The organism is Arthrobacter sp. zg-Y1219 (assembly GCF_030125545.1).
Taxonomy (GTDB): Bacteria; Actinomycetota; Actinomycetes; order Actinomycetales; family Micrococcaceae; genus Arthrobacter_B.
The window spans coordinates 1-56,499 of the sequence record NZ_JASKLY010000011.1 but is presented as its reverse complement, the minus strand read 5'-3'; the positions used below and the strand labels follow the sequence as shown (position 1 = coordinate 56,499).

Below are 56,499 nucleotides of genomic sequence, written 5' to 3'. Positions count from 1 at the left end.
TGGTCGCGGTGACGCATGACGCCGAGTTCCTGGCGGCCCTGGGCGGGAACCGCCTGCACGTGGAGCACGGCACCGCCCGGACCGGAGCGCTGTTGTGAGCCGGCCCGGGGAACCGGCGACGGCGCCCGAACGGACCGGGCGCACCGATCTGCGCAACCCCTCCCGGCGTCCGGCCGGAACGTTGCTGGAGCGGGCCAACCCGCTGTCCAAGCTCGCCGCCGCCCTGGCGCTCACGCTGGCCGTGCTGGTGAGCGTTGACTGGATCAGCTCCGGGATTGTCCTGGCCGGCGAGCTGATCCTGCTGCCGCTGCTGCGGATCCCGCCGCTCACCCTGCTCAAACGCATCTGGCCGCTGGTCCTGGCCGCCTTGCTCGGTGCCTACGGAACCGCCCTGCTGGCCGAGAAGACCGGTGCCGTGCTGCTGGACGCCGGACCGCTGCTGTTCACCTCCGATTCAGTGGCCGCCGGCATTGCCATCGGGCTTCGGGGACTGGCCATCGCCCTGCCCGGGATCTATCTGCTGGTGTCGACGGATCCCACGGACCTGGCGGACGCCCTGGCCCAGAAACTGCGGCTGCCGCACCGGTTCGTGCTCGGCGCGCTGGCCGCGATGCGCCTGGTCGGGCTGCTGGTTACCGAATGGCAGAGCCTGGGCATGGCCCGGCACGCCCGCGGCGTCGGTTCGGATTCCGGGGCGCTGGCCCGGGCCCGGTCCTTCGGCGGCCAGTCGGTGGCGCTGCTGGTCCAGGCGGTGCGCCGCGCCACCCGCCTCGCCGCGGCCATGGAGGCGCGCGGTTTCGGCAGCGGGAACAGGACCTGGGCGCGGACCTCGGCGTTCACCGGGATCGACGTGTGGGTGACCCTGTACGGCGTGCTGCTGGCCAGCGCCGCCCTGGCCGCCGCGGCGCTGGCCGGGACGTTCAATTTCATCCTGACCTAGGCCCGGTCGGCGGGTCAGGCCTCCGACAGGGCCTCGCGCAGCAGGCTGGTCAGCTCCTCGGTCAGGGCAGGCGATGAGCTGATCGGTGTTCCGTCGATGGAGGTCACCGGGGCCAGCAGTCGAATGCTGGACACCAGCCACACGGCGTCGGCCTCCATCAGGTGCACCGGTTCCAGCGGGCCGTACCCGCGGGCCCAGCCTGCCGCTTCGGCGGCGTCGAACAGGGCGCGCTGGGTGGTGCCGGGCAGGATGCCGCTCTCCAGCTCGGGGGTCAGCAGCGTTTTCACCCCGTCTTCCTCCACCGCCAGGATGACGCTCGACGTCGGCCCCTCCAGCACCTTGCCGTCCGAGGACGTGAAAATGACGTCATCGGCGCCGTTGGCCTTGGCGTAGCGCAGCGCCGCCATATTCACCGCGTAGGAGAGCGTCTTGGCGCCGAGCAGCAGCCACGGCGCCCGTTCGGCGAGGGTGCTGTCGTAGCCGCGGTCCAGCAGCAGGACGGCGAGCCCGTCGGCAGTGCGTTCCCGGGAGCCGGCCGGAAGAGGGGAGGCAGCCACCCAGGCCGTGGGGGAAGCAGCCCCTTCGGCGCCGCGGGTCAGCAGCAGCTTCACCACTGCCTCGCCCGGCCCCGCCTGCAGCATCAGCTGGGCGAGCGCGGTGGCAACAGCACGTTCCCACGCGTCCCGGGCCGGCGGCACAAGGTCCAGGGCCTGCGCCGACGAGCCCAGTCGGTCCAGGTGCGCGGCCATTTTGCGGGGCTTGCCGTCGACGGCAAGCATCGATTCAAAGATGCCGTCGCCGCGGGTGGCGCCGAGGTCAGTGGCCATCAGCTGCGGTTCGGAACCGTCAGCAAGGCGGCCTTCGGGGAATCCAGGGTCCAGAAATACCAGAACAGTCATGAACCCAGCCTAGTTTGCCTGTGCGGCAGACTAGGGTGGAGGTTTGGATCTGCTGATGGGAGCGTCGTGTGTGGGTGGCATTAACCGGGACAACGCTTCCCGTCTGGATTGTCACCGCACTGACCGTCCTCGACTACGCAATCCGGATTGTTGCGCTGGGCGTGGTCCCCGGCAACCGGCGGCCCACCACGGCCATGGCTTGGCTGCTGTGCATTTTCTTCCTTCCGGTACCCGGAATCATCCTGTTCCTGCTGTTCGGCAATTTCCGGCTCTCCGAACACCGGGTCAAGCGCCAGGCTGAAATCAACCGGGCCGTGCGTGAGAACACCCGCGAGCTCGAGGCCGAAGGCAGCCGGTATTCCGGTCCGGAATGGGTAGTCTCCGCGACCGAGCTGAACCGCAGGCTCGGATCGTTTCCGAGCCTGGACGGCAACAAAGTGGATCTGCAGCGGGACTACAACGAGTCAATCCGGGAGATGACCGATCTGGTCCGCACCGCGCGGGATTACGTGCACGTCGAGTTTTACATCATGAGCTACGACGACGTCACCCGGGACTTCTTTGCCGCGCTGAAGGAAGCGGCGGCCCGCGGCGTGCGGGTGCGCCTGCTGTTCGACCACATCGGCACGCTGCGGGTGAAGGGCTACCGGACGCTGCTGCGGGAACTGCGCAGCAGCGAGATCCAGTGGAAGCGGATGCTGCCCATCCTGCCGGCCCGCGGCCAGTGGCGCCGCCCGGACCTGCGCAACCACCGGAAAATCCTGGTGGTGGACGGGCTGGTGGCCTACACCGGATCGCAGAACATGGTGGAGGCGTCCTACCGCAAGCGCCGCAACCATAAATCGGGCCGCAGATGGGTGGAGCTGATGGCGCGCGTGGAGGGGCCGGTCATCGATGAGATCAACGTGGTGTTTGCCACGGACTGGAACGCGGAAACCGATGAGAACCTGGAGCGCGAACTAAGCCTCTACGAGTGGACCACGCATCCCGGCGATGTCACCTGCCAGGTGGTGCCCAGCGGGCCCGGCTTCACGACGGAAAACAACCTTCGCCTCTTCACCTCCCTGATGTATTCGGCGTCGGACCGCATTTCCATCACCAGCCCCTACTTCGTCCCGGACGATTCGCTGCTGTACGCGATTACGACGGCGGCCCAGCGCGGCGTGCAGGTGGAGCTGTTCGTCTCCGAGAAGGGAGACCAGTTCCTGGTGGACCATGCCCAGCGGTCCTACTACGAGGCGCTGCTGCGCGCCGGCATCCGGATCTACCTTTACCCGAAGCCGCTGGTTCTCCACGCCAAGCATTTCACCATCGACAACGAGGTGACGGTGCTCGGCTCCTCGAACATGGACATGCGGTCCTTCTCCCTGAACCTGGAAGTGTCGATCATGATGTTCGACGGCGACATCGTGGCCAAGACACGACGGATCGAGGACACCTACCGTTCCATGTCCCGGGAACTGCTGCTCTCGGACTGGGTGGGCCGGCCCGTCTGGCAGCGCTACGTGGACAACGTCTGCCGGCTCACCGCCACGCTGCAGTAGCTAGTCCGGGAACCGGGATCCCAAGGCGCTGAGGACACCGAACGCCTTGGCCCGGATTTCCTCCCACTCGGCCGCGGGATCCGAATCCGCAGTGACGGCGCCGCCCACCCCGAGGGTCAGGGCCGTGCCCTGGATTTCCAGCGTGCGGATCACCACTGACAGATCCGCGGCCCCGGTCAGGGAGAACCAGCCGACAACGCCGGAATAGGCACCGCGCGGGGCGCCCTCCAGCCGGTCCAGGATGGCCATAGTGCTGATCTTCGGGGCGCCGGTCATCGATCCCGGCGGGAACGCGGCGGCAACGGCTTCGGCCCGGGACGCGCCGGGGCGCAGCCGGGCGTCCACGGTGCTGACCAGCTGATGGACGGTGGCGTAGCTTTCCACGGCGCACAGCCGGGGAACGGTGACGGACCCCGGAACGGCGTAATGGGACAGGTCGTTGCGCAGCAGGTCAACGATCATGACGTTCTCCGCCCGGTCCTTCAGCGAGGACACCAAATCCGCCTCCAGCCTCCGGTCTTCCGCCGCGGTGGCTCCGCGCGGTCGGGTGCCCTTGATGGGTTCAGCGCGGATCCGTCCCGGCACGTCCAGGGCGAGGAACCGCTCCGGTGACGTTCCGGCCAGGCAGAAGCTGCCGAACCGCAGCAGGGAAGCGAACGGAGCGGGGCTGCGCCGCCGCAGCGCCCGATACAGGGCCAGCACCTCCCCGCCGGCCGGCGGGGCGGGCAGCTGCGCGGTCAGCGAGGTGGTCAGGCAGACCTCATAGGAGTTTCCGTTGCCGATCTCCTGCTGCGCGGCGCGGACCTTGGCCAGATACGCGTCCCGGCTGTCGCGCACGGCAAACCGCGCCGGAGCGGGCAGGTCCGGAGCGGGCGGTTTCTGGGCGGCGGTTTCCACGGCGCTTTTCACCTGAGCCGTCCACCCGCCGCCGCCGTCGTCGCTGTCACCGCCGTTCCCCGGATCCGAGGGGACCGGGGCCAGCGGATCCGCCAGGGTCAGGACATAGAGGCACTCCTGCTCGTGGTCCAGAACCACCGCACGGCCGGCGAAGATTAGGGCGGCGTCCGGTGCTGCCCCGGGCGGCAGGGGGATGTCGGTGCCGCCGGTTTCCCGCTTGAGCTCATACCCCAGGAAACCCAGCCAGCCCAGCGCAAATCCGCACGGATAATCGGCGCTGACCGTGGCGCGCGGCCGGCCCCAGACCGAATCCAGCCAGGGGAAAAACGGACCGCGGTGCAAGGCCGTCACGGGTCCCGACACGACGGTGGTGATGCCGCTCCGGTGCTCCGCGTAGCGGCCGAGCGGACCGCCGTCGTCGGCCATGATGCTGTACCGGCTGCGGGCCGCGACCTGTGCGGCTCCGGACACTGCGCCGGACACTTCGGTGGTCCCCGACGGCGCTGCCGCACTGGAGCTGTCCAGCCAGACCGCTCGCGGTGCGTCGGCATAAAGGCTGGCGAAGAGCCGCTCGGGCGCGATCCAGGTGTCCAGCCGGTCCACCCGCACGGTGCAGGCCGCAGCGTTGGCACCCGGCCAGCCGGATTGGAGCCGGGGCACCTGCAGTTCGCCGAGCGCGCGCAGGACAAAGGCTGCGGCGGCAACCGGCTCCCCGTGAAGGTGCTGCCGGTCCACTCGGATGTCGGCGGCGGCAGCGGCCGGATCACCGGCCGTCCAGGCGCGTTCCTGCGCGGCCCACCGCTCCCAGTGCGGGGCGTAGGTGTCGCCGTCGCGGGCCAGCGCACGCTCCCGGCGCAGATGGGTCGGCGCGGAGACCCAGACGGCGGCGTCGAGCAGGTCCCGCACGCCGGCGCTGGAGGCGCCGACTCCTTCAAAGATGACGATGTCGGCCGGTGCCGTGCTGCGGATCTCGCCGTACTCGCCGGCTGCCCAGTCCCAGGCCCGCCACCGGGCGGTACGGCCGGCGGCCAGCGGCACGGCAACGTGCTCGCGGAAGGCGGCGATCCCGGCTGCCAGCCCGTCCCATCCGGGGTACAGATCCTCCAGATGGAACAGAGAGACCGAGTGGTGGGCGCGCAGTGCTGCCGCAAGTTCGACGGCGAGGGTGGTCTTGCCGGCGCCGGACAAGCCATCGACCGCGATGAGGACGGGCAGGGCGGCGGCGCCGGCCGTGGTGCCGGCCGCGGCGGGACCCGTCACTGGTCGGCGGGCCCGGCGGCGTCCAGGGCGGCGCGGACGTATTCCACCACGCCCGGCACCGACGCCTGGATCAGGGCATAAGAGGAATCGAAGTCGCTCATGTCGCCGTACCAGGGGTCGTCGATGCCCTGTTTATCCGGCGGCAGGCCGGCCGAGGCGGGATCGAAGCTGCGGATCATCCGCACTTTTCCGCGGTCCCGGGCGCTGCCCGCCCAGTCCTGCAGCTCCAGCAGGTGTCCGTAATCCATCGCCAGGATCAGGTCCCGGTCCGCAAAGTCGTCAGCGGTGAAGGCACGCGCCCGGAAGGGAGCGAGTTCCTGCGGCGCAAATCCGTGGCCGGCCAGCTCCGCGAAGGTGCGGTCATCCATCGGGCGCCCGGCCTCCCATCCGGTGACGCCGGTGGAATCGACGGTGACCTCCGACCCCAGCCCGGCGTCGTCGAAAGCGCGGGCGAGGCAGAACTGGGCCATCGGTGAGCGGCAGATGTTGCCGGTGCAGACCGTCATGATTCGGTACATGCTTTCAGCCTACCGAGGGTTGCTCCGTCAGGCCCACGCGATGATCTCGCCGGAGGGGAGCAGGAACCAGCCGTCCGGAGCCTGCGTCCAGCGCCGCCAGCCGGCGGCCATCCGGGCGAGGCCGGCCGGGTCGGTCAGCTCCCGTTCCAGCGCCTGGTCCGCGAAGGCCGAGTGCAGCACCCGGTCCGCCCAGCCGTCTCCGAACCAGGCACGCCGCTCCGGGGTGGCGTAGAGCCAGTTGGACGCCGACGGTTCAAACTCGGTGAAACCGGCTTCCAGGGTCCACGCGACGAGCCGCCGGCCGGCGTCGGGCTCGGCGGCGTTGCCGCGGGCGATCTGCTGGTAGGTCTCCATCCACTCCGTGAGTTCGGGCAGTTCCGGATACCAGCTCATGCCGTGGAAGTCGGCGTCGCGCACCGCCACCAGGCCGCCGGGCCGGGTCACACGCCGCATCTCGCGCAGGGCAGCCACCGGATCGGTCAGGTGCTGGAGCACCTGGTGGGCGTGGACGACGTCGAACGTTCCGTCCGGATAATCCAGGTCATACACGTTGCCGGCCGTGAACTCGACGTTCGCCAGCCCCCGCGCCGCGGCCAGGGCCCGGGCCTGGGCGACGACGTCCTCCGAGGGGTCCAGCCCGATGACGGGCCCGGGATCCACAAGGTTGGCGAGATCGGCAGTAATGCTCCCCGGCCCGCAGCCCACATCCAGCAGCGCCATGCCGGACTCCAGATAGGGGAGCAGGTAAGCAGCGGAATCGGCGGCAGTTCGGGTGGCATGGGCGCCGACCACGCTGTGGTGATGGCCGTGCGAATACTGTTCAGGACGCATAGGCCGAGGATACGCGGGCGCAGGGGCTGTGCGCCCGAAGTTGCGGCGTGTGTCGGCCGTGCTCAGGAGGGGGAGGCTTTGTGCCGGCGCCGCTTGCAAACGGCAAGGTTGAGTCCGACCCGCTCAACTTTGTTGACAAACAATCCGCCCTGAGTAAAGTTGAGTGCAGAAGGCTCAAGACGCGCTGCGGGATTGATGATCCCTTCCAACGGCGCCGTTTTCCACGGAAAGAGGAAGCAAACATGTCACGTGCAGTAGGTATTGACCTTGGAACCACCAACTCGGTTGTCTCCGTCCTTGAAGGCGGCGAGCCGACCGTTATTGCCAACGCTGAAGGCGGCCGCACCACGCCGTCGGTTGTTGCTTTCGCCAAGTCCGGTGAGGTTCTCGTTGGCGAAATCGCCAAGCGCCAGGCCGTCAACAACATTGACCGCACCATCTCCTCGGTCAAGCGCCACATGGGCACCGACTGGAAGGTGGACATTGACGGCAAGAATTACACCGCCCAGGAAATCTCCGCCCGCATCCTGCAGAAGCTGAAGTCCGACGCCGAATCGTACCTGGGTGAAAAGGTCACGGACGCCGTGATCACCGTTCCCGCGTACTTCAACGACGCCGAGCGCCAGGCCACCAAGGAAGCCGGGGAAATTGCCGGCCTGAACGTGCTGCGCATTGTCAACGAGCCCACCGCGGCTGCTCTGGCCTACGGCCTGGACAAGGGCAAGGAAGACGAGCTCATCCTGGTCTTCGACCTCGGCGGCGGAACGTTCGACGTTTCCCTGCTCGAAGTCGGCAAGGACGAAGACGACTTCTCCACCATCCAGGTGCGCTCCACCGCCGGTGACAACCGGCTCGGCGGCGACGACTGGGACCAGCGCGTCGTCGATTACCTGCTGCAGCAGGCCAAGGCCAAGGGCGCCGACCTGTCCAAGGACAAGATTGCCCTGCAGCGCCTGAAGGAAGCGGCCGAGCAGGCCAAGAAGGAACTCTCCTCCGCGACCTCCACCAACATCTCCCTCCAGTACCTCTCGGTTACCGCCGACGGTCCGGTGCACCTGGACGAGCACCTGTCCCGTGCCAAGTTCCAGGACCTGACCAAGGACCTGCTGGACCGCACCAAGAAGCCGTTCAAGGACGTCATCGCCGAGGCCGGCATCAAGGTCTCCGACATTGACCACATCATCCTCGTCGGCGGTTCCACCCGCATGCCGGCCGTCACCGAACTGGTGAAGGAACTGGCCGGCGGCCAGGAGCCGAACAAGGGCGTGAACCCGGATGAGGTTGTCGCCGTCGGCGCCGCACTGCAGGCCGGTGTCCTGAAGGGCGAGCGCAAGGACGTCCTGCTGATCGACGTCACCCCGCTGTCCCTGGGCATTGAGACCAAGGGCGGTGTGATGACCAAGCTGATCGAGCGCAACACGGCCATCCCGACCAAGCGCAGCGAAACCTTCACCACTGCTGACGACAACCAGCCGTCCGTGGCGATCCAGGTCTTCCAGGGCGAGCGCGAGTTCACCCGCGACAACAAGCCGCTGGGCACGTTCGAGCTGACCGGCATCGCGCCGGCTCCCCGCGGCGTCCCGCAGGTTGAGGTCACCTTCGACATCGATGCCAACGGCATTGTGCACGTGTCCGCCAAGGACAAGGGCACCGGTGCCGAGCAGTCCATGACGATCACCGGCGGTTCCTCCCTCTCCAAGGAAGACATCGACCGCATGGTCCGCGAAGCCGAAGAGCACGCAGCGGAGGACAAGAAGCGCCGCGAGGCTGCCGACGTCCGCAACTCCGCCGAGCAGCTGGCCTACTCCGTGGACAAGCTCCTCACGGACAACGACGACAAGCTGCCCGAGGACGTCAAGACCGAGGTCAAGGGCGATGTTGATGCCCTGAAGAAGGCCCTCGAGGGCACCGAAAACGACGACGAGGTGAAGTCGGCGTTCGAGAAGCTGCAGACCTCGCAGACCAAGCTGGGCGAAGCCATCTACGCCCAGGCCCAGTCTGAAGGCGCAGCAGGTGCCGGTGCTCCCGGTGCTGCCGGCGACGCCGGAGCTTCCGACACTTCCTCCGCCGCCGACGAAGACATCGTTGACGCCGAGGTTGTTGACGACGAAGACAAGAAGTAATCATGACGGCAGGGAACGAAAACCCCAACGAAAAGTCCAACCCTGAGGATTCCGACCCGGCCGGCCAGCAGCCGGCCGAGTCCGGGGACTCATCGGCAGCCGAGCCGGACGCCTCCCCGGAGGCCCAGGCTTCCGAGGAAAACTCCGGTGCTGAGGGAGATGCCCTGGCCCAGGCCGAGCAGATCCTGAACAGCGCGGGTGTGCCCCCGCAGCAGCAGGAAGCAGGATCTCCGGAGGCTGCGGAGCTGCGCAATGACCTGCTGCGGCTGCAGGCGGAATACGTCAACTACCGCAGGCGGGTGGAGCGTGACCGCGACGTTGCCCGGGAAATGGCTGTCATCGGAGTCCTGAACTCCGTGATGCCGGTCCTGGATGACATCGACGCAGCGCGTCAGCACGGCGACTTGGCGGAGGGACCCTTTGCGTCCATCGCCACCAAGCTGGAAAACACGCTGAAGACCTACGGGCTGACCCGGATTGACGAGGTGGGGGTCGAATTCGATCCCAACATCCACGAAGCGTTGATCCAGCAGCAGAGCCCGGACGTCCAGTTCGACGCAGTGACGCAGATCCTGCGGGCCGGATACAAGGCGAACGACAGGGTGCTGCGCGCGGCCCAGGTCATCGTCTCCGTTCCGGAGCAGTAAGGCGCGGGTGTCCGGGGCCGTTCACGGCGGCCCCGGGCACCTTTTTTCAGCAGTGCACGTCCGGTCCGTAATCCGCGGGTTGCGGGCAGGAGCAGTAACTTAAGGAAGGGGACGCCAATTGGCTAGTCAGGATTGGGTCGATAAGGATTTTTACAAGATTCTGGGTGTCCCCAAGGACGCGTCGGAAGCCGATATCAAGAAGGCGTATCGGAAGCTGGCACGCAAGTACCATCCGGACCAGAACCAGAGCGATCCCTCTGCTGAGCGGATGTTCAAGGATCTGTCGGAGGCCTACTCGGTGCTTTCCGACGCCGAAGAGCGCCAGCAGTACGACGCAATCCGCGCCATGGGCGGCGGTGCGCGCTTCTCGGCCGGCGGTCCCGGCGGTGCCGGTGCCGGCGGCGGTGCCGGGTTTGAGGACCTCTTTGGCGGGCTGTTCGGCGAGGGCGCCCGGCCGGGCGGCCGCCGCACCACGTACAGCACCGGCGGCGGCAGCAACATTCCGCCGGAATTCGCTGACCTGTTCGGCGGCGGCGGCTTCGGCGGGGGCTTCGGCTCCGCTCCGCCGCAGAAGGGTGCCGACCGGACGGCCACCACCACCATTTCCTTCGCCGGTTCCATCAACGGAACCGTCATCGGGTTGCGCGAGCCCAGCGGCGAGGTCGTTGAAGTCCGCGTTCCGGCCGGCGTCAAGGACGGGCAGAAGATCCGGGTCCGCGGCAAGGGCCAGCCCGGGGCGGCCGGCAACGGAGACCTGATGGTCACCGTCCGGGTGACGCCGCACGATTTCTTTGTCCGGGACGGAAACAACATCCGCATCCACGTGCCGGTGAGCTTCCCCGAGGCGGCGCTGGGCGCCACGATCGAGGTTCCCACGCTGACCGCCGACAAGGTCAAGCTCAAGGTGCCCGCGGGAACCCCGTCCGGGCGCACCCTGCGGGTCAAGGGCCGGGGCGTGCACACCTCCAAGGGCGACGGCGACCTGCTGGTCACCATCGACGTCGCCGTTCCCTCTCATCTGAACAAGGAAGCCAAGGCGGCGGTCGAGGCGTTCGCCGACGCCACGAAGGGTGAGGATCCCCGAGCGGGCCTGGCGTCCAAGGCACGTCTCTAGCAGCGCAAACACGGTTCGGTTTCCCGTGCCCCGGGAGCCGAACCGGGTTATCGTTACTAAACGTCAACAGCTGTCAAGGAGGAAACGATGGGCATAGATGTTAATGCGCCTATTTTTGTGATCTCCGTAGCCGCGGAGTTGGCGGACATGCATCCGCAGACCCTGCGGCAGTACGACCGGCTGGGAATCGTCTGCCCCAGCCGGGCGCCGGGCAGGTCCCGGCGCTACTCGCAGCATGACATCGACATGCTCCGCGAGGTCCAGCGGCTCTCCCAGGAGGGCGTCTCGCTGGAAGGCATCAAACGCATCATGCAGCTGGAGAACCAGGTTTCCAGCCTGCGGTCCCGGATCTCGGAACTCTCCGCGGAACTGGACTCGATCCAGCAGCGCACGCCGGAGCGGAGCCGGGTCTTCGCCGCAGGCCTGGCCGGCGACGTCGTCACCCTCACCCGGGGCCAGCGGCCGCCCGCCTCGCGTCCCTTCGCGAACCAGCTCAGCCTGGCTTCGCTGGTCCAGCGGCGAAGCCAGCTGCGCGCCTTGCCGGCCGGGAAGCAGGAACCCGTGAACTACGCCGACGGCGGCTACGTCCCGTCCCTGTGAGGACGGCCGGGCCGGCTCCGACTGCCTGACCGGCTCCGATTACCTGAACCGGCGGCCCTGGTCGCGGCGGTTCGCCCAGATTGCCAGGGCGCCGAGGAGCAGGGTCCATGCCAGCAGGCAGGGCAGCGCGGCCGGACCGAGCGGCTCGCCGGAAAACACCGCCACCGAGACGTCGCGGGCCGCCCGGGTGGGCAGGAACAGCGAGAACGTGTTCAGTCCGGGGCTGAACAGTTCCGGCGGCAGCATCAGCCCGCCTGCGAAGGCCAGCGGAAAGAACACCACCTGCGTGACGGCAATCGCCACCTTTGGGGTGCACAGATACCCGATGAGCAGGCCCAGGAACAGGAACGGCAGCCCGCACACCAGCCACACCAGCACCGAGGCCGGCACCCGCCACCAGGCCAGCGTGCCGGTGGTGAAGGCGTCCAGCGCCGCCGTGGTGAACACACCCACCAGCATCACCGGGATCAGTGCGAAAAAGGCAAACATCATCGCGGTCAGTGCCCGGGCCACGGTGGGCGGCAGGGCACCGGCCGGCAGCGTCCGCACGTAGCTGCTCCACGGATTGGCGCGGTCCTCAGCGACACCGATCCCGTAGTTGAACAGGAACGAGCTCATCACGCCGAAGAGTGCGAGCTGGGCCACCGCTATCAGCGACGCAATGGGGTTGGAGATCACCGCCTGCTGCGGCAGCACGAAAAACACCAGGGCCAGCGTGGGGAACACGGTTGAGGAAATCACCGAAATCGGAATGCGCAGCTGCTCCAGCACCTGCGCCTTGGTGTGGGCGCGGACCAGGGATGTCATGGCTGCTCCTCTCCGGCGGAGGCCGAAACGGTGTCGGGATGGTGCGTCAGGGCCAGGAAGGCCTCTTCGAGGCTGGCCGCGTGGACCTCCAGCCGGGAAAAGGGCACGTTGTCGCGAACCAGCCGGCGCACCGTTTCATCGGCGTCGCGGCTCAGCACGGTCACTGTGTTGTTCGGCCCGGCAGTGGCACCTGCGCTCTCAGGCAGGGATGCAAACGACGACGGCGGCAGCCCGGTGCGGAAGGACACCTTGCTGACCGACACATGGCCGCGGATTTCATCCACCGTCCCGTCGGCAACGATGGCACCGGAGTTCAGGACGACGACCCGGCCCGACAGTGCCTGGATTTCCTCCAGATAGTGGCTGGTGACCAGGAGGCTGCCGCCCGCCCTGCGGTACTCGCCGAGCCGCTCCCAGAGGTTTTCGCGTGCCTCCACGTCCAGGCCGGTGGTGGGCTCGTCCAGGATCACCAGCCGCGGCCGTCCGACCAGGGCCAGCGCCACCATGAGCCGGCGCTGCTGTCCGCCCGAGAGCCCGCCGCACTGTTTGGCCGCGATCTCCGCCAGCCCGAAATCCGTCAGCAGCTCGGCCGTGGGCACCGGATCGGCGTAGTGGGCGGCCACGAAGTCGACAGTCTCGCGGACCCGCAGCGTGGGCGGAAGCGAGGTTGCCTGCGGCGTCGTGCCCAGCTCCCGCCGGGCCAGCGGATCCCGCGGACTCCGGCCAAAGAGTTCCACGCTTCCGGCATCTGCCGTGCGGAGCCCGCAGAGCAGGCTCAGCAGAGTGGATTTGCCGGCGCCGTTCGGGCCGAGCAGGCCGAGGGCTTCACCGGCCCGGATCTCCAGGCTCACCCCGCTAAGCGCCGGTTTGCCGGCATAGCGCTTGGTGACCGAGCGGGCTGCCGCCAGGACCGGTGCCGGTCCGTCGTCGGCGTTGGCCCGCTGCGGTGTAAGACCGGGGTGGAAACTCATGGTGCCTCCAGTGGTAAGGATCTGCCGTCTTGGGTAAGGCCCGCGAGGAGGTCCCGGAGCGCCTTGCGGTACTGCAGGTAAGCGAGCCTGCCTTCGGCGCTGATGCCCACATAGGTGACGGGGGTGCGCCCTTCGATGGTCTTGGTGATCTCGACGTAGCCGGCGTCTTCGAGCTTGCGCAGGTGCGTGGAGAGGTTGCCGGCGGTCATGTCCAGCATGCCGCGCAATTTGGTGAAGGCGATGCGGTTGAGCTCGCCCACCTCGTTGAGCGTGGTGAGGGCCCGGAGCCGGGATTCGGCGTGGATGACCGGATCCAGTTCAGGCATGGGACACCGCCGTTTTCCGCTTCCGGGTGCCGAGGTATTCGGCCAGGGACCCTGCCAGCAGCCCGCCGGATCCCAGATAAAGGAACACGGTCAGGAAATACGCCGGGCCGGACAGGAGAGCGGCGATGGTGACCACCAGCAGCCACACTCCGAGGAAAGACTGGCGGCGGTCGTTGAAGGTGGTGCCGCCGGTGATGTAGAGCAGGCCGGCGATCAGCACGGCGATGGAGTTGATCAGCATGCCGCGCATCCAGAAATCCTCCACCGTGCGCCCGATGATGCCGCTGAGGATCCCCATGATCAGGAATCCCAGGGCCCAGGAGGCGCCGTACATGCCGCCCTGGAAGGCGGTGTGGCCGCGGAGGCCCCGGGTGCCGCGGATGGTCATGGCCACCGTGGAAACCGTGGCGGCAGCCAGGGCCACGCCGAGCACCACGAGGGCGGCGCCCGGTTCGAGGGGAAGCCATCCGCGCCTGCTGCCTTCCAGTGCCCCGTACCCCACAACCCAGGTCAATCCCCACAGCAGGTAGACCAGGGCGGCATTGCCGCTCAGCTGCCGGTGGACGGAGCGTTCGGCATCCTCAACGATTTGCAGCGCCGCGCGCAGGTCCAGCGGTTCATCGGGAAGCGCGGCATCCTGCGGGTGTCTTCCCCCGGAATAGCCGTCGCTGTGGAGATCAGTGTGGTTCCGGATCATCGTGTGCCCCTGGGTTGGTCATCCGGCGTTCGGCCGGCTGCAAACCAGTTTGCGGCAAGGGTCACAGTAAGGATTGTAAAAGGCTGATCCGCGAGATGGCAGAAAGTGCTCTTCCCAGGCCCGGGAACAGCCGTTTCTGCCATCTCGCGGCCCGGGTAGTCACGCCTGCCGTGGCGGGGGGATGTGGGAGCGGGGGAAGGTGGAAGGGGGAAGGGGAGGGGCGGAACCCGGCAGGCGCAGTCAGCGCAGGCGCCGCGCCCGCAGGACGACGTCCTCGGTGTGGTGGGCGCCGGCTCCGGCGGCGACGTGCCGGGGCCGGACCTCGTTGACTTCGATCCGCCAGTTTCCGTCGAGGAGCGCGCGGATATCCGCCAGGCCCACATATTCGTCCAGATCAATGCCGCGGGCGCTGGCCTGCGCAGCGGTCGGCAACGGGTGATGTACGGCCAGGAGCACGCCGCCGGGTGCCACGGCATTCAGCAGTGCCCGTTCGGCGGCGTTGTCGCCGGTGCGCAGCAGTGCCGGGTACTGCGCCGACACCACGTCAAAGGATGCGGCGGGCAGTGCGGCCTCGACGAGGCCGGAGTGCAGCCAGGTCACCGTCACTCCTCGCCGTTCGGCCTGCCGGGCAGCCCGGTCCAGTGCCACCCGTGACACGTCAAGGGCCGTGACATCCCAGCCCTGTTCGGCCAGCCACAGGGCGTCGGCGCCCTCGCCGCAGCCGACGTCCAGGATGCGTCCGGGCACCAGCCCGCGGACCTCGTGAACCAGTGCCGCATTGGGCTGCCCGCTCCACAGTTCATCCGAGGCGGCGTAGCGCTGATCCCAGAAGTCTTGGATCGCATCCCGGCGGAGGGGAGCGGAGGGGGCGCGGCCGGGGGAGCCGGCGGAGTCGGAGTTTGTCTGTTCCATACCAAAAGCATGCAGGCACGGAGCTCCGCCGGCAAAGATCCGTTGCTGAAACGGCAAGTGCTGAAACGGCCAACAGGCGGGAGTCCTTCTGCCGGCTCGGCTCCGCACTCAGCGCGGGGTGTCCGCCTCCGGGCGAAGACGGATGAGGCGCTGCGGGCCGTCCTCCTCCAGCTCCACCAGGTCGCCGTGCGAGGCGAGGAAATCGGTGAAGGACCGGAAGCCGAGCGGCTTCTCATTAAAGGAGGGGTCCATCCGCCGCATCTGGTTCTTGATCGTGCCCGTGTTGAGCCACTCGTCGGCGTCGCCCTTGGCATGGCCGATCTGCAGGGCGCGCACGAGGAGCTCCGTCGCCAGTGTCTGCGGATCGATGTCCTCGGCCGGCTCCGGCTCGTCGAACTGCGGAAACCCGGTGTGCGAGAACATGGGGATCGTTGTGAGGTTGCGGGCCTTGAGGGGTGCCGGATCAGGCTCCGCCGCCTCCACCGGATCCGGTGACTTCTTCCCCGGCGCCGGCCGTTCCGCCGCGGCTGCGGCTGCGGCGGTCTTGTCGATGCCGGGCAGCGAGTCGTAGTCCTCGAACTCGTCGCAAGCGGCGGCGAGGGAGGTGCTGGTCGACCCGGCGACTCCGATGCCGACAACAAAGCGGCCGAGCCGCTTGGACTTCTGCGCGAGGGCAATGTAATCGGAGTCTCCGGCGACGATGATGACGTGAGTGAGGTCGGGCAGCCGGAAGAGATCTTCGACCACGTCAACGGCGAGGCGAATGTCCGCGCCGTTCTTGGTGCCGCGGGTGGTCGTGGTGAACAGCTGGGTGAGGTCCACCGCCCGGGACATGAGCTGGCGCTGGTAACTCGCGTTGACCGGCACCGACCAGTCGGCGTATGCGCGGTTGACGACGAGGGTGCCAAAGGACGCGGCGAAGTCGATGATGGCGTTGAAGTCGACCGTCGCCGCGGTCAATTTGGCGGCCACCTCGGGGTCGGCATCCCGGCTCGTCTTGTCGAAGTTGCGGATGCCGTCACGCTGGAAGGCGTTTCGGCCGTGCAGCTGCTGATAGCGCGAGATGACGATGTTGTCGAAGTCGATGTAGAGGCCGACGCGGGCATCGTTTGGTTCAGTCATGGAAACTCAGGCCTTGCGGTAGGAGAGATCGAAAATCAGGCGGCCTGCCTGGTGGGCTTTGTTCTCGAAGCTGGTCAGGGTGCGCCCGTCAAAACGCGGTGCCCAGCCGCCGCGGGTGTCGACGTCGTTCACCGGGGCCTTCTTTTCCAGACCCTCGCGGTTCACCCGGGTCAGAGGGCTGTCCTCGCCGGCGCGCTCGCCGTCGTGCAGGTTTTGGAACCGGGGGGAGGCATCGAGGACTTCGCGCATCTGCACGGCGTAATCGGACCAGTCGGTGGCCAGGCGCCAGATGCCGCCCGGCACCAGCACGCGGGCCACCAGCTCGGCGAATTCATCCTTGACCATGCGGCGCTTGTGATGGCGGGTCTTGTGCCAGGGATCGGGGAAGAAGACCCAGACCTCGTCCACTGACCCCGCGGGGAGCATGGTGGTCAGGACCTCGGGGGCGTTGGCCTGGACCACGCGGACGTTGGTGAGCTCTTTTTGGCCGATGCGCTGCAGGGTCTGGGCCAGCCCGGGAAGGTAGACCTCCACGGCCAGGTAGTTCTTGTCCGGGTTCTGCTCCGCGGCGTGCGTCACTGCTTCGCCCAAGCCCGAACCGATTTCCACGACCAGGGGAGCGGTGCGGCCAAACTCGGCAGCGGCGTCGAACACGTAGTCCGGGTCGACGGAAGTGTCAGCCTCGGCACGCGGAACGTCGATGACGAACCGGTCGGAGAGCTCGTCCCAGGCCTGCTGGCGGCGTCCCTGGAGGCGGGAGCCGCGCCGGACAAACGACACCGGAGAGCGGAAGTGCCTGGACTCTCCGGTTTCCTCAGTGTCGGAAACGCTGCCGGCATCCGGGGCAGCGAGATCCGGAGAAATGGGGTCCGGAGCGTTCAGGGAGCCGGCGTCGGGCAGGGCTGGTTCAGTAGTCATCACCGTTAATGCTATCGGCTGGCGCAGCGGCCGGTTTGCAGCTTCCGCCGGAGCCGGCAGCGCACCGGCGACGGTGGCCGATTAGGAAACTGCGGGCATTCCGGTAAACTGGATGAAGTTGTTGTGTCTGCCGCGCCTCAAAGCCGCGTGTGTAAGCAGCACAACCTGCGTCGATGAACGCTTTCTTTTGTCCCGCTGGCCGATATCCGGCCAAGCCCTGGACACTGTCTGACTTTTCTTCGGCGAACCCCCGGTGCCATACGGCTTTGGGGGCCTCTTACCGAAAGTTGCCTGTCTTTTAATGACTACTTTTGCTGCCCTTGGCGTACCCAAGGTCCTCGTTTCAGCCCTCTCCGCTTCCGGAATTGACGAAGCATTCCCGATTCAGGTTGAAACACTTCCCGATACCCTCAAGGGCCGCGACGTACTGGGCCGGGGCCGTACCGGCTCGGGCAAGACTCTCGCTTTCTCGCTGCCGCTGGTCACCCGGCTGGCCGAGGCCGAAGCAGCCTACCGCCGCAAGCCCAACCGCCCGCTGGGCCTGGTCCTGGCACCCACCCGCGAACTGGCCACGCAGATCAACAACGTGATTGAGCCTCTCGCGAAGGAACTGGGCCTGAGCACCACCGTTATCTACGGCGGCGTGTCCCAGCAGCGCCAGGAAAAGGCCCTCAAGGCCGGCGTTGACATTGTCATTGCCTGCCCCGGCCGGCTTGAAGACCTCATGAAGCAGAAGGTCATCAGCCTGGAATCCATTGAAATCACTGTGCTCGATGAAGCCGACCACATGGCTGATCTCGGATTCCTGCCGGTTGTCCAGCGTCTGCTGGACCGCACTCCGGAAAAGGGACAGCGGATGCTGTTCTCGGCCACCCTGGACAACGGCGTCGACAAGCTGGTCCGCCGCTACCTGTCCAACCCGCTGACGCACTCCGTGGACGATCCGCAGGCCGCGGTCACCACGATGGAGCACCACGTCCTGCTGGTCCAGGACCAGACGGCCAAGAAGCTGCTGGTCAAGGAACTGGCCTCCGGCCAGGGCCGCCGCATCATGTTCATGCGCACCAAGCACCACGCCCGCAAGATGGCCAAGTACCTGACGGACAGCGGCATCCCCACCGTTGACCTGCACGGCAACCTGTCGCAGAACGCCCGCGACCGGAACCTCGCGGAATTCTCCTCCGGCGACGTGCGCGTCCTGGTTGCCACCGACGTCGCCGCCCGCGGCGTCCACGTGGACGACGTCGAGCTGGTCGTTCACATCGACCCGCCCACGGAGCACAAGGCATATCTGCACCGCTCGGGCCGTACGGCCCGTGCCGGATCCAGCGGAACTGTCGTGACGCTGACCCTCCCGGAGCAGAAGAGCGAAGTCTCCAAGCTGATGAAGGCTGCCGGTGTTGACGTCTCCATCGAGAAGGTCTCCCACAATTCTCCGTCCATCGCCAAGCTGATCGGCGACCGCGCCGCTGCTGTGGAGCCGCATGTGCGCGCCGCCCAGCTCGCGTCGAAGTCGCCTCAGCAGGGCGGCGGCCGGTCGACCGGTGCCAACGCCCAGCGCAAGCGCGCCGCCCGCTCCACCGCCACGCCCCGTGCCGGCGGCCGGGGCGGATCCGGCGGACGCGGACGCGTCTCGGCGGAACGCACGGACCGCAGCGAGCGTGACCGCAACGATTTCACGCCCGAGGCACCCCGCGCCCAGCGCTCACAGGACGGACGCCGCGGCGCAGCTGCTGCTTCCACCGCGCAGGGCCGCAACCGCCGCCCGGCCACCGGACAGCGTGCCGGAGATGTTGCTCCCGCCGGCGGCGGACGCCCCGCAGCGGGCGGCCGCAGCTCTGCGCCTTCGGGCGCCGGGCGTCCCGCACGCGGCGCCGGCCCCCGCCGCGCCACCGCTCCGGCCTCGAACGAACGCCGTTCGCGCTAGCGCTCAGCAGTAAAGACAAAAGGCGCCTGCCTCCCCGAAATTCAGGGGAAGCAGGCGCCTTTTTGCGCTCCCGGCACATGCCGGTGATGTGTCCCTAGTCCAGGTCGTAGAACGAGACGATGGCGGCGAAGCCGCGTCCCAGCACGGCCGGCCGTCCGGCGTTTCCGGCCACGGTGTCCAGCGGTTCCAGCGCCGTCGGCGTGCCGTCTGCGGCGGTGACCGCGGCGTTGCCGTGCAGCAGCACCACGAACTGCCCCTCACCGATGGTCTGCGGATTCTTCTTGGAGAGCTCGGCCACCATCACTGAGGCGCCCGTCGTGGTCCGGTCGACGACCGTGTTCAGCACTGTCACCGGCCCGGTGGGCAGCGCCGCGTCGGTGGCGGAGTCGCCGGAATACCGGAAGGGACGGAACTTCTCCATGCCGTGTTCGGTGCCGTCGACGGTCAGCACCAGAAGCTCGCCCTCCACCGGAACGGTAATGCGGTCCCTGCCGGGGAAGGGCGTGAAGGGCCCCGGCTTTTCGACCGTGGCCAGGCTCAGCCGCCAGCCGTTGCCGGAGGCCACTTCCTTGACCCTGCCGTTGTTTTTCCCCCACAGGGCGGACGGCAAGTCACTGAAGCGGATGAGGGGTGCGCTGCTGTTCTCGGTACTGCTCACGGGATCCTTACTCGATTGACGGCAGCGGCTTGGCGCCGCGCAGGTAATGGCGGCGGGCCGCGGTGTTGATCGAGAAGCTGCGCCCGCTGGTCTGCGCCGGTTCGATCCGCACGAAATGGTTCTTCTCCCCGCTCTGCCAGGGGAACAGGGGCAGATCCTCGGAGGCCAGGATGTCTTCGATGCTCTCCAGCTGCACGGCGCTGCCCTTCAGGACGACGCTCCATGCGAACCCGAGGCGATCGTCGTATCCGTCGACTTCGAACGCGACGGCGCCGCCGTCGAGGGCAGCGGCAAGTTTCGTCCCCGCCGCGGTGCGGAAAACCACCGATCCGCGGTCCACGACGAAGTTGATGGGAAAGATCTCGGGCTGCAGGTCGGATACCACGGCCAGCCGGCCGATCTCCGCTTTGCGAATGTAGTCCCAGCACTGGTTGGCGGTCAGTTCGGCGGGTGCTCCGGCATCATCTTTGATTGGCAACATGCCCTCAGTCTAGTTGCCGCCATCCGCTCCGCCGGAAACCCCGGGTACCGCCGGGACATGGTGCCGCGGGGCGCGGTGCACCAGACTGGAACGATGAACCTCATCCTGAACGTCATCTGGCTCCTGTTCGGCGGCATCTGGCTGGCCCTGGGCTATGTGCTCGCCGGCATCGTCTGCTGCCTGCTGATCGTTACGATCCCTTTCGGCATCGCTTCCTTCCGGATCGCGGCCTACGCCTTTTGGCCGTTTGGCCGCACGGTGGTGGACCGCGGCGGCGCTCCGGGGCTGCTGTCCACAGCGGGCAACGTGATCTGGCTGGTGGTGGCCGGAATCTGGATCGCGGCCGGCCACATCCTGACGGCCATTCCAATGTTCGTCAGCATCATCGGGATTCCGCTGGGCATCGCCAACCTGAAGATGGTGCCGATCTCGCTGATGCCCCTGGGCAAGGTCATCGTGCCCACCGGCCGTCCCGGAGTCACCCCGTACACCGCCGGGCCCCGTTATGGAACGGCCGCCCCGTACGGTTCGGCATCGGGCTCCACGCAGTACCGCGGCTAGCCGCACTGCGGCAGGACGGTCAGCCGGCGGCCCCGTTCAGGAACGCCTGCATCAGCGGCCCGCCCGACGTGGAGCCGAGCTCGCCCTCTTCGACAAACACGGCAACGGCCAGGTCGCCCTGCACCGCCACCACCCAGGCATGCGTCCGGGGCGGAACTTCGCTGCCGAACTCGGCCGTTCCGGTTTTCGCCGTCACCGGTTCCCCGGGGACGTCCAGCAGCATCTTGGCGCCGCCGTCGGTGACGACGCCGCGCATCAGCTCGCGCAGCGAGGCCGCCTCGGCAGCGGTGAGCGCGCCGGGGCCGGCAGCGTCAGGGGTTGCCGCAGGTGGAGCGGCCGACGCCGATGCCGTCGCCGAGGCGGAAGCCTCCGCCGCCGGGTCCGCGGTCACAAGCACGGGAGCGACGCGTTCGCCCTTGCCAACGGACGCGGCAGCAACTGCCAGCGCCAGCGGGGAAACCAGCAGTTCCCCCTGGCCAATCATGGCGGCCGCGTGGTTGGTGCCCTCGGCGGTTTCCGGAACGGATCCGAAGAACGCCGCGGTGCCGAGGGTCTGCTCCACGCCGATGCCCAGGTCGGCGGCCGCGGCAGCCAGCGCCTCCTGGGGAACCGTGTCGCGGGTGCCGATGAAGGCAGTGTTGCAGGACTGCGCGAACGCGTCCCGCAGCGGAATGTCCCCGACAAAGGCGGCCGGGTAGCTGCTGGCGTTGTTGAATTTGCGGCCGTCGACGAGCAACTCCGCCGGGCAGGACAGCACGCTGTCCGGAGTGGTTCCCTGCCGCAGCAGCGCCAGGGAGGTCGCCATCTTGAAGGTGGATCCGGGCGGGTACTGCCCCAGGAGGGCGGTTTGCTGTCCTTCGCTGCCGGGGCCGTTGGCCACCGTGAGCACCTCGCCGGTGGACGGCCGAACCGCCACAATGGCCGACGCCGAGGGCTCGTCTTCGAGCACCGACTCGGCGAGGGACTGCAGCTTGGGATCCAGGGTTGTCTGCAGCGGCGTCCCCTGTTTCGGGCCGGAGGTGAAGACGGTGGGAGTAACCACTTCTCCGGCGGCGTCCACCACCGACACCGTTATCCCGTCCGTTCCGCGGAGCTGGGCGTCGTACTGCTGCTGCAGCCCGGAGAGCCCGGTGGTGTCGCCCGGGGCGAGTGCGCCGTCGGATTCCTCGATCAGTTCGGCGGTTGCTTCCCCGACGGAACCGAGCAGCGCGCGGGCGAAGGTGCGGGTCGGGGCAAGGTCCATGCTGTCCGGCAGCGCGACGGCGCCGGGAATCTCGGCGACCCGCGCCGGCAGGTCCGGTTCGTCCTGGGTGCGCAGGGCAATGGCCTCCACGAACGCTTCGGCGCCGGCGGCCTCAACGGTGGCGGTGTACGCGGCGGGGTCCAGCTCCAGAAGGGTGGCCAGGGCCGCGGCCGAAGCCGCCAACCCGGCCTCGTCCACTGCGGTTTTGTCGATGCCCACGCGGAAAACCTCGCGCTGGGTCACCAGCGGTTCGCCGCCGGCTCCGAGGATTGCGGCACGGGGAGCGGACTGGCTGGCGGCGACGAGTCGTTCACCCTCCCGGAGCCCCCGGAAGAGAACCGAGGGCTCCCACTGCGCCTGCCAGGAATCGTCGTCGCTGCGGGACAGCGGAACGCTGGTGTCATAGGTCCAGTCGGCGGTGGCGTCGCCATCGAAATCCCAGGCGTAGTCCAGGCTGGCCGTGGCGGCGCCGTCGTCGTGCTCCTGAATCCCGGCAACGGTGACGGCCGGGCGCACCTCACCCATGCCCGCCAGAATCTCTTCCAGCTCTGTGTTGACGGAGGCCGGGTCGTTGTTCAGGAAGGATGTCTTCGCCACGTCCCCGGCGGCCAGCCCCTCCGCCAGCGATGCGGCGGCATCCTGCGGCGACGGCTTGTCTCCGGAGCAGGAGACCAGAGTGAAGGCCAGCGCCGAGGCAGCGAATACGGAAGTCAGTGTGCGAGTTTTCCCCATCCGCACAGAGTACCTGCGCCGGAGAGGAGAAACGCCGAAGGGGCTTCCGGCACGCACCGGCCTGAGGCAACAGCGCGCGGGCAGCGATCCTGGCAGCGACCAGGACGGGGCGGCAACCGAGCCATTTCGAACTAACCAAAGGGGGTTTCGGAGCCTCGATTTCTGTGGCACCCGCTCACCCGGGCGTGTCATCGCGTGCCCTGTGCACCGCTGCTTTTCCCTGCTACGGTTTGAAAAAAGAGGCTGTCCGGGGCCCCGTCCACAACTCGCATCCACTGATTCGTTGCTGACTGCCAGGCGCCAGCTTCAGCCGCTGTGGCGCCGGAACCGGCAGCCGGTTGTTCTACAGAGGAGTGGAAACCATGTCCGAAGCGGACTCCGCATTTGTGCCAACCGAGCGAACCTTCGGCCGCCGGCAAATCCAGGCCGGCCACGCGCTCATGATGGTGATTTCCCGGACCATCCCGCATCCGATCGGAGAGGTGTGGGCGGCGATCACGGATCCCGAAGCCCTGGGGCGCTATGTGGGCCGGCCGGAGGGTGACCTGCGCCGGGGCGGCACCTATGCGCTGCCGGACGGCACCAGAGGAGGCATCCTCCGCTGCGATCCGCCCCGGCTGCTCACCGTCTCGGTGACCCGTCCCGGAGGGCACTCGGCCGAGTTGGAGCTGCACCTGACCGCGGAGGACTCACACACCCACATCGACCTGAGATACGCATCAGTCCGGAAGGGGTTCGTGCTGATCGACGCAGTTTCGGGCGAGTGGGCGGCCGGACCGGGCTGGGAGTTCTTCCTGGACAGCCTGAGTAATTTCCTGAGCGACAATCCGCCCGACGAACCGCTGGGAATTATTGGCTGGAGGTCATTCGAGGGCGAGCAGCTGGACCTGTACGAGGCGCGGAACGCGGAATGGGAAAAGGCGAAAGCCGACTGGGACCATGAGCATGAGGCCGCGCCGGGACCGTCCTAAAGTACAGCCCTTTAACGCCCGTTAGTTAACCGGACAAATACCGCCGTCAAACCTGTGGATAACTTTACTTCCCAAGTTGAGCGGATTACACTCAAGTTTGTTGCGTCCGGTCGGGTGATGGCTGTGTTTCGCCTTCTTCCGGGAGCCGGGAAGCTGTTCTTTTAGCGTTGAAGGAGGCCGTTGTGGACACGAAATTCACGAATAAGAGTCAAGAGGCCCTGCAGGCGGCGGCCATGAATGCCACCACCGCAGGCAACCCGCAGATCGAGCCCGTCCACCTCCTGAAGGCCCTGATGGATCAGCGCCAGGGGGTGGCTGTCGCCCTGCTCAAGGCGGCCGGCGCGAATCCGGACACCGTCAGTGCCGCGGCCAGCAGCGCGATCCACGCGCTGCCCTCCTCCTCGGGCTCCTCGGTGGCGCAGCCGCAGTTTTCCCGCCCGATGCTTCAGGTGATTACGGCTGCCCAGCAGGCCGCTGAACAGCTCGGGGATGCCTTCGTCTCCACCGAGCACCTGCTGCTGGGGCTGGCCCTGGACAGCGGTGCGGCAGGGAAAGCCCTGCGGGACAACGGGGCCGGCCACGACGCCCTGAGGACAGCCCTTCCATCCGTTCGAGGAGACCGAAAAGTGACTAACGCCGACCCCGAGAACACCTTCCAGGCACTGGAAAAGTTCAGCACCGACCTCACGGAGATGGCGCGCAGCGGCAAGCTGGACCCCGTGATCGGCCGTGACGCGGAAATCCGCCGCGTGATCCAGGTGCTGAGCCGGCGCACCAAGAACAACCCGGTGCTGATCGGTGAGCCCGGTGTCGGCAAGACCGCTGTCGTCGAGGGGCTTGCCCAGCGCATCGTCGCCGGAGACGTGCCGGAGACCCTCAGCGGCAAGACGCTCCTGTCCCTGGACCTGGGGTCGATGGTGGCCGGCGCCAAGTACCGCGGCGAGTTCGAAGAGCGGTTCAAGGCGGTCCTGGAGGAGATCAAGAACGCCGAGGGGCAGATCGTCACTTTTATCGACGAGCTGCACACGGTGGTCGGGGCCGGCGCCGCGGAAGGATCCATGGACGCCGGCAACATGCTCAAGCCCATGCTGGCACGCGGCGAGCTGCGCCTCATCGGCGCCACCACCCTGGATGAATACCGCGAGAACGTGGAGAAGGACGCTGCGCTGGAGCGGCGGTTCCAGCAGGTCTACGTTGGCGAGCCCAGCGTTCCGGACACCATCGGCATTCTGCGCGGGCTCAAGGAACGCTACGAGGCGCACCACAAGGTGGCGATCGCCGACTCCGCCCTGGTCGCCGCCGCCACCCTGTCCAACCGCTACATCACCGGCCGCCAGCTCCCGGACAAGGCCATCGACCTGGTCGACGAGGCAGCGTCGCGGCTGCGGATGGAAATCGACTCCGCGCCGGAGGAAATTGACGAGCTGCGCCGGGCCGTGGACCGCCTGACCATGGAAGAACTGGCGCTGGCCAACGAAACGGACGCGGCCTCCGTGGAGCGGCTGGAAGTGCTGCGCGAGGACATGGCCAACAAGAAGGAACAGCTGGCGGCGCTGAACGCCCGCTGGGAAGCGGAAAAGGCAGGCCTGAACCGGGTTGGCGACCTCAAGGCGCAGATTGACGAGCGGCGTTCGGAGGCGGAGAAGTTCCAGCGCGACGGCGACCTCACCACGGCCTCCCGCATCCTGTACGGCGAGATTCCGTCCCTGCAGAAGGAACTGGAAGCTGCCCAGCAGGCTGAGGAGAGCAAATCCGGCGAGGAGGCCCATGAGCTGATGGTGTCGGAGGAAGTCACCGCCGATGACATTGCCGAAGTCGTCTCGGCCTGGACCGGAGTCCCGGCCGGCCGCATGCTCCAGGGCGAGTCGCAGAAGCTGCTGACCATGGAGGAGAACATCGGCTCGCGCCTGATCGGGCAGACCAAGGCCGTGAACGCCGTCTCCGACGCGGTGCGCCGGTCCCGCGCCGGCGTCAGCGACCCCGACCGACCCACCGGCTCCTTCCTCTTCCTGGGCCCCACCGGTGTCGGCAAGACGGAGCTGGCAAAGGCCCTGGCCGAGTTCCTGTTCGACGACGAGCGCGCCATGGTCCGGATCGACATGAGCGAATATTCAGAGAAGCACTCGGTGTCCCGGCTGGTCGGTGCCCCTCCCGGCTACGTCGGTTACGAGGAGGGCGGACAGCTCACCGAAGCCGTCCGGCGCCGCCCGTACTCGGTGATCCTGCTGGACGAGGTGGAAAAGGCGCATCCGGAGATTTTCGACATCCTGCTCCAGGTGCTCGACGACGGCCGCCTCACCGACGGCCAAGGACGCACCGTGGACTTCCGCAACGTCATCCTGATCCTGACCTCAAACCTCGGATCGCAGTTCCTGGTGGATCCGGGACTGACCGAGGAACAGAAGCGGGACTCGGTCATGGGCATGGTGAACGCCAACTTTAAGCCGGAATTCCTGAACCGGCTCGACGACGTCATCCTCTTTGATCCGCTGAGCCTGGACGACCTCTCCAGGATTGTCGACATCCAGGTGCGGGCCCTGGCCGACCGGCTGCATGAGCGCAGGCTGGTCCTGGACGTCACCGATGCTGCGCGGGAATGGCTGGCACTGACCGGATATGACCCGGCCTACGGAGCCCGGCCGCTGCGCCGGCTGGTGCAGCGCGAAATCGGAGACAAACTGGCCCGGGGCATCCTGGCCGGCAAGATCAACGACGGCGACACCGTGCTGGTGGACCGCCCGGAGGGCAGCATGAGCGTCGACGGCGAAGAGCTGGTGGCCGAACCGGCGGGACTGTCGGTGGAAGCGGTCTAGCTGCCGGGGTGCTCCCGGCCGTCTGGGCCGGGAGCGCCCGCTGTCCTACGGCTCAAGCAGGGATTCGGTCAGCTCCTGGCCTCCGCCGGCAACCACAAAGCAGTCGACCCGGCGGTCGCCGTCGTTCCATGATTCGGGCGTCGGGATGGCCTTGTTTTCCTGAAGGTCCAGGTCGGTGCGCTCGGCCAGGGTTTCGGAGTACCGGACATCCGAGCAGAGCTCAGTGGCGCGGGTGGACAGCGCATCGGTCCCGGGGAACTCGCCGCTGTCCGGATACGTGGTTGTTGCCACCAGTTGGGCGTTGTGCGGCGTCTCGCAGCTCACCACGTTGGTGGGCTCATTGATGCCGGCGAAGTCCTGCAGGCACGCTCCGGACTCCAGCTCGATGGGGGCCACATCTTCTTCCAGGACTCCGGGTTCGTTCGCCGAATTGCCGAGCAGGGTGAAGAGCAGCACCACCAGGACCGCCAGCACGCCCAGCGCGCCGATGATCAGCAGTATTTGTTTGCTTCGGCCGTTGCCTTCGGAGGCTGCTGGCGGCTCGGAGTTCCGCCGGGAGCGGCGGGACTCCGCAGGTTCAGCGGCTCCGACGGCTGCCGGCGACGGCGCTTCCGGCGACGGTGCGTCGGCGGCCGGCCCTGATTCCTTGGCGGCTGCCTCCGCAGCAGTTGCGTCCTTGGCGTTTGCGTCGGAGGCTACGCCCGTCATTGGTGCCGCCGCAGTGATTCCCGCGGTGTGGTTTGCTGCCGCAGGATGGTTTGCTGCCGGATCGGTCAACACGGCGGCGTCCGCTGCTTCGGCTTCCACGGCCTTGACTTCAGCCGTGGCATCCTCGAGTGAGGCGGCTTCCGCCGCGTCGGAGCTGATGTCCGGATTGCTCAGGGAAGGCGTCGCCAGGGTGACGTCCTCGGGGTTGGTCAGCGTGGGTTCGACGGCATCGCTGCCGGTCTCCGCCGCAAAAGCGCCGTCCCAAATCCGGCCGTCATGGTCCTCGTCGCCGGACAGCCAAAGGGGCGCCTCGGCATGCGCTTCAAGGTCCGGCAAGCCGGTTCCTGCCGGGACTGTTGCGTCTGCATGTGCATCGGTGCCCTCAGCCTGCGCCGACGCCGGGGTGGCCTTGGACGCTCCGGCAGGGGGCGAAGAATCGGCCCCCGGCATGCTGTTTTTATCGCTCATGGTGAACGTCAGTCCTCCCTGTAGGCGGCCCTGAAAGGGCCCCAAAACTGTCTCTACCCCTGACTTTACCCAGTCTTGGCGGGGCGGCGCAGGAAGAGGGGGGTCAGGGCAGATGGTAAAACATGGTCACTGCCGCGCCACAAAGGGCGAGCCGGGGCACAAGGCGGCCCGAAAACATGTAACCTGTACTTACGACAAATTGACCAAATATTCCGGGGCCTCGCTCATTGCTCAGAGCGACCACCTCCGGATCGACGCAAAAAGGGGGTCACGCCATGGGGCGCGGCCGTCAAAAGGCAAAAGCAACCAAGCAGGCCCGGGAAATGAAGTACTTCACCCCGGCCACGGACTACTCGGCACTGCAGCGTGAGCTTGCGGGACCAACGAGCCGTCCATCGAGTCGATATCCCGAGGAACCGGCCGAGCCGGACTACTCGGCGTACGAAGATAAGTACGCGGATCAATTTGGCGATGATGACGACGATGAAGGTACTTCCCGCCGCACCGGCTAGAGCGGCACTTCAAAGCGTCGGCCAATTGCTATCCTTCAGCGGATCACCTCAGGGTGGATCCGCTGAAGGCCGTTAAGGCCGAAGACCGTTCGCAGAGGAACTGGAATTCAGCGGTGAGAACCGTTGGCAAAGGGTGCGCATCCGCGGATGCGCACCCTTTGCGTTCGGCTTAGCGGGCGTAGCTTCCGACCAGCCGGACCGCGCCGCCGTCGACGCCCTTGGCGCCCTGCACATAGTCAGGACCGGCCTGTGCTTCTCCTCCGTTGCCCACGGTGCCCATGACCCAGGCCGGAACTCCCCGCTCCGCCAGACGCGCGACGGCGGCGTCGGCGCCGGCGGCATCAACGATGGCCACCATGCCCACCCCGAGGTTGAGGGTCCGCTCCAGATCGGGCTGCGGCACGTTGCCCAGCTCGCCCACCAGCTGGAAGATGGGCGGCAGCTCCCAGGTGGAGCGGTCCACGGTGGCCTCGAGGCCCTTGGGCAGCACCCGTGCCAGGTTGGCGGCGAGGCCGCCTCCGGTGACGTGGCTGAAACCGTGGACTCCGGCGCTTTCCAGCCGGGCCAGGTCCAGGCAGTCGGCGGCGTAGACCCGGGTGGGTTCCAGCAGTTCCTCGCCCAGGGTGCGTCCGAATTCGCTGACCTGGCGTTCGAGCTGCCAGCCGGCGTGGTTGATGACGCGGCGGACCAGCGAATAGCCGTTGGAGTGCAGCCCCGAGGAGGCCATGCCGATCACCACGTCACCGCTGCGCACCCGTTCCGGGCCCAGCAGGTTGGCGGCCTCGACCACACCGGTGGCGGCGCCGGCGACGTCGTACTCGTGTTCTCCCAGCAGCCCGGGATGCTCGGCGGTTTCGCCGCCCACGAGCGCCGTTCCGGCGACCTCGCAGGCCGCCGCAATGCCGCGGACAATGGCGGCGATGCGTTCCGGCACTACCTTGCCGCAGGCAATGTAGTCAGTCATGAACAGGGGCTCGGCGCCCACCACCACGATGTCGTCCACCACCATGCCCACCAGGTCGAAGCCGATGGTGTCATGAATGTCCATGGCCTGGGCGATGGCCACCTTGGTGCCCACGCCGTCGGTGGACGTGGCCAGCAGCGGCTTCGTGTAGGTCAGCAGCCGGGAGACGTCGTAGAGTCCGGCGAATCCGCCCACCCCGCCCAAAACAGAGGAATTGTGCGTCGCCTTGACGGCAGCCTTCATCAGTTCAACGGCTTTGTCTCCGGCTTCAACGTCCACGCCCGCTGAGGCATAGGTGATGGCGGTCTTGGACGAGCTCATACGGCATCCTTCTTGTCGGATTCAGTGAGGAGGTTCTCGAACTCGGCATCGGGACCTGGATCGCAGCCGTTGGCTCGGTCGTCGTCCGCGGGGTTGGCCGGAGTGGCGGGTTCGAGCAGGTTCTTGCCCAGCCGGTCCGCGGCGGGCAGGTCGATCGGATAAACGCCGGTAAAGCAGGCCGTGCACAGCCGTTCGCGCGGCTGCTGGGTGGCGCCGATCATGCCGTTCTCGGAGATGTAGGCCAGGGTGTCCGCCCCCACGGACGCGCAGATTTCCTCGACGGCGGCACCGTTGGCAATCAGCTCGGCCCGGGACGCGAAGTCGATGCCGTAGAAGCACGGCCACTGGACCGGCGGGGAGGAGATCTTGACGTGCACTTCCTTCGCGCCCACCTCGCGCAGCATCCGCACGATGGCCCGCTGCGTATTGCCGCGCACGATCGAGTCATCCACGACGATTACGCGCTTGCCGCGGATGACGGACTCGAGGGCATTGAGCTTGAGCTTGATGCCCAACTGGCGCAGGGTCTGGCTGGGCTGGATGAACGTGCGCCCCACATAGGAGTTCTTGACGAAGCCGTGGGCGAAGGGAATGCCCGATTCCTCGGCATAACCGACGGCCGCGGGAGTGCCGGATTCGGGCACCGGAATCACGATGTCGGCGTCGACCGGATACTCGCGGGCCAGCTGGCGGCCCATTTCCACGCGGCTCTCGTAGACGGACCGGCCGTTGATGACGGCGTCGGGCCGGGCCAGGTAGACGTATTCGAAGACGCAGCCGGCCGGCGTGGGCTCACCGAAGCTGGTGCTGCGGATGCCGGTTTCATCGATGGCGATGAATTCGCCGGGTTTGATTTCGCGGATGAAGCTGGCGCCCACGGTGGCGAGGGCGGAGCCTTCGGAGGCCACCACCCAGCCGCGGTCCAGCCGACCCAGCACCAGCGGGCGCACGCCGTAGGTGTCGCGGGCCGCGTAGAGGGTGCCCTCATCCATGAAGACGAAGGAGAACGCGCCGCGCAGCTTGGGCAGCAGTTCCAGGGCCGTGTCTTCCAGCGAACGTCCATCCGAACCGTTGAGCAGCGCCGTGACCAGCGCGGTGTCGGAGGTGTTGCCCTGGGCGATTTCGCCGAAGCGCGGACGGCCCTCGCGTTCGATGATCATTTCGTAAAGTTCGGCGGAATTGGTCAGGTTGCCGTTGTGGGCCAGGGCCACGGTTCCGCTGGCGGTCGCACCCAGCGTGGGCTGTGCATTGGCCCACTGCGAGGCGCCCGTAGTGGAATACCGGCAGTGCCCCACCGCAATATGGCCGGTCAGGGTGTTCAGCGTGGTTTCGTCAAAAACCTGGGAGACCAGGCCCATGTCCTTGTAGACGCTGATCCGGTTGCCGTCGCTTGTGGCAATGCCTGCGGACTCCTGTCCGCGGTGCTGCAGGGCGTACAGGCCGTAATAGGCCAGCTTTGCAACTTCTTCGCCGGGGGCCCAGACACCGAAAACCCCGCAGGCGTCCTGCGGACCTTTCTCGCCGGGCATGAGATCGTGGGAAAGTTTTCCGTCACCGCGTGCCATGAGATCAGTCTCTCACGCCGGGGTCCCAGCCGGACTTTGAAGCGGAACCATTACGGCCCGCCCGGCGCCCTACTCTTCGTCGCGGGTGTCCGCTTCGACGACGGCGCTGCGGGCCTTGCGCACGCTGATCCAGTCCAGGAGCAGGGCAACGAGCGCCCCGAGGCCGACGCCGGGGATGGCGAACATGATGGTGAAGAAACCCAGGGTGGCCCCGCGCGTATAGGTGGCGTCGGCCGGTCCGGTGTAGGCGACCACCAGTGCTGCAATGAACCCGGCAATCACGCCCAGCGCCAGGAACGGGACGAAGCGGGGAGCGCGGCGGACGGTAATCTCACGGCGTTCAGGGCTGTGCTGCTCGGAATTCATATGGAAATTCTACCGGCAGTAGAGATTATTGCCCCGCACGGAACAACGGAAGCCACTCGGACAGGTCGGCCCGCAGCCCGGAAGCCGCCACTTTCCCGGCACCGACGGCGTCGCTCCAGGACTGTTGCCCGGTGATGAGCGCCAGCCACGTGGCGCCGTCGGTTTCGATCACATTCGGCGGGGTGCCGCGGGTGTGCCGGGGGCCGGCCACGCACTGGGTGACCCCGAACGGCGGCACCCGGACCTCCACGCTGTTGCCCGGCGCCCGCTCGGCGAGTTCTTCCAGCGCATAGCGCACTGCCGTGGCCACGGTCTTCCGGTCGGGCGGTGAACCTGCCGCCGTCGATGCCAGGGCAGCGCGCAGTGCCGCCGCGCCGTCGGCCGCAGGAATGCGCCGTCGTGCCATTCGGGAATTCCTTCCGCTGCCGGGTATCCGGCTCAGGAATCCAGCAGGGCCGTCACGGGCGCCCCGAGCCGGATGCTGCCGACGGGCTCGCCCCCGCCCAGAACCGGGCGGACGATCTTGTCGAGCACCGCGCTGATCTTGCCGGCGTCGACGGCGCCGCTGGCCGCGAGCAGGGTCAGGCCCACCAGGGACGCCGCGCGGGTGTCGCCGTCGAGCATTTTCAGCGCCACTGAAACTCCGGTGTCGGTGCCCAGGACCAGCACGCCCTCGGCGCCGTTCTTGCAGATGATGCCCAGGTCTTCCATCACCACTGTGTTTTCCCGGCCGTGGCCGTGAACCGCCCAGGGATAGTCGAGCATGGCGGTGGCCACTGTGGCGGCACGGGCGTCACCGTGCTTGCTGGAGGGGGCTTTGGCCAGGCGGCCGATGCCGCGTGCCAGGCCGGTGAGCGAGACGGCGGCGAGCGGTGCTCCGCAGCCGTCGGTGGCCCAGTGCCGGATGGTTTCCCCGGTGAATTCCTCGAACACCTCGGCGATGCGCAGCTGCAGCGGATGCTGCGGATCCAGGTAGGTGGCGTGGTCCCAGTTGTTCTCCGTGCAGGCCCAGAGGAACGCGGCGTGCTTGCCGGAGCAGTTGAAGGCCAACCGGTTTTTGCCCTTGCCCGCCCGGATCAGCTCATGCCGGGCGGCCTCGTCCTGGGGCCAGTCCTCCGGGCACTGCAGGTGATCTTCGGTCACGCCCGCTGCCGCGAGCATGGTCTTCACGACGTCGGTGTGCTCCTTGGAACCGGTGTGGCTCGCGGCGGCCAGCGCCACCTGCGGCCCCCGCAGCGGCACCCCGGATTTCATGGCCGCCACGGCCTGGAAGGGCTTGAGCGTGGACCGCGGAAAGATGGGCGTGGTGATGTCGCCCAGGGCGGTGACCACGTTTCCGTCCGCCGCCATGACGACGGCGGACCCGATGTGGCGGGACTCGATGAAGCCGTTGCGTTCCACAACGGCAAGTTCAACGGCATCGGACGCAGTAAAAGTGGCAGACATGGTATTTAGTCTAAGGCGGTTGCGCGGCCCGCCGCGCAGGCGCCCCGGTTGCGGGACGGCGGATGTGGCCCGCAGAACGGACGGAACGCCGCCGGCTTAGTCCACCATGAACTGCACGGACTGCCAGCCGGAGGCCCCGTCCGGAACCGTCTCCGCCCGCCGGTCGGTCTGCACCCCGTCCTGCGGGTCCGTGGCCCGGGCCCGCACCGTGTGGTTGCCGGCTGCCAGGGCTTCGGTGCGGTAGGAGAACTGCCGCCAGGTGTCCACCGACGCCTCGGCGGCCAGGACCGCCGGCTCCCAGCCGCCGTCGTCGATCCGGACCTCCACTCCGGTGATGCCGCGCTGCTGGGACCAGGCGGTGCCGCCCACATCCACCGGTCCGGCGGGCACCCGGGCGAACGACGCCGGCACCTCCACCCGCGCCATTGTCTTGACCGGCGCCCGCTCCGCCCAGCCGCGGTCGGTCCAGTACGCGGTCTGCGCGTCGAAGCGGGTCACTTCCATGTCGATGATCCATTTGGTGGCGGAAACGAATCCGTACAGTCCGGGCACCACCATGCGCACCGGATAGCCGTGCACCGGCGGCAGCGGTTCGCCGTTCATGCCCACGGCCAGCAGTGCATCGCGCTCATCCTGCAGCACCTCCAGCGGCGTGGAGGCACTGAAGCCGTCGACGCTGGTGGACAGCACCATGTCAGCGTCGGCGGTGGGGCGGGCCCGGGCCAGCAGCTCCCGGACCGGCAGGCCCAGCCACTTGGCGGTGCCGGCGAGGTCGCCGCCGAGCGGGTTGGAGACGCAGGTCAGGGTGAGGTGGCGCTCCACCAGGTCGGATTCCAGCAGCTCGGCGAAACTGATCCGCACCTCTTCCTCCACCATCCCGTGGATCCGCAGTTCCCAGGTTTCGGCATCCACCTCGGGCACGCTCAGCGCGGTGTCGATCCGATAGAAGTCGGCGTTCGGTGTCAGCCACGGCGTCACCCCTTGCACGGGGGACTGCAGCCCGGCGGGCAGCGCGGGCGCGGCATCCGCGGCGGCGGGCAGCTTCAGGGCGGCCCGGAACCCGGCGGTGCTGTTGCGGGCGGAGGCAATGGCACGGCCACCGGTGGCGGCCGCGGCCGCCAGCACTGCGGTGAGTCCTGCGGCGGCAAAGAACCCGCGCCGGGACGGTCCAGCCGAACGGGGTCCTGCCGAACGCTGGCTGTCCGCACGCCGTCCTGCGGACGGGGCGGGGGACGGGCCGCCGACGAGGGCCCCGGCACCGCCGTCGTTCCCGCCGTCCCCCGCTGAGACCGGGACGGCAGACGCTGCTGCGGGGATGCCTGCCGACCGGTCACTACTATGCGTCTGCCGCCCGCGCACCGCAACGGTCCCGGTGGCCCGGGGAGCAGGAATGCGCCGGATTAATCCGCGCAGCACGCCGATCCCCACCGCCGTGCCCAGCACAGTGGGCACTGCATCGGCGGGGGAAGCGCCGGCCCGGGTCAGCACGCATGCCACAATCACCGCTCCCATGACGACGACGGCGGCCACGCCCAGCCCCCAGCGGCGCCGGGCCAGCACCCCCACGCCGGCCGCGAGCAGCGCGATGGTTCCGGCCATGCCGGCAAAGAGGGCTGCCTTGTCGCCGGTGCCGAAGGTTTCCACCGCGAAGTTCTTCAGCCACAGGGGCGTGAAATCGATAAACGTGGACCCGAGCGCAATCAGCGGCCGGGCCCGTGCCGTGAAGAAGGCGCCGGCCAATTCGGCCGCGGCCAGCACCGTCGCCGCGGCGAGGATCCCGGCCAGCGCGGCGTACAACAGGGCAGGAAGGGACCGGGAACGGGCGGGGAGACGTTTCGGGGAGGCCATCATGGCTCTTATTCGCAGCCGAAGGGCGCAGGTATGGGTGGCCGCGTCACACGCCGGCGGTGCTTTCGGCTGCCGGAGCCCAACCAGTACGCTGAACTACTGTGAAGGTTTTAGTTGTTGGCCCCGGCGGCCGCGAACATGCCCTTGTCCGATCCCTGTTGGCTGATCCGTATGTCCGCGAGGTCCACGCCGCCCCCGGCAACGCGGGCATCGCCCTGATGGTTCCGGTCCATGCCGTCAACGCCAGCGACCCGGCGGAGGTGACCGCGCTGGCCCGCACCCTGGGCTCCGACCTGGTGGTCATCGGCCCCGAGGCTCCGCTGGCCGCCGGTGTGGCAGATGCCCTGCGCGACGCCGGCATTCCGGTGTTTGGCCCGTCGAAGGCCGCCGCCCAGCTGGAAGCCTCCAAGGCGTTCGCGAAGCAGGTGATGGCGTCAGCGAGCGTTCCCACCGCCATGGCCCGGGTGGCTGCCACGGCCGAGCAGGCCGCCGACGCGCTGGACACCTTCGGGGCGCCGTACGTCGTCAAGGACGACGGACTGGCCGCCGGCAAGGGAGTGGTGGTCACCTCCGACCGGGGTGCTGCGCTGGCCCACGCGCAGGCCTGCTTCGACGCCGGAGGCACCGTGGTGATCGAGGAATTCCTGGACGGCCCCGAGGTGTCCCTCTTTGTCCTCTCCGACGGCCGGACCGTGGTTCCGCTGGCGCCGGCGCAGGACTTCAAACGCATTTACGACGGCGACGAAGGCCCCAACACCGGCGGCATGGGGGCCTACTCGCCGCTGGACTGGGTTCCGGCCGACCTGGTGGACGACGTCATCCGCCGGGTGGCGCAACCCACCATCGACGAGATGGCCGCCCGCGGCACGCCGTTTGTCGGTGTCCTCTACTGCGGGCTGGCGCTGACCTCGCGCGGCATGCGCGTCATTGAGTTCAACGCCCGCTTCGGCGACCCGGAAACCCAGGCGGTGCTGGCCCGGCTGAAGACTCCGCTGGGCGGCCTGCTGCTGGCCTCGGCCAAGGGGGAGCTGGATCCCATGGAACAGCTCAAATGGGATCCCCGGACGGCGGTGGCCGTGGTGGTGGCCGCTGCCAACTATCCGGAGGCGCCCCGCACCGGCGACCGGATCCGCGGCCTGAAAAAGGCCGAAAAGCTCGACGGCGTGCAGGTGCTGCATGCCGGAACCCGGCTCGACGGCGACAAGGTGGTCTCCGCCGGCGGGCGGGTGCTCGCCGTCGTCGGCCTGGGGCAGAACCTGCAGGAGGCCCGGGACCGGGCGTACGCGGGCGTGGACACCATCCGGCTGGACGGGTCCCAGCACCGCACCGACATTGCGCTCAAGGCGCTGCGCGGAGACGTGGTCGTGCCCGCGGGATCCCGCGCCGTTCCCTGTCCCGACAGTGACACGGCGGATCGCGACGTTTCCGGCCGCGACACCGCCGCCGGGAACATGACCGCCCCCGACATTGAAGGAGACCTGGCATGAGCGCGCCCGCACTGGCCGGCTGGACGCACGCCTACTCCGGAAAGGTCCGCGACCTGTACGTGCCGGAAGACCTGTCCGCGCCTGGAGCGGGGGAGCGGGTGCTGGTGGTGGCGAGCGACCGGATCAGCGCCTTCGACCATGTATTGACCTCGGAGATTCCGGACAAGGGCCGGATCCTGACCCAGCTGAGCCTGTGGTGGTTTGAGCAGCTTCGCGTGCCCAACCACGTGATCTCCGCTGACGAGGGCGTGCCCGCCGAGGTGGCGGGCCGGGCCATGATCTGCAAAAAACTGGACATGTATCCGGTGGAGTGCATTGCCCGCGGCTACCTCACCGGCACCGGCCTGGCCGAATACCGGCGCTCGCAGACCGTGTGCGAGGTGCCGCTGCCGGCCGGGCTGGTGGACGGATCCCGGCTGGAGCCGGCCGTCTTCACGCCCTCGGCCAAGGCCGAACTGGGCGAGCATGACGAGAACATCAGCTACGACGCGGTGGTGGCGACCGTCGGCGCCGAGACGGCGGAGGCGCTGCGCTCGCTCACCCTGGAGATTTACACCGCAGCCGAGGCCATCGCCCGGGAGCGCGGGATCATCCTGGCGGACACCAAGGTGGAGTTCGGAACGGATCCGGTAACCGGCGCCGTCACGCTGGGCGATGAAGTGCTGACGCCGGATTCCTCCCGCTTCTGGGATGCTGCCCTGTATGCGCCGGGCTCCGCGCAGCCGTCCTTTGACAAGCAGTACGTCCGGGACTGGCTCACCTCGCCGGCCTCGGGCTGGGACAAGGCCTCGGACACGCCGCCGCCCGCACTGCCGGCCGACGTCGTCGAGCGCACCCGCGCCCGCTATGTGGAGGCCTACGAGCGGCTGACCGGGCAGGCGTTTAACTAGCGCTGTTCGATCAGGTCCGGTGGCGGTGCCCGCGCCGGCTAAAGGCACAGCAGAAAAGGCTCATCAAAAATGATGGACCATTTTTGGGCTTGGTCGGGGTGCTGGGGTGTTACTCCAAGCATGGTTGCCACAAAATCCAACAGCTGGCCGCGGTCGCCGCCGCCCTCAAACGGATGGACTCGTGCCACGCAAAGCCGCGACCACAGCAGGCAACTCGCAAGACTCAGAGATAGCGCCTTGCCGATCGTTTCACAACAGAAGAGCTTGCTCAGCTTGTGGCCCGCTACCAAGCTGGGGAAATGAGCACGGCACTGGCTCGTGAAACGGAATTGCGAGGGCGACGTTTCTACGCCTACTTCGCCTCCGGAGGGAAGGCATGATTATCCGGAAGATCGCCGAGCAGATGGATTGCAGCTACGACACGGCGAGGAAGTTCCTCCTATCGACCGACGCAGTCTAGTCATCGCCATACAAAGGGGGCCGATGGATTGGCCGCCTTCAGTGTTGTGCAAGTTCCTTCAACTTGTCCCCGATCCAGCCCTCGACCTTTGTTGAGATTTTGTCGGGGTGCTTCTCGCGCATGTATTCCATGAAGGGGAGCATGCCCGCCTCCTGGTCGTTGCCGTAGGAGTCTACTGTCGGGCGCTCGATGAGACCGTCCAGATCGGCTTTGGTGAGTTCTTCGGCGACAACCTCAAGTCTCATCAGCATGACGTTGCTATGGTCGTAGCTACGGGTGAAATCAGCTTCCGTAAGCCATTTTTCCTTTAGCACTCGACGCACAGAGGATGACTTCAGCTCCTTTGGCAGGTTAATGCTTTCTAGCCACCGCCCACCTTCAAACACTCGATAGAAGGCAGCCGCTGAGAGGTTGCGTCGCTTGGCACTGATAATGCCCTCAACCTCGGTAATCAATTCATCACTCACGTAGCGGGTGATCAGGTCGTAGGCGAGACTGGCGAGGGAGATGTAGTGGAGAGCAAGGTTCGACTCCAGGGGCGTCGCCGGAGTATGCGCTTTCTCGTTGCGCAGGAACTGAATCGACATGTTCAGATACTTCACTCCGTCATAGAAGTCTTTCTCGACGGGGTTGCGGCTGGCATGACCAAAAATCTTCGCCTGATTCGATGCTGCGAAGGCATCAGTGGCCTTCTCGCTGCCGGTCTTTTCGCGGAGTTTTTCTCGTACGAGCTTGTATGACTCCTCAACTGCATGAAAGTAGTCACCGTTGATCAGGTACTGATCAATGTGGTTATAGATGTCCTCATGAATCTCGATCCGGATTTTATTGGCTGCGACTGTCGCCTCAGTAGTGAAACTAGCCTGTGTGCCACCAGCTAGCGGCGTCTCTGCATCTTTCGCCTGGGAACCACCCAAGCTCCTCGCAATGTTGTGTACTCGGGTGATTTGCTCGTCGGTGATATCGGCTAGTTCAGCAGTTGCTTTCTTTGCTTCAAGGTACTCGCCGAGTGCATAAAGGGAGGAAGCAACCTCGCCGTCAGATCCGTTTTTCCAGAGAGCACGAACCCGATTTGCCTTCGAGTCGCCGAATCCTGGGTAGCGCTCGGCATCGTAAATATCGATGCTGAGCTCCCGGAAGAAATTTGCGAACGAGGCGTTTGAAAAGTCAAGAACGTACCCGGTCGACATGCCGAGCAGGGCTTCGAGATAGGTCTTGTTAGCTACGCTTAGTCCGCTCATTCGGTGTCTTCTTTTCTTGTCTGGGCGTCCCCACCGAGTGCTCGGGCATCGGACATTTCGGTTTCGTTTCGCTCACGAAGCAGGTTGTAAAGCCAGTCAAGATTAAGTGGCGCACCTCGTCGAAGTGCCAAAGGGCTGCCACTGCCAAGTGACGAGTTGCTCCGGCTGAATCGGCGTTGTGCGATGACCTTGGGCTCCTTCCAACGCCGGCTTACGGCTACCACGCCCAGGAGACACCGGCACGGTGAATCCGGACAATGAATGGCTCGCTCATGGCTACCACGCGGTCACCTATGACGGCGAAGGCCTCAACCACGTGAGACCCTGTGTAGGCTGTGGACTCCCAATGTGTGAGTGGATCGGCTGATGGCTTCTTCCGTAGATCGTGGGCACGCTGGAAACTCCCGCGTAGACCGTCGAAGTCACGAGCATGTTTACCCGTGTTCGTAACACGCCACCAGACTTCGGCGGCCGAAGGCCCCTCTAGTGTGGCCCTAAAACGAAGTTTCTTCCCGGCAAAGAGTAGACGCGAGTCGCTTGGGTAGTTGGACATCTTTTTGGTGTTTCTGCCTTCAGAGCAGGTAACGGCAAGTTCAAAACGAGGATCATTGAGCTCGTACCAGCCCCTGGTGTTGACAGGCTGGGCGTGTGAGACGTCTGCGACGGTCATCGCACCGAGTCCCTTCACCACATACTCTGGGAACGTGTCTCCGAGCAACGTCCGCCAGGATTCACAAGCCTCAGTTTTATCTTGGGCGGCGACAGCTGCTCGGGACACTTCCACGGCTGCCGCAAGTGCCTTCTTGAAGTCGTCGAAGGACTCTTGATCCCACCTTGCGGTTAGATTTTCGTCGAGGAGAACAGGGTTGCTGACTACGGGCGGTGAGGCGAACCCACTCAAGTACGTGTGCAGCGCTTCAAAAGTGTCGCGTAGCCTTTCTGCATCGTTATCGGCCGTAGCTAGGTGCTGAGCCACGAGGACTTGCAGGACGATGGATTTGATCCCGTGACGAACGTCCTGCTGCTCATCTCGCCACCTTTTTAGCATGCGGACGGTGCGGCGAAACTCGTCGCCTTGGTTGGCGCACCATGTCGTGTACTCATCGGGCGCCGTGGGGTGCCATCCTTTGCCGCGACGAGGGGCGTCCAGTGGGGCGTCGGAGTCGGTGCTATCACGCACCGGTACTAGGTCAACGTGGAAGCCCCCGATATAGTCATCGGCGTACTCGACGCGGACGCAAGGCGTCTTTTCCTTGATCTTTCCTTTGTAAGTTCCATGCTGCAGCAGCACCCCGGCGAGATCCTCTAGGGCATCATCAGCGGTGTCCCGTGAGCCCGCCGAGTGGACGATTAAATCGACGTCGTACTCGCCACCGGCAACAGGCTTTACAGCTGTACCGTTTGCATACGAGCCTTGCAGCGTGATGTCTCCCGGCATCAAATGATCCACGTTGTTCAGCAGGTATGCCTCAAGGGCCGTACGTGCAGACTCAATCCGATCAACTTGGGTTTGGGTCAGACAAATAGCCGCATGGAACTTTTCGAACTCACTCGATACGTCGAGGATCATTGCTTGTTCTTCCTTTGGGACCAGAGCAGTGCGACGCGTCGCCAGGGCTGCCAGGATAAGTGCCTGCGCACCGCCGTCAGGAAAGCGTCGTCGGCTGTGCGGTTAGCTAACGTCGATTGTGGTTCTAGAGCTTCCGCGGATTGCGGAGCGGGTGTCTTCCACGCCTTCTGGATATCTTCGCGGGTCTCATCGCGAACTGCTGTTTGGAGGGTGCGGAATGCGCGCCGCATGGCTTCGGATTCGCTGCCGATCCAACCTTCGTGGAAGGCGATGCGCTCGTGCAAGTCGTGAAACTTCTGGGCGAGGGCAGTGTCGCCATCACCATTCGTTTGACGACGCCGAACGCGGTGTAGCATTTCTCTCCACTCGACTGCTGTTTTGTATGCCTCGCCGTACTGTTGGCGGCGTCTGTCGCGAACTGCAAGCGTCCGTCCGACATAGGCTGAAAGCAGCGCAACGATAAGAGTGCCCAGTATGCCTACGACAGCGATGGCCAGTTTGATAGAGAAGTCCTCCGAGCTGCTAGCAGAGGCCGATGGCGGCGTCGTGGCACCTAAGTAATGCATCATGTTCATGCCGCAGTCCAATCTTCATTACGAAGTGGAGCTTGAATAAGCTCGTCACGTCGCGACTGCCAGTCAGGCAAAAAATCGTCCATAAGTTCCGTGAAACGCTCATTATGGTGACGCTCCAAGATGAAATCGAATGCGTCCAGCGAATCGCCGTTCGTGAATTGCGGGCTGGTGATGGTGTTGCCCTTGCGGATGTCGGCTATCGCATTGTTGTGAAACATCATGTTCACCATGGATAGTGCCCATGTTGCGTTGTCTTTTTCCTGGCCATCGATGGTGGGTCCTTGGCGTGATTCGGCCGCAACCTTTAGGAGTAGTGAGCCCGAACCACAGGTTGGATCGTAGACGGTCGCCGAGCGTGGTGTGTCCGGTGTGACCCCTATTAACTGGGCTATTACTCGCGAGACTTCGGCCGGCGTATAGAACTGGCCTTTGGGCTTGCCAGATTCGGTGGCGAAGTGACGCATGAGGTACTCGTATGCGTCGGCGAGCAGGTCGTCCCCCTCGGTCCGTGATCCGCGGAAGTTGAGTTCTTGAAAGATGGTAACAAGTTTCGCGAGGCGGTCCTGCATCTCCTTGCCCTTACCAAGCTCTTCCACGTCGTTGAAGTCGGCCAGGTCGATGACCTTTTGCAGGTCGTTTGCTCCAGGGAGTTTGGCGATGATCTTGTTGACCCTGTCGCCAGTCTCCTTGTCGCCCTTGACTGCGATCATGTCATCGAAGGAGCCACCGGATGGTACCTCGTTAGGGGAATTAGGGTCGGCCTGAGCCCTGTCGGAGACGTACTTCACGAACAGCATCGTCAGGATGTAGTCCTTGTTCTGGCTGGCGTCCATGCCGATACGTAGCTCATCACAACTCTTCCAAGGTGCGCTGTAGAGATCCAATTTCTTGAGCGCCACAGCCCGTACCCCTTGCATTGATCCTGATTCAGTTGAATTTGCCATGTAGTAGTCTCCATCCACACGACGGCAGCCACTTAGTGTTGGTTTCAATCTACCGGGAGGCAACGACAAACCAGGGGAGGTCGGGCTGTGCGGTGTCTATCCGTGGATAGACACCCATCATCCGACCTAGGACCCATTTTGGGCCTTTCAGGCGTACTCTCCGCCCAGTTGCCGGATACCAAAAATGGCGCCGATTTCTCGACGCCATTTCTGCTGTTTCAACTAAAGTCGATCTACTCAAACCATGGTTCGAATAAAGCGGTTTTGGTCGGGGTGACAGGATTTGAACCTGCGACCTCGTCGTCCCGAACGACGCGCGCTACCAAGCTGCGCCACACCCCGTAACCACTGCCAATCAGCGGGTTTCCCCGCCGGTGAAGCAACTTTACAAGTGTAGACGATGAGGTCCGGTTCCGCGAAACCGGACCTTTGCGCGCCGCCGTCGTCCTAGACCAGCGACTCCTGCCAGGCCGCCTGCAGCTTGGCGAACCGGCCGGTGCCGCCGGTGAGCTCGGCCGGGGTGCCGTCCTCAACCACCTCGCCGGAATGCATCACCAGCACCCGGTCGGCGATCTCCACGGTGGAGAGGCGGTGCGCGATGATCAGTGCGGTCCGGTTGCCCAGCAGGGTCTTCAGCCCGTGCTGGACCAGCCGTTCGCTGGGGATGTCCAGCGAGGAGGTGGCCTCGTCCAGGATCAGCACCGCCGGATCGGCCAGGAACGCCCGGGCGAAGCTGATCAGCTGCCGCTGGCCGGCGGACACCCGGCCGCCGCGCTTGTTCACGTCGGTGTCGTAACCCTCTGGCAGCGCCTCGATGAACTCGTGCGCGCCCACCGCCTGCGCAGAGGCGATGATTTCTTCGCGGGTGGCTTCCGGCTTGCCCAGGGCGATGTTGTCGGCCACCGAGCCGCTGAACAGGAACGCCTCCTGGGTGACCATGACGACGGCGCGGCGCAGGTCCCGCTGCGTGAGCTCGCGCAGGTCCACGCCGTCCAGCAGCACCGAACCCTGAGACGGGTCGTAGAACCGGGCGATCAGCTTGGCCAGCGTGGACTTCCCGGCGCCGGTCTGCCCCACCAGGGCCACCGTCTGCCCGGCGGGAATGTGCAGGTCCATCCGCGGCAGGATCACCGGGCCGTCGCCGTAGCGGAACTCCACGCCGTCGAACCGGATGTCGCCGGAAGCGTGCGCCAGCTCCACCGGATGCTTCGGCGGGCGGACGGTGGGGATTTCCTCCAGCAGCCCGGAGACCTTTTCCAGCGCTGCCGAGGCGGACTGGAAGGAGTTGTAGAACATGGCCATCTGGTCCACCGGCTGGAAGAACCGCTTGGAGTACAGCAGCAGGGCCAGCAGGGCGCCGACCTCAAGGCCGCCGTCGAGCACCCGGAAGCCGCCCGCCAGCAGCACCACGGCCACCGTGGCGTTGCCGATCAGCACCAGCCCGGGCTGGAAGATGCCGTTGAGGTTGATGGAGCGGACGGTGGCGACGCGGTAGTCCTCGGCCAGGCCGTCATACTTCCCGGCGTTGACCTGTTCGCGGCGGAAGGCCTTGACCGCCCGGATGCCGGTCATGGTCTCGATGAAGTGCACGATCAGTTTCGCGGAGGTCACCCGGGAGGCGCGGTAGGCCAGCTGGGAGCGCTTCTGGTACCAGCGGGTCAGCAGGAACATGGGAACAAACGCGGCCAGCAGCAGCAGGCCGGTGCGCCAGTCGAGCAGGAAGATGCTGACGGCGGTGAAGAGCATGTACATGGCGCCCGACGCCAGGGAGCTGATGCCCGAATCGAGCAGTTCGCGCAGCGCCTCCAGGTCCGAGGTCTGCCGGGAAATGATCCGCCCGGAGGTGTACTTTTCATGGAATTCAAGGCTCAGGCGCTGGGTGTGCCGGAAGACCCGCAGCCGCAGGTCCAGCAGCATGGCCTGGCTCAGCAGGGCGGTGGCGCGGACGTAGCCGGCGGTCAGCCCCGCGGCCAGCAGCGCCGCCACCAGGTACGCCACGCCGGAGAGGACCAGCGGCAGGCTGTTGCCCGCCTGCAGGTCCGGCAGGGCGTGGTCGATGCCGTAGGCGATGATGGCGGGTCCGGCCACGCGGGCGGCCTGGGAGAAGACCACCAGCAGCACCGTGCCGATGAACCGGGCCCGGTTGGGCCGGATCAGGGACCCGAGCAGGGCCAGGGAACGGCGGCGGACCGCCTGGTTCTCCTCCTTGCCCAGATGAACGGCGTCCTCGCCGGCGGTGCCCAGCCGGGCGCCGGCGTCGTAGTCCGGGTCCGTTCCCTTGGCGCTCTTGCCGGTCTTCATCGGACCGTCTCCTCGTCCTCGAGGGGCTGGACGACGGCGGAGCCGCCCGCCCCGGTGTTGCCGGCCAGCGGAGTGTCCTCGAGGCCGCTGTCCAGGTCTTCGGGTTCCGTGGGCAGGCTGGCGATCACGTACCGGTAGTGGTCGTTGCCGGCGAGCAGCTCGGCGTGGGTCCCGACGGCGCTGATCCGGCCGTCCTCCATCAGCGCCACGCGGTCCGCCAGGGACACCGTCGAGGGGCGGTGCGCGACCACCAGCGTGGTGGTGTCGGCGAGCACCTCGCGCAGCCGGCCCTCGACCAGCTCCTCGGTGCGCACATCCAGCGCCGAGAGCGGATCGTCCATGATCAGCACCTTCGGCCGGGCGGCGATGGCCCGGGCCAGGGCGACCCGCTGGCGCTGGCCGCCGGACAGGCTCAGCCCCTCCTCGCCGATCAGCGTGTCGGTGCCCTGTGGCAGCGAATACACGAACTCGGCCTGCGCCACGTCCAGTGCAGAGGCAAGCAGCCGGTCCGCTTCGGCGGAGCTGGCCGGTTCCGCGCCGAGCAGCACATTGTCGCGGACGGAGCTGGAGAACAGCGTGGTGTCTTCGAACGCCACGGCCACGATGGTGCGCAGCTCCTTCAGATCCAGCTGCCGCAGATCGGTGCCGTCAATGCGGATCGAGCCGGCGGTGACGTCGAAGAGCCGGGGAACGAGCTGCAGCAGCGTGGATTTTCCGCAGCCGGTGATCCCCACCAGCGCCATGGTTTCGCCGGGCCGCAGGCACAGGTCGACGCCGTTGATCAGGTTGCGGGTGCCGTCCTTGGCATCCGGATAGGCGAAGTGCACGTCGTCGAACACCAGCTCTCCGCGCACGTCGCGCAGATGCACCGGGTTCTCCGGGCTGGTGATGGAGCGCCGGGCGTCCATCACCTCGTAGTGCCGGTCGATGGCCGTCTTGGCGGTGAGCGTCATGGACAGCAGCGGGCCAATGGCCTCCACCGGACCGGCCACGACGGCGGCGGTGGCGAAGAACGCGACCAGCGCGCCGATGCTGAGCGTGCCGTCCGCCACCGCCATGACGCCGACCACGAGGGCGACGGCGAGGGCGGTTTCCGGCAGCAGCGTCACCACCAGGGAGAACTTGGCCAGCGAGTTGGCCTTGTACACCTCGGTCTGGCGCAGCTCCTGGGCCTGTTCCTCGAAGGAATCGAGGGCTTCCCGGCTGCGGCCGAAGGCCTTCAGGACACGGATGCCGTGGACGGATTCCTCCACTGTGGTGGCCAGGTCGCCGGTCTGGTCCTGGCTCTGGCGGGACACCTGCCGGTAGAACCGGTTGAAGCGAAACCCGTAAATGACGATCGGCACGGCCGCGGTTATGAAGATCAGGGCCAGCGGCCAGCTGGTGAACAGCATGACGGTAAAACCGATCACCACCGTCAGCGCAGTGACCACGAGCATGATGGCCCCGAACGCCATCCAGCGGCGGATCAGGTTCAAATCGCTCATCGCGCGCGAGAGGAGCTGGCCGCTGCCCCAGCGGTCGTGGAACTCCACGGACAGATCCTGCAGATGCCGGTAGAACGAGGTGCGCATTCCGGTTTCCACAGTGGTGGCCGGTGCTATGACGAACTGGCGGCGCAGCGCGATGAATCCGGCTTCGAGCACGCCAAGGCCCAGAACGACGGCGGCTGCGCCCCACACGGCCGAGGTGGAACCGCCGGGGCTAAGGGAGGTGTTGATCAGGACCCGGAAAACCTGCGGAATGGCCAGGGCCATGAGGCTGGCGCCGAGCGCGCAGAACAATCCGAGGATCAGGCGCGGAAGAATGGGCCGCAAATGCGGGTACAGCCGTCCAAGGGAAAACCACAATGATGTTTGCGCAGGCATGAAACCTCTTTGTGCGGGTGGAGGGTGCTGCGAAAAGCAGATCGGCCCTTGACGGCTCAATCCTAAGCCTGACCCCGGGACGGATTCGACGGCGGGCCGGAGTTTGGCTCCGGCCGCTGCTGATTGTCCCTGCCCGCCCGCCCTCCGCGAGATGGCACAAAGTGCGTCTCTGAGCGCTGAGACGTGCACTTACTGCCATCTCGCGGGGGTGGGGTGGGGGCTACGCCCGCGGGGTCAGGGTCAGCAGGACGGCTTCGGGGCGGCAGGCAAACCGGACCGGCGCGAAGCGGGATGTTCCGATCCCGGCGGAGACGTTCATCGGCACCTTGCGGCCGTTGTGCTCCCACATGGACACGCCCTTGGCCCGCCAGGTGGGCAGGTCGCAGTTGCTGACCAGGGCGCCGTAGAACGGCACGCACACCTGGCCGCCGTGGGTGTGGCCGGCCAGGATCAGCTCGGCTCCGCCGTCGGTGAAGTAGTTCAGCACCCGCTGGTAGGGCGCGTGGGCGACTCCGATCCGGAGTGCCGGAGTTCCCTCGGCCGCGGGCTCGGGGAAACCGGGGTAGACGTCACGGTCCAGATGCGGATCATCCACGCCGGAGAAGTCCAGCCGGACGCCGCCCAGGGCCATGGAGTCCCGGCGGTTGGTCAGCCCGGCCCAGCCGGCGTCCTCGAAGGCGCCGAAAAGTTCTCCGAACGGCAGGGCCGGCGGCTCCGAGGAGAGCTTCGAGGGGCCGGTGAAGTAGGTGAAGGGGCTCTTCAGCTTCGGACCGTAGTAGTCATTGGAGCCGGGAACGTAGACGCCGGGGAACCGCAGCAGCGGCTTGAGCGCGTCAAGCAGCGGCGGAACCGCGTCCCGGTGGCTGAGGTTATCCCCGGTGTTCACCACCAGGTCCGGTTCCAGCTCCGCCAGCGACTGCAGCCACCGGGTTTTGATGTTCTGGTTGGGCACGAAGTGGATGTCCGACAGGTGCAGCACCCGCAGGGGAGCGCTGCCCGGCGGAAGCACGGGCACCGTTTCGGTCCGGACACCGAACAAGTTGCGTTCGATCAGCGAGGCGTAGCCCAGCGCGGCGGCGCCGGCAGCCGCCGTGCCGCCGGCAATCCACGCCGCCGAGCGCAGGGCTGTGCCCAGGGCGGAATCAGCAGCCATGGCTAGTACGTCTCAGGCTTGGCAAGCAGCTGTTCGTTGAAGAAGCTCGCACCGGAGGCATTCTTGTCGTCTTCCGACTCGTCCTCGCCGGCGGCGTTGCTGTCGGGCTGGTCCTCGCCGCCCTCGTCCTTCTTCTCCTCCGCGGGGCGGGGGGCGGGAGCGGGAGCGGGAGCCGGCCGGGGGGCCTGGGGCACATTGCCCATGATGCTGGCCGGCGGGGCCGTGAACGGGTTGGCCTGGTACTGGTCCGGAATACGCTGGATGAAGTTCTTCCAGGAAGGGCCGGCGATCTTTGAACCGTCGATTTCCGGATAGACCTGGCCGCCGATCTGCTTGCCTTCCATCGAGCCACGTTCGTTGCCCCAGACGTGGTTGCCGAGCCAGGAGGCGGTGACCATGCCCGTGGTGTAGCCCATGAACCAGGTCTGTGACCGGTAGTCATTGGTACCGGTCTTGCCGGCCACCGGCTGGCCAATCTGCAGGTTGTAGCCCGATCCCTTGGTCATTACCTGCTGGGTGGCAGCGTTGACGCCCTGCGCAACTTCCTTCTTCATGACCTGCGTGCACTCCGGTGCCGGAACCTCGAAGGTCCGTCCGTCCGAGGCCGTCACGGATTCCAGGGCGCGGGGCTCGCACTTGAGCCCCTCAGCGGCGAAGGTGGCAAAACCGGTGGCCATGGCCAGCGGGGACGCGTCGCCGCCACCGCCGAAGGACGCCGGCGGGATGGCCTCAAGCGGTTTGTACTCGCCGTCGGCGCTCTTGCCGTTGTGGATGCCGGAGGCGAAAGCTATTTCCTGGAACTTGCACAGATCCAGCTGATTGATCTCAGCCATGGTGATCGTGTTCAGCGAGTTGGCCAGGCCGTCAATCACGGTGGTGTTCCGGTAGTTGGTGTCACCGTAGTTGATGGGCGTCCAGGCTTCGGGGATGCCGTATCGTCCGCCGGGGAGGCAGCTGGCATTCCAGCTGTGGCCGGCCGGATAGGTCCGCTTGCTGCCGTCCAGCTGGGCGTTCAGTGTCTTGCCGGCATCGAGCCAGGCAGCCACCGTGAACGGCTTGTAGGTTGAGCCCGGCTGGAAGCCACCCATGCCGCCCAGCGACTTCTCCGGATTGCCGTCCTGGTACAGGTCAACGTTGAAATTGATCACCGAGTTTCCGGCCCCGGGTTCGGGGGTGTACCGGGTGTTCTGCGCCATCGACAGGATGTTGCCGGTGCCCGGCTGCATCGACACCATGGAATGGCCGATTTCGGCGTCGGTGGTGTCCGGATTGGCGGTCTCGTTGATCGCCGTTTGCGCAGCGCCCTGGATTTCCGGATCCAGGGTGGTGGTGATGCTCAGGCCGCCGCGGTACAGCAGCTTTTTCCGGTCCTCGGCGGTGGCGCCGAACCGCTCGTCGTTGGTGATCAGGTGCGTGACGTAGTCACAGAAGTAGGGTGCCTGCACCGCGCCGACGCAGTTGCTGGGCACCGGTGTGAGGTTCACGCCCAGATCGGTGGCGACGGCGGCGTCGTGCTCTTCCTGCGTGATCCGGCCGGTGCTGAGCATGGCGCCGATCACCAGGTTGCGCCGTTTCAGGGCAACTTCCGGGTTGCCGGTGGGGCTGTACAGGGTGGGACCGTTGACTACGCCGGCCAGCAGTGCGGCCTGCGGAATGTTCAGCTCGGAGGCGGGCACGTTAAAGAAGTATTTGGCAGCCGCCTGGACGCCGAACGTGGTGCCGCTGAACGGAACGATGTTGAAGTAGCCCTCGAGGATTTCGTCCTTGCTGAGCTGCTTTTCCACGGCAATCGCCAGCTTCATCTCCCGCAGCTTGTCGCCGTAGGTCTTCTCCAAACTGCCGCTGAGGACAACGTCCTCTTCGTTCTGGAGGTTGGAGTCGATGATGACGTTGTTTACGTACTGCTGCGTAATCGTCGAGGCGCCGCGCTTGGTGTTGGAGGTGAGGTTGGACGCCAGCGCTCCAACGATGCCCTGCATGTCCACACCGCCGTGCTCGTAAAAGCGGTCGTCCTCTATGGCAAGCATCGCGTCAATCATGTTGGGGGAGACCTCGGCCAGCTTGACCGGCTGGCGGTTCTCCTCATACAGGGTGGCGATGAGCGACCCGTCGTTTGCAAGAATCTTGGAGGGCTCAGCCAGGGTTCCGGCCTCGAGTTCCGACGGGAGATCGTCGAAGAACTGAAGGGAACCGGACGCGGCTGTACCGGCAGCTGCGGCGACGGGAACCAGGAGCCCCGCGGCCAGCACGCCTGAAAGTGCGCTGACGCCAAAGAACGCGACGATCTTGCCCAAAGTGGTCGCCGTGTCAAAAAGGGGTGATTTGCGAGCTGCCATGCGCATCAGTCTACAAGCACGCGTTAGGCTTTTGATTATGAACAAATGGGAATATTTCATCACGCCGCTTCCTCTTCACACACCGGGAGCTGTCCTTAACATGCACGGCGAAGAAGGCTGGGAACTGGTGCAAATCACCCCCGCCCCGAACGGCACCGGAGCTGTGGCCTACCTGAAGCGCGAGAAGCCGTAGTGTCTGAGCGGACGGCAGCGGTTTCGGCCGTCGAGCGGAGACTCGCGGAGCTGGGTCTGGACCTGCCCGGCGTCGCGGCTCCCGTGGCCGCCTACGTGCCCGCCGTCGTTACGGGCAACTACGTCTACACCTCAGGCCAGCTGCCGTTCGTCAACGGCGTGTTGCCTGCCGCCGGCAAGGTGGGCGCCGAGGTGTCCGCCGACGACGCCGCCGCCTACGCTGCGACGTGCGCCGTGAATGCGCTGGCCGCCATCAAGGCCCAGATCGGGGATCTGGACCGGATCAGCCGCATCGTCAAGGTGGTGGGCTACGTGGCATCCGATCCGTCATTTACCGGTCAGCCCGCCGTCATCAACGGTGCATCCGAGTTGCTGGGGAAGGTCTTCGGCGAGGCGGGCATCCACGCCCGCTCCGCCGTCGGCGTGGCAGTGCTGCCGCTGGATTCCCCGGTGGAAGTAGAAGTGATCGCTGAATTTGCCTAATTCCTCCGTACGGCTTTTCCCGGTCCCCCCGTATTTGCGGGGGGCTGCGGAAAGCTGGCTAGAGCACGGTGACCGCACACCGCGCAAGCCCCGCCTGGCCTCGTCGGTGGTGCTGGTGCGGGACGCTCCCCGCGGCACCGAAACCTACCTGACCTACCGGCGCGGCGAGTCCCCGCTGGGCAAGGTCGCTTTTCCCGGCGGCAGCATCGAAGAGGGCGACGACGCCACCGCCGCCGCCTGGTACGGCCCGGCCCCGGCGGCGTGGGCCAAGTCGCTGGGCATCGACGATCCCCGGCTGGCACGGCGCCATGTGGTGGCGGCCATCCGCGAACTGTTTGAAGAAACCGGCATCCTGCTGGCCGGTCCGGACGAGTCAACGCTGCTGGAGGCCAACCGCGGCCCGGAGTGGATGGCCGCACGCACCGCGATCGCCGCCGGAGACGCGTCCTTCCTGGAGCTGCTGTCCCGCCGCGGACTGGGCCTGCGCACCGATCTGCTCCGTCCGCTGTCCAACTGGCAGACGGCCGACTTCGCCCTTCGCCGCTTCGACACCCGCTATTTCGCCGCGGTGCAGCCTCTCGGGCAGGAAACCTCCCTGCTCGAGGGCAAGGGCGTCTGGGGCCAGTGGCGGTCCGCGGCCGCTGAAATCGCGGCCCGGGACATCCCGTCCCTGGGGGACGAAATCGGGCTGCCGGACACCGTGGGGCTGACCCTCGGGGAGCTGACCGTTCCGCAGGTGGAGTTGGTCCTGGAAAAGCTGGCCAGCGCCCGCGGCTGCATCGCTTATTTGGCCTCGCGCCGGCCCGCTGCTGTGTTCCAGCCCGAACTGGTGCAGGCGGACGGCGGCTATTGGCTGGCCGTGAAGCTCAGCGGTGTCGCTGAAGGCTCGGCGCAGCGGGGACGCTGACCCGGATTCCGCCTTGTTAACAGGCCCCGCCCCGGCGCCTGTTAACAAGGCCTCCCGTGAAGAACGGTGACGCCGGTTAACGACGACGGCGCCGCCCCCAACAAAGGGGGCGGCGCCGTCGTACTGCGTGCGGTTAGCCGCAGGCGGAAACCTAGCGGGAGCGCTGGCGCAGCCGCTGGACGTCCAGAATGACCACGGCGCGCGCCTCGAGGCGCAGCCAGCCGCGCTGCACGAACTCGGCCAGGGCCTTGTTCACGGTTTCCCGGGAAGCACCGACCAGCTGGGCCAGTTCTTCCTGGGTCAGCTCATGCGCCACCAGGATGCCGTCAGTTGCGGGGCGGCCGAAGCGGTCCGCCAGATCCAGCAGCGCCTTGGCGACGCGGCCGGGAACGTCCGAGAAGACCAAGTCCGCAAGGGACTCGTTGGTGCGGCGCAGGCGCCGGGCCAGGGCCTGCAGCAGCTGCACCGACACCTCCGGACGCGTTTCCAGCAGCGCCTTCAGGTTGTCGTGCCGCAGTCCCGCCAGGCGGGTTTCCGACACCGCGGTGGCGGTGGCGTTGCGGGGGCTCGGATCGAACAGTGCCATCTCGCCGAAGAGCTCGCCCGGGCCGAGGATGGCCAGCAGGTTCTCGCGGCCGTCGGGTGCCGAGCGGCCCAGCTTGATCTTTCCGGACACGATGAAATACAGCTGGTCGCCCTGGTCACCCTCGCGGAAAACTGATGCGCCGCGCGAAAGGTCGACCTCGGTCAGCTCGTCGGTCAGAGCTGCGAAGACGTCGTCTCCCAATGAGGCGAACAGTGGCGCACGGCGCAGTACCTCGATATCCATGAAATCTCCTGTAAATAGTTGTCCCTTCTATTATCTTCTCGCACTGCGGCCCCATGTGACACCTGTAATAGCTTTGTTCGCCCTCGGATGATAAAAAGGACGCCCCGGCGCTGTGCCCGCGGCACCCCGGGGCGAACTGCTTCCACAGCTTGGGCCGCTAAACTCGGGTGGCAGGGGCCGTCTTCTGACGGTCCCCGCATTGGTCCCCTACCCCGTACTTGGAGCTGTTTGTGCTCGGATTTTCCCTGCTTGACATCATTCTGCTTTTGGCGCTGCTGTTCTACCTCATCGCCGGTCTGCGGAACGGTCTGGTAGTGACTTTGGGCGGCATTGTCGGCTTCGTGGCCGGCGCCGTTGCCGCGTTCTTCGCGATTCCGCTGGTGGCGGCGTGGGTGCCCGACAATGGCTGGCGGCTGACCGCCGTGATCGCCACTGCGGTGGTGCTTGTCCTGGGCGGACATGCGCTCGGAGCCGCTCTGGGCGGCGGAATCCGGCGCTGGCTGAACTTCCCTCCGCTGCGGTTCCTGGACCGGCTGTTCGGCGGTGCAGTGAACCTGGCGGTGTCCGCCTTGGTCATGTCGATGCTTGCGTTCAGCGTGAATACGCTGGGCGTGCCCTTCCTGTCGCAGCAGATCACCTCATCCAAGGTGCTGACCGCGATCGACGAGGCCACTCCGGACCGAGTCCAGGCCTGGACCGCGCAGGTGCGGTCCTTCACCCTGGCCGAGGGCCTGCCGACCATCCTGGACCACGCGGCCCCGGAAACCGTCGTCGCACCCGACGAGGGGCTCTCCTCCGCAGCCCTGCAGGCTTCATCGGAGTCCGTGGTGAAAATCACCGGCACCGCCTACCAGTGCGGGCAGAACCAGACCGGTTCCGGCTTCGTGGTTGCCGACGACCGCGTGATCACCAACGCCCACGTGGTGGCCGGTGTTTCCGAGCCCGTGGTGCAGGTTCCCGACGGCGGAGCGCTGCCGGGCAAGGTGGTCTATTTCGACAGCTCGCGTGACCTGGCGGTGCTGGCCGTGGACAATCTGGAGGCGGATCCGATTCCGCTGGGCGAAGTCCTGCCCAACGACACCACCGCCGCGTTTGCCGGCTATCCGGCCGGCGGCCCGTTCCGCCTGCAGGCGGCCAATGTGGAGCGCCTCTCCGACGTCTCCGTCCGCAACATCTACGGTGCTGCCCCGGAGGTGCTGGAGGTCTACACGCTGGCTGCCAACGTCCAGCAGGGCAACTCCGGCGGTCCGCTGCTGGACATCGACGGGCGGGTGGCCGGGGTAATCTTCGCCAAGACGACCGGCGATCAGCCGATCGGCTATGCCTTGTCGCTGGGCGAGGTGGGTCCGGTGGCCGAGGCGGCCGCCAGCTACCAGGCACCGGTTTCACCCGGGCAGTGCATCTCGGGCGAATAGGCCGGCCTGCCGGACCCGTCGGGGGCGCCGGCGGCCGGCACCGTGCCGGCGCTGCGCCTCAGGCGTTCGCTGCGCCGTCCAGCCTGGTGGCCAAGTAATTCACTGCCATCCCGTAGCCGGCGATCCCGGCGCCGCAGATGACGACGTCGGCCACCGCCGAGACGTAGGAGTGGTGGCGGAACTCCTCACGGCGGTGGATGTTGCTCAGGTGCACCTCGACCACCGGCAATCCGACGCCGGAGAGGGCGTCGGGGATGGCCACCGAGGTGTGGCTGTACGCCGCGGGGTTGATGATGATGGCGTCCGCCAGGCCCGGGGCGCCGTGAATCGCGTCGATCAGGTCCCCCTCGTGGTTGGACTGGATGCAGTCAACCGTCCAGCCGTGCGCCTCCGCCGCGCTCAGGGCGAGGGATTCGACGTCGTCGAGCGTGTCGGAGCCGTAGATCCCCGGTTCCCGGGTGCCCAGGAGGTTTAGGTTGGGGCCGTTGAGGACAAGCAAATTGCGGGTGCGGGAGGCAGTCATGAGTTAACTATGCGCCAACCTGCGCGCCGGCCGCCGCCTCGGCGTTGCGGCGCGTCATCCGGCCCGCCGCCGCCGCACCGATGATGGTCACCACCGACATCAGTGCCAGGACGACGCCGGGGTGCCACCAGGCGCTGTCCGTTGACTGCGCGAAGGCGGAGGTGAGCGCCGGAGCGAATCCGGCCAGGATGCCGGCGAAGCTGTAGGCCAGGGACAGCGCCGTGAAGCCGGTGCGGGCCGGGAACAGGTCAGCCATGAGGCCGCCCAGCGCCGCCCACGCGGCCGTCGGGGCAATGCCGCCGATGAGGATGGTGAGGATGTACGTCGTCTGGTCCGCGGTGCTGATCATCCAGTACAGCGGGAAGGAAATCAGCAGCGTGGCGACGGCGCCGGCGGTCACCATGCGGGCGGAGCCGATCTTCGTGGCCAGCCAGCCGAAGGCCGGAATGGTGGCCAACTGGAGGACCGAGCCCACCAGGGCGGCGTTGAGCACCGTGGTCGCGGACAGGCCCAGCTGTTCGGTGCCGTAGGCCTGCGTGTAGGTGGTCATCAGGAAGTAGGAGCCAATGCCCAGCAGGGACGCCGCCGTGGCGACCAGGACGGCCAGCCGCTGGGTCTTCAGGACCTCGAGGACCGGGACGCGTGCCACTGCCTGATGGCCGGCGACGTCCTTGAAGACGGGGGTTTCCTCGATGGCGAAGCGCAGGTACAGGGCGATGGCCATGAAGGGGAAGGCCATCAGGAACGGCACCCGCCACAGGCCGGCCTCCATGGTTTCCTGCGAGACGTTGGTCAGGAGCAGGAAGGTGCCGGTCACCATGATGGTGCCTACCGGGGAGCCGATCTGCGGAATGGCGGCATAGAGGGCCCGCTTGCGCGGCTCGGCGTGTTCGGTGGCGATCAGGATGGCTCCGCCCCATTCCCCGCCCACGGCCAGCCCCTGCAGCAGCCGCAGGGTCACCAGCAGTGCCGGGGCCCAGAGGCCGATGGTGTTGTAATCCGGCAGCAGGCCAATGGCTCCGGTGGCGGTGCCCATGAGGATTATGGTCCAGATCAGGGATTTCTTGCGCCCGATCCGGTCACCGATGTGGCCGAACAGGACGGCGCCGACCGGGCGGGCAATGAAGCCGATGCCCAGGGACAGGAAGGACAGCAGGGTGCCGATCAGCGGATCGACGTCCGGAAAGAAGATCCGGTTCAGGACCAGCGCGGCTGCCGTTCCGAAGACGTAGAAGTCGTAGGACTCCAGTGCCGTCCCAACGAAGGACGCTCCGGCGACCTTGCGCGCCATTCGGCGCGAGGGCTGCCCGCCCAGAGGGTCGGGCGGAGCGGGTGTGAATTCAGGGGAGGCGGTACTGGTAATAGACACGAGCACTGATTCTGCTACCCCGTGCGCTCCGGTGCCAACTCGGCGAGTCCCGGCTCCCCCAAATGACGGAGCCGGCCGGACCCGTTCAGTGCAGGGCGGCGGCGAGGAGGGCCCGCCCGGCGCTGACCAGGGATGCCGCGACGCCGGCGGGATCGGAAACGTAACCGTGCACCATGGCCCCGTCCCGCAGCATCAGCAGCTGGTCCGCCAGGGCGTCCGGGTCGGGTGCTCCCAGCCGGGTGAGCCTGCCGCTGACTTCGGCGTGCAGCCACTGCCGGTGATCCCGGACGACGGCGCGGACCGGTGAGTTGGCGTCGGGATATTCGGCGGCGGCATTGATGAACGGACAGCCGCGGAAGCCGGGAAGACAGGTCTCGGCGCCCATCGCTTCGGCCAGCTGCAGCAGTCCGGTGCAGGGGTCGTCGCTCAGGTGTTCGGCGGCGGCGCGGACCCGGTCGGTCTGGGCCTGCAGGTAGGCCACCACCAGGTCCTCCTTGGTGCGGAAGTGCCGGTAGAACGTCACCTTGGTGGTTCCGGCGTCGGCGATGATCCGGTCGGCGCTCACGGCGCGGATGCCCTCGGAGTAGAAGAGGGAAGCGGCAGCTTCCAGGATGCGGGCGCGCACCGGGGATGAAGCGGTCATGGATCCTCCTCGGTTGCGGAACGGGCCGAAGACGGCTTTACTGGCCCAAGTAGACGTACTGGTTAGTCTACCTGAACGTCCCCCAACTGAAGGAGTAGCCATGAGCGCTTTGTACACCGCGTCAGCCACCGCATCCGGAGACGGCCGCAACGGAGAGGCCCAGACCAGCGACGGCCAGCTGAAGGTCAACCTGGCGATTCCCGCTGAAATGGGCGGCGCCGGCGACGGCACCAACCCGGAGCAGCTCTTCGCCGCCGGCTACGCCGCGTGCTTCCTCTCGGCGCTGAAGATGATTGCCCGCGCCGAAAAGGCTCCGATCGCCGATGCCGCGATCACGGCCGACGTCAGCATCCACCAGCAGGAAGTCGGCTTCAAGCTCGGCGTTGAGCTGCACGTGGAAATGTCCGGCGTCGACCAGGCCACCGCTGAGAAGCTCGTCGAGTCCGCCCATCAGGTCTGCCCGTACTCCAACGCAACCCGCGGGAACATCGACGTCGAGCTCGACGTCACCGTCGGCTAGTAATCCCCGCCGAAATGGCAGAAGGTGGGGGTTGCCGGGGGGGGGGGCGGGCCCGTGGGGCGGTTGGGGGGGGGGGGGGGCGC

The 56,499-nt window shown here is 66.7% G+C and carries 52 protein-coding genes and 1 tRNA gene (1 of these 53 only partly in view); 19 read left to right on the top strand and 34 right to left on the bottom strand.

What is annotated here, in order from left to right:
• A protein-coding gene (locus tag QNO00_RS07095) for an ABC transporter ATP-binding protein (protein ID WP_284024075.1) crosses the window boundary here: on the top strand, positions 1-98 show its 3' portion. Its footprint begins 1,420 nt before the window's first position; 98 of the gene's 1,518 nt are visible here — the last part of the coding sequence; its start codon lies off the left edge, out of view; the stop codon is at positions 96-98.
• A gap of 50 nt (positions 99-148) precedes the next feature.
• A complete protein-coding gene (locus QNO00_RS07090) occupies positions 149-940 on the top strand; it encodes an energy-coupling factor transporter transmembrane component T family protein (RefSeq protein WP_229966663.1) in 792 nt (263 codons plus the stop codon).
• A gap of 14 nt (positions 941-954) precedes the next feature.
• Here the strand turns inward: QNO00_RS07090 and QNO00_RS07085 are convergent, their stop codons facing one another.
• Positions 955-1,839 carry an aminodeoxychorismate lyase gene (locus QNO00_RS07085; protein ID WP_284024074.1) on the bottom strand — a complete coding sequence of 295 codons (885 nt, stop codon included), beginning with the start codon at positions 1,837-1,839 and terminating at the stop codon, positions 955-957.
• A 74-nt stretch (positions 1,840-1,913) separates the two neighbouring features.
• On the opposite strand from QNO00_RS07085, the gene cls reads away from it, so the two are divergent.
• Complete coding sequence (gene cls / locus QNO00_RS07080) at positions 1,914-3,383, top strand: cardiolipin synthase (protein ID WP_502863192.1); 1,470 nt, start codon at positions 1,914-1,916, stop codon at positions 3,381-3,383.
• Here cls and QNO00_RS07075 read toward each other — a convergent pair whose 3' ends face one another.
• The 3 genes from QNO00_RS07075 to QNO00_RS07065 are packed head-to-tail and all read right to left on the bottom strand — an operon-like array spanning position 3,384 to position 6,889.
• On the bottom strand, positions 3,384-5,540 hold the full coding sequence (locus QNO00_RS07075) for a chorismate-binding protein (RefSeq protein ID WP_284024073.1): 2,157 nt from the start codon (positions 5,538-5,540) through the stop codon (positions 3,384-3,386).
• Positions 5,537-6,058, bottom strand: coding sequence for a low molecular weight protein-tyrosine-phosphatase (locus tag QNO00_RS07070; RefSeq protein WP_284024072.1), 522 nt, complete (start codon positions 6,056-6,058; stop codon positions 5,537-5,539). Before QNO00_RS07070 ends, QNO00_RS07075 begins: the two co-directional genes overlap by 4 nt.
• Positions 6,059-6,085: 27 nt before the next feature.
• A complete protein-coding gene (locus QNO00_RS07065) occupies positions 6,086-6,889 on the bottom strand; it encodes a methyltransferase domain-containing protein (RefSeq protein ID WP_229966156.1) in 804 nt (267 codons plus the stop codon).
• A gap of 242 nt (positions 6,890-7,131) precedes the next feature.
• Here QNO00_RS07065 and dnaK point away from each other — a divergent pair, with 242 nt between their 5' ends.
• From dnaK to QNO00_RS07045, 4 genes are all read left to right on the top strand, one after another.
• Positions 7,132-9,012 (top strand): molecular chaperone DnaK, encoded by a 1,881-nt coding sequence (gene dnaK, locus QNO00_RS07060; protein WP_229966155.1) that lies wholly within the window; start codon positions 7,132-7,134, stop codon positions 9,010-9,012.
• Between the two features lie 2 nt (positions 9,013-9,014).
• Positions 9,015-9,659, top strand: coding sequence for a nucleotide exchange factor GrpE (locus QNO00_RS07055; RefSeq protein ID WP_229966154.1), 645 nt, complete (start codon positions 9,015-9,017; stop codon positions 9,657-9,659).
• Positions 9,660-9,777: 118 nt separating this feature from the next.
• Positions 9,778-10,773 carry a DnaJ C-terminal domain-containing protein gene (locus tag QNO00_RS07050; protein WP_229966153.1) on the top strand — a complete coding sequence of 332 codons (996 nt, stop codon included), beginning with the start codon at positions 9,778-9,780 and terminating at the stop codon, positions 10,771-10,773.
• A gap of 87 nt (positions 10,774-10,860) precedes the next feature.
• On the top strand, positions 10,861-11,373 hold the full coding sequence (locus QNO00_RS07045) for a heat shock protein transcriptional repressor HspR (protein WP_284024071.1): 513 nt from the start codon (positions 10,861-10,863) through the stop codon (positions 11,371-11,373).
• Between the two features lie 39 nt (positions 11,374-11,412).
• On the opposite strand, the gene QNO00_RS07040 is transcribed toward QNO00_RS07045, so the two are convergent.
• The 7 genes from QNO00_RS07040 to trmB all read right to left on the bottom strand — a co-directional run bounded on the left by QNO00_RS07040 (position 11,413) and on the right by trmB (position 17,126).
• Positions 11,413-12,180: an ABC transporter permease gene (locus tag QNO00_RS07040; RefSeq protein WP_229966151.1), complete on the bottom strand. Its 768-nt coding sequence runs from the start codon at positions 12,178-12,180 to the stop codon at positions 11,413-11,415.
• A complete protein-coding gene (locus tag QNO00_RS07035; RefSeq protein WP_284024070.1) occupies positions 12,177-13,151 on the bottom strand; it encodes an ABC transporter ATP-binding protein in 975 nt (324 codons plus the stop codon). Before QNO00_RS07035 ends, QNO00_RS07040 begins: the two co-directional genes overlap by 4 nt.
• Positions 13,148-13,477 (bottom strand): transcriptional regulator, encoded by a 330-nt coding sequence (locus QNO00_RS07030; protein ID WP_229966149.1) that lies wholly within the window; start codon positions 13,475-13,477, stop codon positions 13,148-13,150. Before QNO00_RS07030 ends, QNO00_RS07035 begins: the two co-directional genes overlap by 4 nt.
• A complete protein-coding gene (locus QNO00_RS07025) occupies positions 13,470-14,174 on the bottom strand; it encodes a hypothetical protein (RefSeq protein ID WP_284024069.1) in 705 nt (234 codons plus the stop codon). Before QNO00_RS07025 ends, QNO00_RS07030 begins: the two co-directional genes overlap by 8 nt.
• 240 nt (positions 14,175-14,414) lie before the next feature.
• Entirely contained in the window at positions 14,415-15,086 is a 672-nt protein-coding gene (locus QNO00_RS07020) for a class I SAM-dependent methyltransferase (RefSeq protein WP_284024068.1), read from the bottom strand.
• Positions 15,087-15,194: 108 nt separating this feature from the next.
• Positions 15,195-16,208: an NYN domain-containing protein gene (locus QNO00_RS07015; protein ID WP_229966146.1), complete on the bottom strand. Its 1,014-nt coding sequence runs from the start codon at positions 16,206-16,208 to the stop codon at positions 15,195-15,197.
• Positions 16,209-16,214: 6 nt separating this feature from the next.
• Complete coding sequence (gene trmB / locus QNO00_RS07010) at positions 16,215-17,126, bottom strand: tRNA (guanosine(46)-N7)-methyltransferase TrmB (RefSeq protein WP_229966145.1); 912 nt, start codon at positions 17,124-17,126, stop codon at positions 16,215-16,217.
• 301 nt (positions 17,127-17,427) lie between these two features.
• On the opposite strand from trmB, the gene QNO00_RS07005 reads away from it, so the two are divergent.
• A complete protein-coding gene (locus QNO00_RS07005) occupies positions 17,428-19,053 on the top strand; it encodes a DEAD/DEAH box helicase (RefSeq protein ID WP_229966144.1) in 1,626 nt (541 codons plus the stop codon).
• Positions 19,054-19,147: 94 nt separating this feature from the next.
• Here QNO00_RS07005 and QNO00_RS07000 read toward each other — a convergent pair whose 3' ends face one another.
• Entirely contained in the window at positions 19,148-19,711 is a 564-nt protein-coding gene (locus QNO00_RS07000; RefSeq protein ID WP_284024067.1) for a HutD/Ves family protein, read from the bottom strand.
• Positions 19,712-19,718: 7 nt separating this feature from the next.
• Complete coding sequence (locus QNO00_RS06995) at positions 19,719-20,192, bottom strand: pyridoxamine 5'-phosphate oxidase family protein (RefSeq protein ID WP_229966142.1); 474 nt, start codon at positions 20,190-20,192, stop codon at positions 19,719-19,721.
• A 93-nt stretch (positions 20,193-20,285) separates the two neighbouring features.
• On the opposite strand from QNO00_RS06995, the gene QNO00_RS06990 reads away from it, so the two are divergent.
• On the top strand, positions 20,286-20,753 hold the full coding sequence (locus QNO00_RS06990) for a YccF domain-containing protein (RefSeq protein WP_229966141.1): 468 nt from the start codon (positions 20,286-20,288) through the stop codon (positions 20,751-20,753).
• Between the two features lie 19 nt (positions 20,754-20,772).
• On the opposite strand, the gene QNO00_RS06985 is transcribed toward QNO00_RS06990, so the two are convergent.
• A complete protein-coding gene (locus QNO00_RS06985; protein WP_229966140.1) occupies positions 20,773-22,728 on the bottom strand; it encodes a penicillin-binding transpeptidase domain-containing protein in 1,956 nt (651 codons plus the stop codon).
• 362 nt (positions 22,729-23,090) lie between these two features.
• On the opposite strand from QNO00_RS06985, the gene QNO00_RS06980 reads away from it, so the two are divergent.
• The gene (locus QNO00_RS06980) at positions 23,091-23,699 is read left to right on the top strand and encodes an SRPBCC domain-containing protein (protein ID WP_229966139.1); all 609 of its coding nucleotides are present in this window, start codon (positions 23,091-23,093) and stop codon (positions 23,697-23,699) included.
• Positions 23,700-23,881: 182 nt separating this feature from the next.
• Positions 23,882-26,512 (top strand): ATP-dependent chaperone ClpB, encoded by a 2,631-nt coding sequence (clpB, locus tag QNO00_RS06975; protein WP_229966138.1) that lies wholly within the window; start codon positions 23,882-23,884, stop codon positions 26,510-26,512.
• A 45-nt stretch (positions 26,513-26,557) separates the two neighbouring features.
• Here clpB and QNO00_RS06970 read toward each other — a convergent pair whose 3' ends face one another.
• Positions 26,558-27,688, bottom strand: coding sequence for a septum formation family protein (locus QNO00_RS06970; protein ID WP_284024066.1), 1,131 nt, complete (start codon positions 27,686-27,688; stop codon positions 26,558-26,560).
• 275 nt (positions 27,689-27,963) lie between these two features.
• Between QNO00_RS06970 and QNO00_RS06965 the strand changes: the two genes are divergently transcribed.
• Positions 27,964-28,200: a DUF3073 domain-containing protein gene (locus tag QNO00_RS06965; RefSeq protein WP_104102792.1), complete on the top strand. Its 237-nt coding sequence runs from the start codon at positions 27,964-27,966 to the stop codon at positions 28,198-28,200.
• 169 nt (positions 28,201-28,369) lie between these two features.
• Here the strand turns inward: QNO00_RS06965 and purM are convergent, their stop codons facing one another.
• The 6 genes from purM to QNO00_RS06935 form a co-directional block, all read right to left on the bottom strand.
• Positions 28,370-29,485, bottom strand: a complete 1,116-nt coding sequence (purM, locus tag QNO00_RS06960) for a phosphoribosylformylglycinamidine cyclo-ligase (RefSeq protein WP_284024065.1) — start codon at positions 29,483-29,485, stop codon at positions 28,370-28,372.
• Complete coding sequence (gene purF / locus QNO00_RS06955; RefSeq protein ID WP_284024064.1) at positions 29,482-31,050, bottom strand: amidophosphoribosyltransferase; 1,569 nt, start codon at positions 31,048-31,050, stop codon at positions 29,482-29,484. The genes purM and purF overlap by 4 nt, the downstream gene beginning before the upstream one ends.
• A gap of 69 nt (positions 31,051-31,119) precedes the next feature.
• Entirely contained in the window at positions 31,120-31,416 is a 297-nt protein-coding gene (locus QNO00_RS06950; RefSeq protein ID WP_229966134.1) for a hypothetical protein, read from the bottom strand.
• A 25-nt stretch (positions 31,417-31,441) separates the two neighbouring features.
• Positions 31,442-31,822 (bottom strand): sterol carrier family protein, encoded by a 381-nt coding sequence (locus QNO00_RS06945; protein ID WP_229966133.1) that lies wholly within the window; start codon positions 31,820-31,822, stop codon positions 31,442-31,444.
• A gap of 32 nt (positions 31,823-31,854) precedes the next feature.
• Positions 31,855-32,862: an asparaginase gene (locus tag QNO00_RS06940; protein ID WP_284024063.1), complete on the bottom strand. Its 1,008-nt coding sequence runs from the start codon at positions 32,860-32,862 to the stop codon at positions 31,855-31,857.
• 96 nt (positions 32,863-32,958) lie between these two features.
• Complete coding sequence (locus tag QNO00_RS06935; protein WP_284024062.1) at positions 32,959-34,710, bottom strand: molybdopterin-dependent oxidoreductase; 1,752 nt, start codon at positions 34,708-34,710, stop codon at positions 32,959-32,961.
• Between the two features lie 101 nt (positions 34,711-34,811).
• On the opposite strand from QNO00_RS06935, the gene purD reads away from it, so the two are divergent.
• Positions 34,812-36,197, top strand: coding sequence for a phosphoribosylamine--glycine ligase (gene purD, locus QNO00_RS06930; RefSeq protein ID WP_284024061.1), 1,386 nt, complete (start codon positions 34,812-34,814; stop codon positions 36,195-36,197).
• Positions 36,194-37,087 carry a phosphoribosylaminoimidazolesuccinocarboxamide synthase gene (locus QNO00_RS06925; protein WP_284024060.1) on the top strand — a complete coding sequence of 298 codons (894 nt, stop codon included), beginning with the start codon at positions 36,194-36,196 and terminating at the stop codon, positions 37,085-37,087. Before purD ends, QNO00_RS06925 begins: the two co-directional genes overlap by 4 nt.
• Before the next feature lie 498 nt (positions 37,088-37,585).
• Here QNO00_RS06925 and QNO00_RS06920 read toward each other — a convergent pair whose 3' ends face one another.
• The 9 genes from QNO00_RS06920 to QNO00_RS06880 all read right to left on the bottom strand — a co-directional run bounded on the left by QNO00_RS06920 (position 37,586) and on the right by QNO00_RS06880 (position 49,535).
• Positions 37,586-38,788, bottom strand: coding sequence for a TIGR02391 family protein (locus tag QNO00_RS06920; RefSeq protein ID WP_284024059.1), 1,203 nt, complete (start codon positions 38,786-38,788; stop codon positions 37,586-37,588).
• A gap of 217 nt (positions 38,789-39,005) precedes the next feature.
• Positions 39,006-40,358: a nucleotide-binding domain-containing protein gene (locus QNO00_RS06915; RefSeq protein WP_284024058.1), complete on the bottom strand. Its 1,353-nt coding sequence runs from the start codon at positions 40,356-40,358 to the stop codon at positions 39,006-39,008.
• The gene (locus tag QNO00_RS06910; RefSeq protein WP_284024057.1) at positions 40,355-40,933 is read right to left on the bottom strand and encodes a hypothetical protein; all 579 of its coding nucleotides are present in this window, start codon (positions 40,931-40,933) and stop codon (positions 40,355-40,357) included. Before QNO00_RS06910 ends, QNO00_RS06915 begins: the two co-directional genes overlap by 4 nt.
• Positions 40,930-41,877, bottom strand: a complete 948-nt coding sequence (locus QNO00_RS06905; RefSeq protein ID WP_284024056.1) for a class I SAM-dependent DNA methyltransferase — start codon at positions 41,875-41,877, stop codon at positions 40,930-40,932. The genes QNO00_RS06910 and QNO00_RS06905 overlap by 4 nt, the downstream gene beginning before the upstream one ends.
• Before the next feature lie 265 nt (positions 41,878-42,142).
• Positions 42,143-42,219: transfer RNA gene (locus tag QNO00_RS06900), tRNA-Pro, on the bottom strand.
• Positions 42,220-42,324: 105 nt separating this feature from the next.
• Positions 42,325-44,178, bottom strand: a complete 1,854-nt coding sequence (locus QNO00_RS06895) for an ABC transporter ATP-binding protein (protein WP_284024055.1) — start codon at positions 44,176-44,178, stop codon at positions 42,325-42,327.
• On the bottom strand, positions 44,175-46,046 hold the full coding sequence (locus QNO00_RS06890) for an ABC transporter ATP-binding protein (protein WP_284024054.1): 1,872 nt from the start codon (positions 46,044-46,046) through the stop codon (positions 44,175-44,177). The genes QNO00_RS06895 and QNO00_RS06890 overlap by 4 nt, the downstream gene beginning before the upstream one ends.
• A gap of 220 nt (positions 46,047-46,266) precedes the next feature.
• Complete coding sequence (locus QNO00_RS06885) at positions 46,267-47,199, bottom strand: metallophosphoesterase (protein WP_284024053.1); 933 nt, start codon at positions 47,197-47,199, stop codon at positions 46,267-46,269.
• A gap of 2 nt (positions 47,200-47,201) precedes the next feature.
• Positions 47,202-49,535, bottom strand: coding sequence for a transglycosylase domain-containing protein (locus tag QNO00_RS06880; RefSeq protein ID WP_284024052.1), 2,334 nt, complete (start codon positions 49,533-49,535; stop codon positions 47,202-47,204).
• A gap of 37 nt (positions 49,536-49,572) precedes the next feature.
• On the opposite strand from QNO00_RS06880, the gene sp36 reads away from it, so the two are divergent.
• The 3 genes from sp36 to QNO00_RS06865 are packed head-to-tail and all read left to right on the top strand — an operon-like array spanning position 49,573 to position 51,117.
• Positions 49,573-49,728, top strand: coding sequence for a Sp36 family protein (gene sp36 / locus QNO00_RS06875; RefSeq protein WP_229966124.1), 156 nt, complete (start codon positions 49,573-49,575; stop codon positions 49,726-49,728).
• The gene (locus tag QNO00_RS06870; protein ID WP_229966123.1) at positions 49,728-50,210 is read left to right on the top strand and encodes a RidA family protein; all 483 of its coding nucleotides are present in this window, start codon (positions 49,728-49,730) and stop codon (positions 50,208-50,210) included. Before sp36 ends, QNO00_RS06870 begins: the two co-directional genes overlap by 1 nt.
• Entirely contained in the window at positions 50,203-51,117 is a 915-nt protein-coding gene (locus QNO00_RS06865; RefSeq protein WP_229966122.1) for an NUDIX hydrolase, read from the top strand. Before QNO00_RS06870 ends, QNO00_RS06865 begins: the two co-directional genes overlap by 8 nt.
• Before the next feature lie 151 nt (positions 51,118-51,268).
• On the opposite strand, the gene QNO00_RS06860 is transcribed toward QNO00_RS06865, so the two are convergent.
• Entirely contained in the window at positions 51,269-51,946 is a 678-nt protein-coding gene (locus QNO00_RS06860) for a Crp/Fnr family transcriptional regulator (RefSeq protein ID WP_104053107.1), read from the bottom strand.
• 230 nt (positions 51,947-52,176) lie between these two features.
• Here QNO00_RS06860 and QNO00_RS06855 point away from each other — a divergent pair, with 230 nt between their 5' ends.
• Positions 52,177-53,361, top strand: a complete 1,185-nt coding sequence (locus tag QNO00_RS06855) for a MarP family serine protease (RefSeq protein WP_284024051.1) — start codon at positions 52,177-52,179, stop codon at positions 53,359-53,361.
• Positions 53,362-53,419: 58 nt separating this feature from the next.
• On the opposite strand, the gene aroQ is transcribed toward QNO00_RS06855, so the two are convergent.
• The 3 genes from aroQ to QNO00_RS06840 all read right to left on the bottom strand — a co-directional run bounded on the left by aroQ (position 53,420) and on the right by QNO00_RS06840 (position 55,896).
• A complete protein-coding gene (gene aroQ, locus QNO00_RS06850; protein WP_284024050.1) occupies positions 53,420-53,884 on the bottom strand; it encodes a type II 3-dehydroquinate dehydratase in 465 nt (154 codons plus the stop codon).
• Between the two features lie 7 nt (positions 53,885-53,891).
• A complete protein-coding gene (locus tag QNO00_RS06845) occupies positions 53,892-55,253 on the bottom strand; it encodes an MFS transporter (protein ID WP_284024049.1) in 1,362 nt (453 codons plus the stop codon).
• Positions 55,254-55,338: 85 nt separating this feature from the next.
• The gene (locus tag QNO00_RS06840; protein ID WP_284024048.1) at positions 55,339-55,896 is read right to left on the bottom strand and encodes a TetR/AcrR family transcriptional regulator; all 558 of its coding nucleotides are present in this window, start codon (positions 55,894-55,896) and stop codon (positions 55,339-55,341) included.
• Between the two features lie 100 nt (positions 55,897-55,996).
• On the opposite strand from QNO00_RS06840, the gene QNO00_RS06835 reads away from it, so the two are divergent.
• A complete protein-coding gene (locus QNO00_RS06835; RefSeq protein WP_229966117.1) occupies positions 55,997-56,416 on the top strand; it encodes an organic hydroperoxide resistance protein in 420 nt (139 codons plus the stop codon).
• The last annotated feature ends 83 nt before the right edge of the window (positions 56,417-56,499 follow it).

Bases quoted from the DNA above. Each gene is read 5' to 3' on its own strand.
- QNO00_RS06885 (WP_284024053.1), bottom strand. From the start codon at position 47,199: ATGGCTGCTGATTCCGCCCTGGGCACAGCCCTGCGCTCGGCGGCGTGG.
- QNO00_RS06990 (WP_229966141.1), top strand. From the start codon at position 20,286: ATGAACCTCATCCTGAACGTCATCTGGCTCCTGTTCGGCGGCATCTGG.
- QNO00_RS06920 (WP_284024059.1), bottom strand. From the start codon at position 38,788: ATGAGCGGACTAAGCGTAGCTAACAAGACCTATCTCGAAGCCCTGCTC.
- dnaK (WP_229966155.1), top strand. From the start codon at position 7,132: ATGTCACGTGCAGTAGGTATTGACCTTGGAACCACCAACTCGGTTGTC.
- QNO00_RS07065 (WP_229966156.1), bottom strand. From the start codon at position 6,889: ATGCGTCCTGAACAGTATTCGCACGGCCATCACCACAGCGTGGTCGGC.
- QNO00_RS06935 (WP_284024062.1), bottom strand. From the start codon at position 34,710: ATGGCCTCCCCGAAACGTCTCCCCGCCCGTTCCCGGTCCCTTCCTGCC.
- QNO00_RS06950 (WP_229966134.1), bottom strand. From the start codon at position 31,416: ATGAATTCCGAGCAGCACAGCCCTGAACGCCGTGAGATTACCGTCCGC.
- QNO00_RS06965 (WP_104102792.1), top strand. From the start codon at position 27,964: ATGGGGCGCGGCCGTCAAAAGGCAAAAGCAACCAAGCAGGCCCGGGAA.
- trmB (WP_229966145.1), bottom strand. From the start codon at position 17,126: ATGACTACTGAACCAGCCCTGCCCGACGCCGGCTCCCTGAACGCTCCG.
- QNO00_RS07020 (WP_284024068.1), bottom strand. From the start codon at position 15,086: ATGGAACAGACAAACTCCGACTCCGCCGGCTCCCCCGGCCGCGCCCCC.
- QNO00_RS07030 (WP_229966149.1), bottom strand. From the start codon at position 13,477: ATGCCTGAACTGGATCCGGTCATCCACGCCGAATCCCGGCTCCGGGCC.
- QNO00_RS06835 (WP_229966117.1), top strand. From the start codon at position 55,997: ATGAGCGCTTTGTACACCGCGTCAGCCACCGCATCCGGAGACGGCCGC.
- QNO00_RS06905 (WP_284024056.1), bottom strand. From the start codon at position 41,877: ATGGCAAATTCAACTGAATCAGGATCAATGCAAGGGGTACGGGCTGTG.
- QNO00_RS07005 (WP_229966144.1), top strand. From the start codon at position 17,428: ATGACTACTTTTGCTGCCCTTGGCGTACCCAAGGTCCTCGTTTCAGCC.
- QNO00_RS06910 (WP_284024057.1), bottom strand. From the start codon at position 40,933: ATGAACATGATGCATTACTTAGGTGCCACGACGCCGCCATCGGCCTCT.
- QNO00_RS06945 (WP_229966133.1), bottom strand. From the start codon at position 31,822: ATGGCACGACGGCGCATTCCTGCGGCCGACGGCGCGGCGGCACTGCGC.
- QNO00_RS06840 (WP_284024048.1), bottom strand. From the start codon at position 55,896: ATGACCGCTTCATCCCCGGTGCGCGCCCGCATCCTGGAAGCTGCCGCT.
- QNO00_RS07055 (WP_229966154.1), top strand. From the start codon at position 9,015: ATGACGGCAGGGAACGAAAACCCCAACGAAAAGTCCAACCCTGAGGAT.
- QNO00_RS06980 (WP_229966139.1), top strand. From the start codon at position 23,091: ATGTCCGAAGCGGACTCCGCATTTGTGCCAACCGAGCGAACCTTCGGC.
- aroQ (WP_284024050.1), bottom strand. From the start codon at position 53,884: ATGACTGCCTCCCGCACCCGCAATTTGCTTGTCCTCAACGGCCCCAAC.
- sp36 (WP_229966124.1), top strand. From the start codon at position 49,573: ATGAACAAATGGGAATATTTCATCACGCCGCTTCCTCTTCACACACCG.
- purM (WP_284024065.1), bottom strand. From the start codon at position 29,485: ATGAGCTCGTCCAAGACCGCCATCACCTATGCCTCAGCGGGCGTGGAC.
- QNO00_RS06915 (WP_284024058.1), bottom strand. From the start codon at position 40,358: ATGATCCTCGACGTATCGAGTGAGTTCGAAAAGTTCCATGCGGCTATT.
- QNO00_RS07025 (WP_284024069.1), bottom strand. From the start codon at position 14,174: ATGATCCGGAACCACACTGATCTCCACAGCGACGGCTATTCCGGGGGA.
- QNO00_RS07015 (WP_229966146.1), bottom strand. From the start codon at position 16,208: ATGACTGAACCAAACGATGCCCGCGTCGGCCTCTACATCGACTTCGAC.
- QNO00_RS06985 (WP_229966140.1), bottom strand. From the start codon at position 22,728: ATGGGGAAAACTCGCACACTGACTTCCGTATTCGCTGCCTCGGCGCTG.
- QNO00_RS06895 (WP_284024055.1), bottom strand. From the start codon at position 44,178: ATGAAGACCGGCAAGAGCGCCAAGGGAACGGACCCGGACTACGACGCC.
- QNO00_RS07040 (WP_229966151.1), bottom strand. From the start codon at position 12,180: ATGACATCCCTGGTCCGCGCCCACACCAAGGCGCAGGTGCTGGAGCAG.
- QNO00_RS06970 (WP_284024066.1), bottom strand. From the start codon at position 27,688: ATGAGCGATAAAAACAGCATGCCGGGGGCCGATTCTTCGCCCCCTGCC.
- QNO00_RS07070 (WP_284024072.1), bottom strand. From the start codon at position 6,058: ATGTACCGAATCATGACGGTCTGCACCGGCAACATCTGCCGCTCACCG.
- QNO00_RS07085 (WP_284024074.1), bottom strand. From the start codon at position 1,839: ATGACTGTTCTGGTATTTCTGGACCCTGGATTCCCCGAAGGCCGCCTT.
- QNO00_RS06890 (WP_284024054.1), bottom strand. From the start codon at position 46,046: ATGCCTGCGCAAACATCATTGTGGTTTTCCCTTGGACGGCTGTACCCG.
- QNO00_RS06925 (WP_284024060.1), top strand. From the start codon at position 36,194: ATGAGCGCGCCCGCACTGGCCGGCTGGACGCACGCCTACTCCGGAAAG.
- QNO00_RS06940 (WP_284024063.1), bottom strand. From the start codon at position 32,862: ATGTCTGCCACTTTTACTGCGTCCGATGCCGTTGAACTTGCCGTTGTG.
- QNO00_RS06995 (WP_229966142.1), bottom strand. From the start codon at position 20,192: ATGTTGCCAATCAAAGATGATGCCGGAGCACCCGCCGAACTGACCGCC.
- QNO00_RS07035 (WP_284024070.1), bottom strand. From the start codon at position 13,151: ATGAGTTTCCACCCCGGTCTTACACCGCAGCGGGCCAACGCCGACGAC.
- QNO00_RS06860 (WP_104053107.1), bottom strand. From the start codon at position 51,946: ATGGATATCGAGGTACTGCGCCGTGCGCCACTGTTCGCCTCATTGGGA.
- QNO00_RS07045 (WP_284024071.1), top strand. From the start codon at position 10,861: ATGGGCATAGATGTTAATGCGCCTATTTTTGTGATCTCCGTAGCCGCG.
- QNO00_RS06880 (WP_284024052.1), bottom strand. From the start codon at position 49,535: ATGGCAGCTCGCAAATCACCCCTTTTTGACACGGCGACCACTTTGGGC.
- purF (WP_284024064.1), bottom strand. From the start codon at position 31,050: ATGGCACGCGGTGACGGAAAACTTTCCCACGATCTCATGCCCGGCGAG.